The following is a 55671-nucleotide window of genomic DNA, read 5'->3' as shown; positions in this document are numbered from 1 at the left end:
CCTACTCGGCGGGGCTGGGCGTGCCCTTCCTCCTCTTTTCGCTCGCGCTGGGCGGCTTTCTCAAGTTCTTCAAACGCTACCGCCCGCTCCTCCCCGTGGTGGAGCGCGCGGCCGGCGTCCTGCTCGTCGCCGTGGGGCTGCTGGTCGCGAGCAACTACTACGTCGTGCTGAACGCGTGGGCCATCGGCCTCACGCCGGCGTGGCTGCTGCGGCGCCTCTGATGCGCGTCCGCGTCCGCGTTCCCGCCACCTCCGCCAACCTGGGCCCGGGCTTCGACGTGCTGGGGCTGGCGCTCGGGCTCCACAACGAGATGGCGTTCGAGGAATCCGAAGGGGTGGCTGTGTCCATCGAGGGCGAGGGCGCAGGCCGGCTCGCGACGGGAGAAGACAACGTGGTGGTGAAGGGTGCGCGCATGGCCTTCCAGGCTGCGGGGCGTCCGTGGCGGGGCGTGACGCTTCACTGCGTGAACCGCATCCCGCCCAGCCGCGGGCTGGGCTCGAGCGCCGCGGCCTGGGTGGGCGGCCTCGTGGGGGGGAATGCCCTCTGCGGCGCGCCGCTCGACCGGGACGCCCTCCTCAGGCTTGCCGCCCGCGCCGAGGGGCACCCCGACAACGTGACGGCGGCCCTCCTGGGCGGGCTGACAGTCTCCTGCTGGGCCGGCGACCGCGTGGCCGCGGCGTCCCTGCCGGTGCCGGCCGACCTCTGCTGGGTCGTGCTCGTGCCGGAGGCCGAGGGCTGCACGGCCGAGGCCCGCGCGGCATTGCCCGAAAGCTATCCGCGGGCCGACGCGGTGTTCAACCTGCAGCGCGTGAGCTTGCTCGTCGCCGCGCTCGCGACCGGCAAATCCGACTTGCTCGGCGTGGCGATGGAGGACCGCCTCCATCAGCCCTTTCGCCTCAAGCTGTTTCCGTGGCTCGCCGGGGTCCTCCCCGCCGCGGTCCACGCGGGCGCGCTCGCCTGCGCGCTGTCCGGCGCCGGGCCCTCGGTCCTGGCCGTCGCTCGGGGGCCAGGGGACGACGTGGGACGCGCGATGGAGGGCGCCCTCCGCCGAGCCGGCGTGGCGGGCCGAGCGCTCGCGCTCGCTGCCGACACCACCGGCACCAGCGTGGAGCAGGTCGCGCGCTAGCGGGGACCGGTGGACAGGCGTTCACGGCTTGACCCATCCCGCTGCCGGCGGGTACCATAAGCGCACGGTGGTCAAGAGCGATCGCTGGATCAAGAAGATGTCGCTCGAGCACGGCATGATCAAGCCGTTCGCCGAGCGGCAGGTGCGCCAGGGCGGCATCTCCTACGGCGTGTCCTCCTATGGCTATGACCTGCGGATCTCCGATGAGTTCAAGATCTTCACTAACATCAACAACACCATCGTCGATCCCAAGGCCTTCGACCCGCGCTCCTTCGTGGACTTCCGGGGCGAAGTCTGCATCATCCCGCCCAACTCCTTCGCGCTCGGGCGCTCCGTCGAATACTTCAAGATCCCGCGCAACGTGATCACCGTCTGTCTCGGGAAGTGCCTCGCAGGAGACAGCCAGATCGTCGACGCCTCGTCCGGCCGGCTCGTCCCCATCGAGGATCTCTTCGGCCGCGGGGGGGCGACGGCCACCCTCAAAGGCAGCGCCGTGGCGCGCGCCGATGTAGCGGAGGGCGTCCGACAGGGGGTCTTGCCGCTCCGGCAGCTGGTGACTCGGACCGGGCGAACCCTGCGGGCCACCCCTCACCATCCCCTCCTGACGTACACGGGGTGGCGGGAACTGCGCCACCTGAGGCCGGGCGACCGGATCGGAGTGCCCAGACGTATTCCCGTCTTCGGGCAGAGGAGCCTGCCGCCGGCCGAGGTAGACCTCCTGGGCCTGATGATCTCCGACGGACAGTGCGCCACCCCGGGCTCGTCTCCCCGCTACACGAGCGGGGATCCGGTCCTGCGCGACTACTTCTCCACGGCGCTAGAGCAGTTCGGGTGCGTCCCGCGACCCGTGGCCCGCGTGTCGGTCAACGCCACCAACAGGGGGCGGCGCGGCGGAGTCATGGAGCGCAACCGACTGGCCGCGTGGCTCGACTCACACGGTCTGGCGGTGAAGTCTCCGGACAAATTCGTCCCGCCGGTCCTGTTCGAGCTGCGGCCTGCCCTGCTCGCCCGGTTTCTGCGGGCGTTGTTCTCCGGCGACGGAGGGATCTCGATCAGCGGGGACGCGATCCATCTCGAGTTCTGCACGACCTCGGAACGGCTCGCGCGGGAGGTCCAGCACCTCCTGCTGCGCTTCGAGATCCTTTCCCTGCTGCGCTCCCGCCCGACGCAGTCTGGCCGGGGCGCCTTCGTCCTGTCGATCACGAGCAAGGAGCACATCCGTCGGTTCGCCGAGCGCATCGGCTTCGTGCCGGACTCCGCGAAGCAGAGGCGACTGGACGAGGCGGTGGAGAAGATCGAACGGGAGCCTCAGCGGAAGTCGAACTTCGATACCCTCCCTCCGGCGGCTTGGGCGACCATCCGCGCGGCCTGTCACGGAAGGGGAGTCTCCATGAGAACCATGGGGCTGCCCAGCACCAGCCCCCGGCAGGGCGTGCCGCGAGCCCTGGCGCGGGACATGGCTCTTCGGCTGAGCGACGAGGGTCTCGGGCGGATAGCGGACTCGGACATCCTCTGGGACACGGTGGCGGCGATCCGGCCGGACGGGTGGGGGACGGTCTACGATCTCACCCTGCCGGAGACGGCCAACTTCCTGGCCAACGACATCGTCGTCCACAACTCCACGTACGCGCGTTGCGGCATCATCACCAACGTGACCCCCTTCGAGCCGGAGTGGGAGGGGTTCGTCACGCTGGAGATCAGCAACACCACGCCGCTCCCGGCGAAAATCTACGCCAACGAGGGTATCGCCCAGGTGTTATTCTTCGAGTCAGACGAGGTCTGCGAGACGTCCTACGCGGACCGGCAGGGGAAGTACCAGGCGCAGCAGGGGATCGTGCTGCCCACCGTCTAGGCCCCGGCGTCGGCCTCCTGCGGGAGGCGAGGAGGTGATCGGCCCCATGGCTGAGCAGAAGAAGAAGGAGACGAGGCCCACCAAGCCCGCGGAGGGGGACGACGGCGCGGCGGGCAGCGCGGAGCTTGCCAAGAAGGGCAAGAAGATCAAGGAAGACCTGGACGATCTCCTGGACGAGATCGACGATATCCTCGAGGAGAACGCCGAGGAGTTCGTCAAGAGCTACGTCCAGCGCGGGGGGGAGTAGGCATTGCCGATCTACGAGTATCGCTGCCGGGCATGCGACAGGGAGTTCGAGAAGCTGGTGGACGCGCGAGCGACCGTGACCTGCCCCGAATGCGAGAGCCCGCAGGTCATGCGCCTCCTCTCGCTCTTCGGCGCCGCCACGCAGAACCGGTTCGACGGCTCCCCGGGGCCCGCCGCCGGCGGCTGTTGCGGGGGCGGCGGATGTGGCTGCCGCTAGGGGGGACGTGCTGAGAGCATAGCCAGGGGCCCCCCTCGGGGCCCCTTCTTGTTGGCCCGGCGCCGTGCGCCGGGCCATGACAGGGGCGCCGCCATGCCGAGGACCCTGCTCGAGCCCCGGTTCCAGATCGAATACCTGTCCATCCTGGACAGCGAGGGCAATCTCGACGCCGCGCTGGAGCCCGAGATCCCCGCGGACGGGCTCAGGCGCCTGTACCGCGCCATGGTGCTCGGCCGGCGTCTGGACGAGCGCATGGTCCGGCTCCAGCGCCAGGGCCGCATCGGCACCTTCGCGCCCATCAAGGGGCAGGAGGCCGCGCAGATGGGGAGTGTCTTCGCTCTCCGGCCCTCGGACTGGATGGTCCCTTCCTTCCGCGAGACGGCCGCCATGCTCTGGCGCGGCTGGACCATCGAGAAGCTGCTCCTCTTCTTCGCCGGCCGTCTGGAGGGCGCCCAGCCCGCGCCGGAGCAGCACGACCTGCCGATCACGATCCCCGTGGCCACCCAGCTCCCGCATGCGGTGGGGCTGGCCTATGCCGCCCAGTACCGCGGCGACGAGGTCGTCGTCATGGCCTTCTGCGGGGACGGCGCGACCTCCGAGGGGGACTTCCACGAAGCCCTGAACTTCGCCGGCGTCTGGCATGTGCCGGCCGTCTTCGTCGTCCAGAACAACCAGTGGGCCATCTCTGTCCCGCTCAAGAAGCAGACGCACTCGGCCACGCTGGCTCAGAAGGCGCTGGCCTACGGATTCCCCGGGATCCAGGTGGACGGCAACGACCTGCTGGCCGTGTACGCCGCCAGCCGCGAGGGCGTCGAGCGGGCGCGCCGGGGCGAGGGGCCCACGCTGATCGAGTGCATGACGTACCGGCTGGGCGTCCACACCACCGCCGACGATCCGACGCGCTACCGCTCGGACGAGGAGGTGCGAGCGTGGGAGCGGAAGGACCCGCTTCCGCGAGTACGGGCCTACCTCGAGAAGAAGAACCTGCTCGAGGAGGGGATCGAGGAGCGGGTGGACGAGGAGATTGCAGCTGCCGTGGAGCGCTTCGAGGCCATGGCGGCGGCCGATCCGCTGGCCATCTTCGATCATGTCCACGCCGACCGTTCCGCGGCGCTGGAGGCGCAGCGGGCCGAGCTGGCCGAGCGGCTCCGCGCCGACGCGCCCCGCCGGCCGGACGAGGAGCGCCCGCTGCCGACGCCCATGCGGGGCCAGAGGAAGACGAGCCGATGGGCAAACTGAACATGGTCAAGGCGCTGAACCTCGCCCTGCTCCAGGAGATGGAGCGGGACGACGCGGTGGTCGTCCTCGGCGAGGATGTGGGTGTGGACGGTGGTGTCTTCCGCGTCACCGAGGACCTGCACCGGCAGTTCGGGGGCACCCGCGTGATCGACAGCCCGCTGGCGGAGGCCGCGATCATCGGGACCGCGGTGGGGATGGCGCTGTACGGCCTCAAGCCCGTGTGCGAGATCCAGTTCTCGGGCTTCGCCTTCCAGTGCTTCCACCAGATCGAGAACCACGCCGCCCGCTACCGCCAGCGCTCCCAGGGGCGCTTCCACTGCCAGATGGTCATGCGGATGCCCTACGGCGGCGGGGTGCGCGCGCTCGAGCACCACACGGAGAGCGAGGAGCAGTTCTACGCCCACATCCCGGGCCTCAAGATGGTGATCCCCTCGGGGCCGCGCAATGCCCGGGCGCTCCTGGCCAGCGCCATCCGCGATCCGGACCCCGTCATCTTCTTCGAGGCCAAGGCGCTCTACCACGCCGCCAAGGAGGAGGTGCCGGACGACATCGAGACCCTGCCCCTCGGGCGGGCCCGCGTCGACCGGGAGGGGAGCGACCTGACGCTCATCGCCTACGGCGCCATGCTCCGCGTGGCCCGTGAGGCCGGGGAGGAGCTGGCGGTGGAGGACGGTGTCGGGGTCGAGGTCATCGATCTCCTGACCCTCTCGCCGCTGGACCGCGAGACCCTCACCGCCTCCGTCGCGAAGACCGGCCGCGCGGTGGTGGTGCACGAGGCCACGCGGAGCTTCGGGCCCGGGGCCGAGATCGCCGCCAGCATCATGGAGGGCGCCTTCCTCTCCCTGGAGGCACCGGTGCGCCGGGTGACCGCCTACGACGTCTCCTTCGTGGGCTTCGCCCGGGAGCGCGTGCAGATCCCCGACGTGGCGCGCGTCGTCGCGGCGTGCCGCGAGACGCTGGCCTACTAGTGCACGGCCCCGGTGGCTCTCCGACGCGCGGCGCCCGGGAGGCCTCCCTGCCCCCGCCGGCGGCTCGTCTCCGGATCTCCGAGGCGGACCGCTAGCATGGCGCGGCCATTCGTGCTCCCCGACCTGGGCGAGGGCCTCACCGAGGCTGCGATCGTCAAGGTGCTGGTCGCCGAGGGCGATCTGATCCGCGAGGACGCCCCGCTCCTCGAGGTCGAGACCGACAAGGCACAGGTCGAGATCCCGTCGCCGACGACGGGGCGGGTCGAGCGGGTCCACGTGCAGCCCGGCCAGACCGTGAAGGTCGGCCAGGTTCTCATCACCTTCGCCGAGGCGGGCGGGGCGGTGCCGCACCCGTCGGCGGCGCCTCCCGCTGCGGGCCCGGCGACGGCGGTCGTCGCGCCGCCCCCGGCTCCGCCCACGCAGGAGGCCGCTCCCGCCGCGGCCCGCGAGGCCGGGCCGGTGCCCGCGACGCCGGCCACCCGACGCCTCGCTCGCGAGCTCGGGGTGGATCTCCATAGCGTTCGCGGCAGCGGTCCAGGGGGCCGCGTGCGGGATGAGGACGTGCGCGCAGCGGCGGCGGCCCCCGCCGGGGGGGAGGAGGAGGAGGCCGGACCGGCGGCGGCGCCGGCGCTCGCCACGCCGCTCGGCACAGCGGGTCTCGAGCCCCCGCCGCTGCCGGCCTTCGAGAAGTGGGGGCCCGTGGAGCGCGCGGCCCTCTCGCACCTGAGACGCACCATCGCCGAGCGCATGACGCTCTCGGCCCGGCTCGTGCCCCACGTCACCCACTTCGATCGGGCCGACATCACCGAGCTGGACACCCTCATCCGGCGGAATCTCCCGGCCGCGCGCGAGCGCGGGGTCTCCCTCACGCTCACGAGCTTCCTGCTCAAGGCGGCCGCGCTGGCGCTCCGGGCGCACCCGCAATTCAACGCGAGCCTCGACGCGCCGGCGGGCGAGCTGATCCTGAAGCGCTACTACCACCTGGGCGTGGCCGTGGCGACCGACCGAGGGCTCATCGTCCCCGTCCTGCGTGACGTGGACCGGAAGCCCGTGATGGAGATTGCCCGCGAGCTGGGCACGCTGGCCCGGCGCGTGCGCGAGGGCAAGGCCACGCTGGAGGATCTGCGGGGAGGCACCTTCACCATCAGCAACCTCGGGGCCCTCGGCGGCACCGGCGCCCTTCCCATCATCAACTACCCGGAGGTCGCCATCCTCGGGGTGGCGCGCGCGCGCCAGGAGCCGGCGGTCCGCAACGGTCAGATCGTCCCGCGCCTTCTTCTGCCACTCGCCCTCACCTTCGACCACCGCGTCGGCGACGGGGCCGACGGCGCCCGCTTCGCCGCGGACATCGTGCGGCGGCTGGAGCGTCCCGACCAGCTCCTGCTGGAGCTGTGAGGCGGCGGCGCCGGTAGCGCCGCGAGGTCCAGCCCGCGATGGTCATGGGCGATCTGGTCCGCGAGGTGGACGTCGCGGTGGTGGGCGGCGGCCCGGGCGGGTACTCGGCGGCCTTCCGCTGCGCCGAGCTGGGTCTCGAGGCCGTGGTGATCGACGCTGGCACACGGCTCGGTGGCGTCTGCCTGCACGAGGGGTGCATCCCGTCCAAGGCGCTGCTTCACGTAGCCGGGCTCATCTCGACGGCCGCGCGCGCCCGCGAGCTCGGAGTGGACTTCGGCGCGCCGCGCATCGCGCTGGACGCCCTGCGCCGCTGGACGACCGAGCGGGTCGTGGGGCGGCTGGCGCGGGGCCTGGCGGCCGTCGCCCGGGGCAAGGGTGTGGAGGTGATCGGCGGCCGCGCCGTGTTCGAGGGCTCGCGTGAGCTCCGGGTGGAAGGTGACCAGCCGCAGAAGCTCCGCTTCGCCCACGCCATCGTCGCCACTGGAGCCGCGTCGGTCATGCTTCCGGGCGGCCCGGCTCCGAGCGAGCGCGTCATGGACTCCACGGCGGCGGTGGCACTCTCCGAGGTGCCGGAACGGCTCCTCGTGATCGGCGGCGGTTACATCGGACTCGAGCTGGGTACGGTCTACGCGGCGCTCGGCAGTCTGGTGACCCTCGTGGAGATGCTGGACGGACTGCTCCCCGGGGTGGATCGCGACCTCGTGCAGCCCGTGGCCCGCAGCGTCGAGAAGCTGTTCGCCGCCATCCACCTGGGCACCCGCGTGGCCGGGCTCGCGGACAGCGGGGCCGGCGTCGAGGCGCGCCTCGAGGGGCGCGCTGCCGAGACCTTCGACCGGGTGCTGGTGGCCGTGGGACGCCGGGCGCAGAGCGGGGGGCTCGGGCTCGAGACCACGCGCGTCCGCCCGGACGCCTGCGGCGTGATTCCCGTGGACGAATGCTGCCGTAGCGAGGACCCGCGGATCTACGCCGTGGGCGACGTGACGGGGGAACCCATGCTGGCCCATCGCGCCATGCGGCAGGGCAAGGTCGCGGCCGAGGCCATCGCGGGCCGTCCGTCGGCCTTCGACAACCGGGCCGTGCCCGCGGTGGTCTTCACGGATCCGGAGCTGGCGTGGTGCGGCCTCACCGAGCCGGAGGCGCAGGCGGCGGGGCGCCCGGTGCGGATTGCCAGGCTCGCATGGGCGGCCTCGGGCCGGGCCGCGACGCTGGGCCGCTCCGACGGGCTGACCAAGCTCGTGATCGATCCCGCCTCGGGGCGGATCCTGGGCGTCGGGCTCGTGGGGCCCGGCGCGGGAGAGCTGATCGGCGAGGGCGCGCTGGCCGTGGAGAATGCGCTCCGCGCCGAGGATCTGGCCGCGACGATCCACGCGCACCCGACGCTGTCCGAGAGCCTCATGGAGTCCGCGGCGAGTTTCCTGCGGGAGACGTAGGGCGTCGTGCGTGTCCGCGCGCTCCGGCTGGACAGCCGCCGGAGCGCCCCCTATACTCAGGTCCGTCATGGATCTCCGCCAGCTCGAGATCTTCGTCAAGGTCGCCGAACTCGGGTCCTTCTCGAGGGCCGCCGAGACACTGGGCCTGACGCAGCCGACAGTGTCGGAGCACATCCGCACCCTGGAGAGCGAGCTGGCCGTGCGGCTGCTCGACCGCCTCGGCCGCGGCGCGGCGGCGACGCCCGCCGGAGAGCTGCTCGTCTCCTATGCCACGCGCATGCTGGCGCTCTCGCGCGAGGCGCGCCAGGCGCTGGACAGCTTCCAGGGGAAGATGAGCGGCGTGCTGCTCGTGGGGGCGAGCACGATTCCGGGCGAGTACGTCCTGCCGCCCCTCATCGGGCGGTTCAAGGAGAAGTTCCCCGAGATCTCCATCACGCTGCTGATCGGCGACAGCCAGGAAGTCGTGGGCTGGGTGGTGGAGGGCCGCGCCGAGATCGGCGTGGTCGGCGCGCGGCTCGTCCACCGGGCGGTGGAGTACCGCGAGCTGATGCCGGACGAGGAGGTCGTCGTGGTGCCCGTCGGCCATCCCTGGCACGGCCGCACGCAGGTGAGCCTCGAGGAGCTCGCCTCCGAGCCGCTGCTGATCCGGGAGCGCGGGTCGGGGAGTCGCGCGGCGCTGGAGGCGGCCCTCCAGGCGGCGGGTCTCGGCCTCGACGCCTTCCGGATCGTGGGCGAGATGGGCTCGACCCAGGCCATCAAGCAGGCCGTCAAGGCGGGCGTCGGCATCTCGGTGCTCTCCCGGCGCGCCGTCGAGGAGGAGTGCCGGCACGGGCTCCTGTGGTGTCTCGGCGTGAAGGACCTTCAGGTGACGCGAGCATTCCACGTGGTGACCCACAGGGACCGGAGCCGCTCGCCGCTGGCCGAGGCGTTCCGGGCTTTCCTGGACGCCGAGTCGGCCGAGCGCGACTGAAGCCGCGCAGGCGTCTTCCGCATCCAAACGTCACGAGGCCTCTGGAGCCCATGGACACTTCGACGCCAGCACCCCGCAGCGGCAAGGAGATCCGTCTCACCAGCTACGCGGCCTGCGCCGGCTGAGCCTCCAAGATGGGTCCCGGGGATCTCCGGGACGTGCTTGCGGGGCTCAAGCAGGAGGAGCATCCCGACCTGCTCGTGGGACTCGGGGCCAGCGACGATGCCGCGGTCTATCGCATCAGCGACGAGGTCGCGGTGGTGGAGACGGTGGACTTCTTCCCCCCCATCGTCGACGACCCCTACCGCTACGGCGCCATCGCGGCCGCCAACGCCATGTCCGACGTGTACGCCATGGGCGGGCAGGTGGTCTTCGCCCTGAACGTGGCAGGCTTTCCGCGGGACCTCCCCAAGGAGATCATCGCGGCCATCTTCCGCGGGGGTGCCGACAAGGTGCGCGAGGCCGGGGGAGTCATCGCCGGCGGCCACACCGTCGTGGACGCCGAGCCCAAGTACGGGCTGTGCGTCACGGGGCGGGTCCACCCCTCGCGGATCTTCATCAAGGGCGGGCTGCTGCCGGGCGAGCGCCTCTTCCTCTCCAAGCCGCTGGGCACCGGCGTCATCGCCACGGCGGCGAAGGCGGACGCCTGTGATCCCGCGACGCTGGACGGCGCCGTCGAGAGCATGCTGCGCCTGAACCGGGCGGCCGCGGAGGTCGCGCAGGAGGCCGGCGTCCGAGGCGCCACCGACGTCACCGGCTTCGGTCTCCTGGGCCACGCCGCCGAGATGGTGGAGGCCTCTCAGGCCGGCATCGCGCTCTCCGCGAGAGATCTGCCGGTGCTGCCGGGGGCGCTGGCCCTGGCGGAGAAGGGGCATTGGAGCGGCGGCATGAAGCGCAACCGGCGTCACATCGAGCAGACCTTCGGCCAGAGCGGACGGCTCGCCATCGACGCCGCCGTCAGCGAGGCCCTCGTCGGACTCCTCTTCGAGGCCGAGACCTCAGGCGGGCTGCTTTTCTCGGCCCCGGCCGCGCGCCGCAGCGGCGTGCTGGAGGGTTTCGCTCGCCGCGGGGAGCGTTGCTGGGAGATCGGGGAGGTGACGGCCGCGGTGAAGATCGCCGTGTCCTGAGACGGCCGGAGCCACTGCCCGCGGTGGCTCGTGCCATAGACCTGCTCGATTCGTCCGTGCGCCGAGCATCGGTCATGCCGATGTGAGCTGGGAGCGAATCCCGCTCGCCCGAGTCCGCATCCCAACGGCGGTATGGGATTGCATCTGAGTCGTCCGGCGCTACTCGCGCTCCTGAGGGCGGTCCTCACGGCGGCGGTGCTGATGCTGGCGGCGGCGGAAGTCGCCCTGGCCGGGGGCGAGACCCCCGAGGTGTTGAGGGTCTCGGCGATCCCTGACGAGAGTCCCAGCGAGCTCGCGCGCATCTACACCCCCTTCGCCGAGTACCTCTCGCGCGAGCTTCGCATGAAGGTCCGGTTCACCCCGGTGGTCGACTATGCCGCGACGGTCGAGGGGCTCGCCGCCCGGAAGCTGGACCTCGTCTGGTACGGGGGCTTCACGTCGGTGCAGGCCGTGCGGCGCACCGCCGGCACGGCGCGGCGGCTGGTTCTTCGCCAGGAAGATGCCGAGTTCAAGTCGGTCTTCGTGGCGCGCCCGGGCTCGGGCATCAAGAGCCTCGAGGCCCTCCGGGGCAAGACCTTCTCCTTCGGCTCGGTGTCCTCCACCTCCGGCCACCTGATGCCCCGCTACTTCCTCCTCCAGGCGCGAATCACGCCCGAGAAGGACTTCAGGCAGGTGGCCTTCTCGGGCGCGCACGACGCCACGGCGCTGTGGGTGGAGTCGGGCAAGGTGGACGCCGGCGCGCTGAACTTCCTGGTCTGGGACAAGCTGGTCCAGCAGAAGAAGGTGGATCCGTCGAGGGTGGCCGTCTTCCACACGACGCCGCCCTACGTGGACTATGTCTGGACCGCGCGCGGGGAGCTGGACCAGGGACTCCTGGATCGAATCACGGCGGCCTTCCTCAAGCTCGACCACGGGAACCCGGAGCACCGAAAGCTCCTCGACCTGCACCGCACCAGGAAGTACATCCGCGCCATTGACGCCGACTGGAAGGCGACCGAGGAGGCGGCCATCGCCGCGGGGCTGCTGCGGTGACGTACGAGCTCCGGGACGTCTGCAAGGCCTTCGCCGACGGGACGGTCGCCCTGGACGGCCTCTCGCTGACGGTGGGCCCGGGTGAGCAGGTTGCCGTCATCGGCCCGAGCGGGGCCGGAAAGACCACGCTCTTCCGGACCATGAACCTCACGTTGCGCCCCACATCCGGGACCGTGAGGCTCGCCGGGACGGACGTGGCCTCGCTGTCGGACACCCAGCTTCGCCGGGCACGGATGCGGATCGGCACGATCTACCAGCAGCACAATCTGGTGGGCCGGCTCCGCGTCGTGCACAACGTGCTCGCCGGGCATCTCGGGCGCTGGTCCACGGCGCGGGCGCTGTACTCCTTCTTCCGTCCGCAGGACGCCGAGGGAGCCGGCCGGGCGCTGGCGCAGGTGGGCATCCCGGAGAAGCTGCACGCTCGCACCGACGAGCTGTCTGGCGGCCAGCAGCAGCGGGTGGCCATCGCCCGCGTGCTCGTGCAGAACCCCGACATCATCCTCGCCGACGAGCCGGTCTCCTCCGTGGACCCCTCGCTGGCCGTGAGCATCGTGGCGCTCCTGACCGAGCTGTCGGCCCATTCGCGGAAGACGCTCCTCGTGAACCTGCACAGCGTGGACCTGGCCCTGGCCTGCTTCCCGCGCATCGTCGGCGTCCGCGATGGTCGGGTGCGCTTCGACCTCGCTCCCGAGAAGGTGACCGGTGAGCTTCTCGCGGGGCTCTACGCCGGTGACCCGGGCGAGGACGCCGACCGGGAGCCGCTGCGCCACGGCCCAGGGCCCTTCGGTGCTGCCTGCCGACCGCTTCCCGGCTTCGGCCCGTAAGTCCGCCTTCCCGTACGTCCTGACGGGCGCCCTCCTGATCGCCCTCGTGGGCTCGCTCCACGTGGCACAGGCTGATCCCAGGCGTCTCCTCGAGGGCGATGCGCTGGACAACGTGCTCCGCTTCCTGCGCGGGAGCCTGCCGCCGCGGCTGTCGCTCGACTTCCTCGGACTCATGGTCCGGCCGGTCCTCGAGACAGTGCAGATCTCGGTGATGGGGATGGTCATCGCGGTCCTCATCGGCCTGCCTCTGGGGCTCATCGGCACCTCGACCCTGTCCTGGAGTGGCGTGCTCCACGAGCGGCGGAGCCGGCCGGGCCGCTGGCTCGTCGGCTTCGTGCCCTATGCGGTGGCCCGGGCGCTCTCCTCGGTCTTCCGTTCCATCCCGGAGTACGTGTGGGCGCTGCTCTTCGTCCGCGCCGTGGGCCTCGGGCCCTTCCCCGGCGTTCTCGCGATCGGCGTGGCGTACGGGGGGATGCTCGCGAAGGTCTACTCCGAGATCCTGGAATCGGCGAACCCGCGCCCCCTCGAGGCGCTGCATGCCAGTGGTGCGGCCCGGCCCGGGATCGTCCTCTACGGGCTGGTGCCGCAGGCCCTGCCCTCCTTCGTCTCCTACACGCTCTACCGCTGGGAGTGCGCCATCCGCGCCTCGTCGATCCTGGGCCTGGTCGGCGCCGGCGGGCTCGGCCAGCAGATCGAGCTGTCCATGCGGATGTTCCAGTTCGACGAGGTGGCGACCCTGCTGATGATGCTCTTCGTGCTGGTCACGGGCGTGGATCTGGTGAGCGGCCGGTTGCGCGCCCCGTTCCTGCGATGATCCCGGCCCGCCCGCGCGGTCACGCACGCGCCAGGTGGCTCACCCTCGCGGCGGGGGCGGGCCTCGTCGCGTGGTCCTATCAGGGTACGGAGGTGGACCTCAGGGGCCTGCTGGCCGGCGAGGCGGCGGGCCAGATGGTGGCCTACGTGGCGCGGCTCTTCCCGCCCGACCTGTCGCGCGCGGCGCTGGCGAGCGACGCCCAGGGCGCTGTCGAGACCTTCGCCATCTCCTTCGTCGGCTCGCTCCTCGCCGTGGGTCTTGCCCTGCCCCTCTCGCTGGTCGCCACGCGCACGCTCCTCTATCGCGGCGTCCTCTACGAAAGCCGCCGCCTCTCCCCGGCCGCCCGGCTCGGCCGCATGGCCGTCTGCGCGGCCGGCAGGGCGCTCCTGGCCTTCCTGCGCACGATCCCCGAGCTGCTGTGGGCCGTGATCTTCGTCTTCGTGGTCGGGTTGGGGCCCTTCCCTGGCGCGCTGGCGCTCGGCTTTCACACGGCCGGGGTGCTGGGAAAGCTCTTCGGCGAGACGCTGGAGGATGTGGATCCGCGTCCCCTGGAGGCGCTTGCCTCCACCGGGGCCGGTCGCCTCCGCATCCTCCTCTACGGCATGCTCCCCCAGGCGGCCCCGCAGTTCCTCTCTTACGCGCTGTACCGCTGGGAGGTCAATATCCGGGCGGCGGCGATCCTGGGGCTGGTGGGCGCGGGAGGGCTCGGGCAGCGCATCCACGTCGCCATCAGCCTCTTCCTCGAGCGCGAGCTGCTGACGCTGATCCTCGCCGTCTACGCGATGGTCACGCTGGTGGACGCGCTCAGCGCCTACCTCCGCCGCCGCGTGGTCTGAGACGTGTCTCGGATTTCCTCGACCGCGAGGCGCCGGGGCCACCGACCCCCCGAGCTAGGGCCACGACTCCGTCTGGGCGGGGCGCTTGAGAAAGGTTACCAGCTTGCGGTGCAGTTCGGGGGGGATCTTCGTCTCGCGCAGCCGCCTGGCCGCGTCGACGGTGCCCTTGTAGGTGTTGACGAAGGCGACGCAGGGCGCGCAGCCATCCAGGTGCCAGTCCAGCAACTCCGCTTGCGCCTTCGGCAGGGTTCCGTCCACGTAGTCGGCCAGCAGGTCCACGCACTCCCGACAGTGCAGCTCGGATGAGTCCTCGTCCATCCACCTCTCCGTTGGTCGCGCCTCGTCGGCGGACCCGTGAGTGGCCGGCACCCGGACAGACCTTACCACAGCCGCGGGAGATCGCCAGCCGTCCTTAAGAGGGCGGCCGGGGGGCGATGGGTGCAGAGCGGCGACGGCGGCCCCGGTGCGGGGCGTCTCAGGGGACCCCGGCCGGCGGTCGAGGATTGCGAGGGCCCCGAGGGGAGTGTAGGCTTGGCGAGCATGGCGCCGCGAGTGGCCTTGCTGACTCCCTTCGCCCATCCATCCGTGCGGGGCAATGCCATCACCGTGGAGCGCATCGCGCGGGGCCTCAGGAGCCGCGGCATGGAGCTGGGCGTCTGGGACGTGTCGCGGATGCCCGCGGGTCTCATCGAGCAGGAGATCCTGGCCTTTGCCCCCGCGCTCGTGCACGCCTTCCACGCCTACCGCGTGGGCCCGCTGGCTCTCCGGCTCGCGCGCACCGCGGGCTTGCCGCTGCTCCTGACCATCACCGGGACGGACGCCAACCACGACCTCTTCGATCCGGAGCGCGCCGACGTCGTGCGCGAGACCCTCGAGGCAGCCGCCGGCATCACTGTGTTCCACCGGTCCATGGCCTCGCGGATCATCGAGGCGCTTCCCGGGATGGCCGACCGGCTCCACGTGGTGCCACAGAGCGCATCGTTCGACGACGAGGAGCCAGGCCAGGGCGCGGCGCACTGGCTCGCCGTCGCGCCACCGCCGCCGTCGGGTCCCTCGCTGCTCTTTCCGGCGGGCATCCGGATGGTGAAGGCCCCGCTCTTCCCGCTGGCTCCCGTGGACGCGCTGGCGCTGCGCCACCCGGGCCTCGAGCTGCGCTACGTGGGGCCCATCCTCGACCCGGCCGAGGGCGAAGCGCTGCTCGCCGCGATCCGCGGGCGCCCCTGGGCCCGCTTCCTCGGGGCAGTGCCGCACCAGCGCATGCGCGGGCTCCTGGAGGCCGCGGACGTCGTGCTCAACTGCTCCATCTCCGAGGGAGGCATGGCCAATTCCGTGCTCGAGGCGATGGCCCTCGGGCGCGCCGTGCTGGCCTCGGACATCGCGGGCAACCGCTCGCTGGTCGAGGACGGCGTCACCGGACTGCTCTTCGCCGGGCCGGAAACGTTCGCGCGCAAGCTCGACCTCCTTCTCGGCGACCGCGAGCTGCGCCGTCGGCTCGGAGAGACGGCGCGGGCCCGCGTCCGCGAGCGCTTCGGCCCGGAGCGCGAGCTCGGGGGTTACCTCGCGCTGTACGGAAAGCTATGCGGGGTCCTGCGAGGAGCCTGAACCGGGGGGCCTTCAGGTTGACGGGTCGCGGAACGACCCATATCATGACTTCGATGTCGCGCTGCCGTCAGACCCACTGATGCGAAAGGAGCTCGAATGGACCACGCCGCTCCCTCCGGCGAGACGCAGACGCAGCGCGCCCGTGAGTTCGTCGCCGCGTTCCAGACCCTCCGCTCGGAAGTTCAGAAGGTCATCGTCGGGCACGACGACGTCATCGATCACGTGCTTATCGGTCTCTTCGCCGGCGGCCACGTCCTCCTCGAGGGCGTTCCGGGGCTCGGCAAGACGCTGCTGATCCGGACGCTGGCGGCCTCCCTGGACCTCTCCTTCTCCCGGATCCAGTTCACGCCCGACCTGATGCCGGGCGACATCATCGGCACCAACATGATCGTCGAGGACCCAGCCGGCCGGAAGCACTTCCAGTTCCAGCGGGGGCCCATCTTCGGCCACATCCTGCTGGCGGACGAGGTCAACCGCGCGACCCCCAAGACCCAGTCGGCGCTGCTGGAGGGGATGCAGGAGGGGAGCGTCACGGTCTCGGGAACGGCGCACATGCTCCCGGTGCCCTTCTTCGTCCTGGCGACGCAGAACCCCATCGAGATGGAGGGCACCTACCCGCTGCCCGAAGCGCAGCTCGACCGCTTCGTCTTCAAGCTCCGGGTCAAGTACCCGGCGCTGGAGGAGCTGAACGAGATCATCAATCGCACCACCCGCGTCAGGGAAGTGGCCGTGGACCGGGTCATGACCGGGCCCCAGGTGGCGAGCTACCGGGAACTGATCCGGGAAGTTCCCATCGCCTCCCATATCCGCGACCTCGCGTCGCTGATCGTGCTCGCGAGCCACCCGCAGTGGGAACGCGCGCCCGAGGCGACCCGCCGCTTCGTCCGGTACGGCTCGAGCCCCCGCGGCGCGCAGGCGCTGGTGCTCGGCGCCAAGGTCCGGGCGCTCGCCGACGGACGGTACAACGTGAGCGTGGACGATCTCCGCGCCATGGCGCTGCCCGCGCTCCGCCACCGCATCATCCTCAACTTCGAGGGCGAGGCGGAGGGCGTGGACGCCGATCGCCTCATCGAGCAGCTCCTGGACGCCGCCGAGAGCCTGAGCGCCGCCGGGAAGGACGCGTTCCTGCGGTAGCCCAGAAGGGGAGGGCGATGGCCGATCCAGGTATCCTCCACCGGCTGGTCCGGAACGTCACAGGGCAGGTGCGGTTGCGCCGGGCGGAGTTCTTCGCCCTGCGCGGGCTGTTCGTGGCCGCGCTCGTGGCTGCGGTGGTGCTGGCGCTGAGGGAGACGCTGGGGGCCGCCGCCATGGCAATGGCCGGGGGGCTCCTGGTCCTGGGCGCTGGTGCAGGTGCCCTCGTGGGTGCCCTCAAGCGCGTGCCCGCCGGCGAGGCGGCCCGGCTCGCCGACAGGGGCCTCGGCTTCCAGGATCGGCTGGCCACCTGTCTGGAGTGGGCGGAGCGTCCCGACCGGACTCCCCTCGTCGAGGCCCTGGTGGCCGACACGCTCGCCAGGGCCGAGCGGCTGGAGAGCCGGCGCATCATCCGGCGGCTCCTGCCGCGTGAGGCGAAATTCATCCCCGTGCCCCTGGCTCTCGGGCTCATCCTCGCCTTGGCCCCGCCGATCCCGCTGCCCAAGGGCGGCTTGCCCAACTTCTCGGCCAAGACCGACGAGGACGAAGAGAAGGCTCCGGAGCGCTCGGGGCCGCTCCAGCAGGACGAGCGGCCCCGGGCATCCAAGCGAGAGGCCTTCCCGCGCGCCGACGTGCAGGAGCGGAGTCTCGTGCCGCGGCAAGGCGCGGGCGGACAGACGCAGCCGGGAGACCTGACGGCGATCTTCAAGGACACCTCCCTTGCCAGCCGGAGCCCCGACTTCAACTCATTCCTCAAGAAGGGCGACGAGCGCATCCGGATGCTCGAGCAGGTGGACCGCTTGCCTGACCTGCAGCGCGACTTCACCCAGAGCCAGTACAAGGTCATGTTCCAGCGGACCAAGGCGCTGCGCGGGGGCCTGCGTCCCGACCAGCTCTCCCCGGAGAAGCTCCGCGAGCTGCTGAACGAGATGGAGCGGCTCGGGCGCAAGGGCGGAGCGGAGAACCCATGGGCCGGGGACGTCGGCGAGGGGATGGAGGCGCTGGAGCAGGGCCAGACGGACAAGGCCATGGAGGCCATGGAGCGCGCGCTCTCGAAGCTGCGGTCCCTGGAGGAGGGGGGGCGCGACGGCAAGGGGCTGCGCGGCGGGCGCGAGACCGACCGGCGCGGCGCGCAGAGAGACCGCGGGCAGGGGCAGGGCGGCCCCGGGGAGGAGGGCGACTTCCCCGAGGGCGGCGAGGGGCTCTATCCGGGCAAGGGGAAGAGCCCGAGCCGCAAGGGCGACCCCACCCAGCGGCTCCGGGCCAACCCCTTCGACGTCGGTGTCGATGGGGAGTCGCGCGCGGGGCGGAAGGAAGGGTTCGACACCAACCTGCTCGGCCGGGGCGCGAACCTGCCCTCCCGTCTGCAGTACCTGGGTGTGGTCGGGCAGTACCGCAAGATGATGGAAGAGGCCATCGCGCGGGAGCAGGTCCCGCGAGACTTCCAGACCCAGGTCAAGCAGTACTTCCAGTCCCTGGACGAGAAATAGCCGCGTGGCGACGGCGGCCAGAGGGCAGGAGCTGCTCTCGACGGACTTCCTGGCTCAGCTGGAGCGGCTCGCCCTCCTCTCGAGGCGGTCGTTCCGCGGGCGGGTGAAGGGCGAACGGCGCAGCCCCCGCAAGGGCATGAGTGTCGAGTTCTCGGACTACCGCCCTTACGGCTGGGGCGACGACCTCCGCTACGTGGACTGGAACATCTACGGCCGCCTCGACCGGCTCTACGTCAAGCTCTTCGTGGACGAGGAGGACCTGTGTCTGCACCTGCTCCTGGACGCCTCCGCCTCCATGGGTATCGGCGATCCCTCCAAGCTCGCCTACGCGGCGCGCCTGGCCGCGGCGCTGGGCTTCGTGGGGCTCGTCAATCACGAGCGCGTGGGCGTGGGGGCCCTCCGTGACCGGCTCGCCGAGGGGTGGGCCCCCACCCGCGGCCGCACGCAGGCCATGCCGCTGATGGACTTCCTCGGCCGGCTCCAATCCGGAGGCGCCACGTCGCTCAATGAGAGCCTCGCGACGTACGCGCTCCGGGCCCGGGAGGCAGGACTGGCGGTGCTGGTCTCGGACCTGCTGGACCCGGCCGGGTACGAGCGCGGCCTCAAGGCGCTGCTGGAGCGGCGCTTCGACGTCCACGTCATCCATCTCCTCGCCCCGGAGGAGATGAGCCCCGCCTTCGGCGGGGACCTGCGCCTGCTGGACTCCGAGACGGGTGAGGAGCGGGACCTCACCCTGGACGGGGAGGCGCTGCGGGCGTACCGGCAGCGGCTCCACGACTTCCTCGAGCGCGCCGAGGGCTTCTGTCGGGCCAACGAGATCAGTTACCACCGGGTGGTGACCGACACGCCGGTGGAGGAGTTCATGCTGGGGCAGCTCAAGGGCTTCCTGCTCGCATGAGCTTCCTCAGCCCGTTCTCCCTGCTGCTGGCGACCCTGGCCGTCCCGCTGCTGCTCCTGTACTTCCTGAAGGTCAGGCGACGACAGCAGAGCGTGTCGAGTCTCCTCCTGTGGGACCCCTCGCTCCGCGACCGCGAGGCCTCGGCCTTCTTCCAGCGCCTGCAGCGCGATCCCCTCATGTGGCTCCAGATCCTGGCGCTCCTTGCGCTCACCGTGGCCCTGGCGCGGCCGGCCGTGACGGTGATGGGCTACGGGGCCAAGAAGATCGTCGTCGTGATGGACACCTCCGCCTCCATGCAGGCCCGCGACGTGAGCCCGTCGCGCTTCGCTCGCGCGCAGCGGCAGGCGCTGGACCTCGTGGGCCGCCTGGGCGCTGGCGCCGAGGTCATGGTGATCGAGTCCGGCATCCAGCCGAAGGTGCCGGTGCCGTTCACCCGCGACCGTGATGTCGTCGTCGCGGCCCTCCGCGGGCTGCGTGCGCGAGACCTGCCCGATCGCCTGGGTGACGGGGTCCGGACCGCTCGCGCGCTGGTGGGCTCGGACGCCAGAGCGGAGATCCACGTCTTCACCGACGGCGCGCACCCGGCCGCCCTCCAGGCCCAGGGCGACGACGTCCGCGTCCGGTGGGTCGGGGTGGGCGAGCGAGGGCGCAACGTGGCCATCACGAACCTGGCCGTGCGCCGAAACTACTTCGGCTCCTTCGAGTCGCAGGCCTTCCTCTCGGTGGTGAACTTCTCCCAGGAGCCCCAGACCTTCACGCTGACGCTCACCCTGGACGGCGAGCTCATCGCGGAGAAGTCCCTGGCCCTCGAACCCCAGGTGAGGCGCGCGCTCGTGCTGCCGTTCAGCCACCCGGGCGGAGGCGTCGTGCGCGCCCGCATCGACGTGTCGGACGACCTCGAGGCCGACAACGTGGCGCACGCGGTGATCCCGCCGCCGCGGGCGATCGCGGTGCTGCTGGTGAGCCCTGGCAACCTCTTCCTCGAGAAGGTCCTTCGCACCGATCCGCAGGTGCAGCTGGAGACGCGCACGCCGGACGCCTACCAGGGGGGCATGGAGGGGTTCGACGTCGTGGTCGTGGACAGCGCGAGCCCGCCGCGGATCGGGAACGGGCGCTTCGTGCTCGTCAACACGGCCCCGCCGGACGTGCCGCTGGAGGTCCTGGGGCGTCTCGAGGGGCCCGTGATCATGGACTGGGACCGGGCGCACCCGATCATGCGCCAGATCGACTTCGCCAAGGTCGCCATCGAGGAGGCGCTGCGGGTCCGGCCGCTGGCCGCCGGGAAGACGCTGGTGGAGGCCGTGGGCGGTCCCCTCATCTACGTGCTGGAGGAGCAGGAGCGCAAGGCGGTGTTCTTCGGCTTCGACCTGTTCAAGTCCGACTTCCCGCTCCGGGTCGCCTTCCCGCTCATGCTCTCCAAGAGCCTGCGCTGGCTTCACCCCGCGGGCCTCGACCAGTCGAGCCTGCAACTCCAGGCGGGCCGGCCGATCCTGTTGCCGGTGGAGCACGGCGTCACCACCGCGACCGTGACGACACCGTCGGGCCGGAGCACCCAGGCGCAGGTCACGCGGGGCGTCGCGAGCTTCACCGACACCGACGAGGTGGGCGTGTACAGCGTGGGCACCACGCGGGGTGAGACGCGGGTCGCCGTCAACCTCATGAACGCCGAGGAGTCCGACCTGACGCCACGGCCCCTGCCGGCCGTCGTCGAGGGCGCGCGTGCCGAGACGGCTCCGGTGGCGGTGCTACGCGAGCTCTGGCCGTACTTCGTCCTGCTGGCCCTCCTCGTGCTGGCGCTCGAGGGACTCCTCTACTGGCGGCGCCAGACCGCCGGCCGGCTCGGCCTGCCGCACGCCGCCGGGGACCGCTGGGCGCTCGGGCTGCGCTGCGTGCTCGTGGCGGCCTTGCTGGTGGCGCTCGCCCGGCCCGTGGCCCCGCGCTGGGTGGACCAGCTCAACGTGCTCTTCCTGCTGGACGTCTCCGACAGCGTGAGCCTGGCGGCCCGCGAGAACGCCTTCCGCTTCGCCGCGCAGTCGGCCGCGGCCATGCGGCAGCGGGACCAGACGGGGCTCATCGTGTTCGGGGAAGAGGCCGTGGTGGATCAGCCGCTGCGCCCCTCCCCGAGGCTGGAGCGGCCGCAGGTGCGCCCGCCGGGCCGCGGTACCAACCTGGCGCAGGCCCTCCAGCTGGCGCTGGCCACGGCACCGCCGGGCCAGGCGAATCGCTTCGTGCTCCTCACCGACGGACGGCAGAACGCGGGCGACGCACTGGCGGTGGCGCAGGCCGCCAAGGACGCGGGCGCCGACATCTACTACGTGCCGGCCCCGCTGACCTTCTCCCAGGAGGTCGTGGTGGAGTCCATGGTGCTGCCCCACGAGGTGAAGTTCGGGGAGCCCTTCCAGGCGAAGGTCGTGGCCTGGAGCCAGGCCGACACCCAGGGGCGGCTCTCGCTCTTCCGCAACGGAGAGTTCCTGGGCTCCCAGGTGGTCCGGCTGTCCGCCGGCAAGAACGTCTACACATACCGGCAGTCGCTCGAGCGGAGCGGGATCCACGTCTATCAGGCCGCCATCGAGGTGGAGGGGGACACCATCGAGGAGAACAACCGCGCCGTGGGCACCATCGTGGTGCGCGGCCGCCCGCTGGTGCTCATGGCGGAGAAGGACCGGAGCCAGGGGCAGGCCCTGGCCGCCGCGCTCCGCACCCAGCACGTGGACGTGGAGGTGGTCGAGCCGGGCCGCATTCCCAAGGATGCCGCAGGGCTCGCGAAGTACGACGGGATCATCCTCTCGAACGTCTCCTCGCTCAAGCTCGGCAAGAAGCAGATGGAGAACATCCGCGACTACGTCCGCGACCAGGGCGGCGGGCTGATGATGCTCGGAGGCGAGGAGAGCTTCGGGCTGGGGGGCTACTACCGCACGCCCATCGAGGAAGCTCTTCCGGTGACGATGGAGGTGAAGCAGAAGCTCGAGATCCCCAGCCTGGCGGTGGTGCTGTCCATCGACCGGTCCGGCTCCATGGCCATGACCACGGACAGCAAGGTCACGAAGCTGGACATCGCCAAGGAGGCCGCGCACCTGGTGGTGGACCTGCTGGACGAGCGCAACGAGGTCGGGATCATGAGCTGGGATACCGAGTTCGTCTGGGACTCGCCCATTCGCCCGGCGCGGGACAAGCAGGCCATCCACAGCGCCATCGCGACCATCAAGGCCGGCGGCGGGACCGACGGCTATCCCGCCCTCAAGGAGTCCTACCAGCTCCTCTTCGAACGGCCGGCGCTCCTCAAGCACGTCATCTTCCTCTCCGACGGGCAGATGACGCGGGGCGACTTCGCCGGACTCGTCCGCCGCATGGCCAAGGACAAGATCACGGTGTCCACGGTGGCGATCGGCAAGGATGCCGACGTGCAGCTCATGTTCGACATCGCCAAGTGGGGCCGCGGGCGCTTCTACTATACCGAGGACGACTCGACGATCCCGCGCATCTTCACCCTCGAGACGCAGCTGGCGTCGAAGGCGTCGCTGGTGGAGCAGCCCTTCAGGGCCACGCTGGCGAGCCCGGCGCACGAGGCCGTCCAGGAGATCGACTGGCGCCAGGCGCCTCCGCTGGGCGGCTACGTGGCCACCAGCCTCAAGGGCACGGCCGAGATGGTGCTCATGACCCACCAGGAGGATCCGCTCCTGGCCACCTGGCGCTACGGCCTCGGCCGGTCCGTGGCCTTCACCTCGGACGCCAAGGCGAAGTGGGCGGTGCTCTGGCAGCGCTGGCCGGGCTTCACCAAGTTCTGGTCCCAGCTCACGCGCTGGACCGTGCGCTCGGGCACGCGCAGCGACACCGTCGCGTCGGTGGCACGGCTGGACGACCGCGGCGAGGTGGTCGTCGACGCCGTGGACAGCAAGGGCGAGTTCATCAACTTCCTGGACTCCCAGGTGGGCGTCGTCTCCCCCGACAAGCAACGCGACGTGGTGGAGCTGGAGCAGGTCGCGCCGGGGCGCTACCGTGGCCGATTCCCGGCCTCCCAGGAGGGGGTGTACCTGGTGGGGATGGCGCAGCGCCGCGGTGAGCAGATGATCGGCTCCCAGCTCGCCGGGCTGGTGGTACCGTATGCGCAGGAGTTCAGGGATCTGGGCGTGGACGAGACCCTGCTCCGCGAGCTGTCGGAGATCACGGGGGGCAGTGCGCTCGCGCAGCCGCGGGACGCGTTCCTCCAGCAGAGGCGGCGCTCGCGCCTCACCCTGGATCTGTGGCCGTGGCTGGTCGGGCTGGTGGCCGCGCTGCTGATTCCCGAGATCGCCATGAGACGGGTGGGGGCCGGCGTGCTGTCGCGGGCCCTGGCTCGCCTCAGAGGCGCTCCCGGGGGAGGAGGGCCAGGACATGCGAGCCCACGAGAGGCACTCTAGCCGGGGGATCCTTCCGGCGGTCATTGCGGCCCTGCTGCTGGCGCAGGCGCCTTCCGCGCTGGCCAGGCCGCGCGCCGTCCTCGTGCTGCCCTTCGCCCCGGTGGACCTGGGGCGGGAGGAGCAGTGGCTGGGGGAGAGCGTGGCGCAGGCCCTCAGCCTGTCGCTTGTCACCCTCCCGGCTCTGGTCCAGATCGAGCGGCCCCGGCTCCGTCAGCTCCCGCAGCCCGAGGCGTGGGACGAGCAGGCGGCACTCCAGGCGGCGCGCGCCCTGCGCTCCGACATCACCCTCTACGGCGAGGTCCGCCGCGTCGCCGGCGAACTTTCCCTGCAGCCGCGCTACCTCGAGCTCAAGGGGGAGCGCGTCGAGCGCGTGGCGCTGGAGGCGCAGCCGGTGCCGGAAGGGGCCCTCCTCGAGCGGCTCCGCGGCCTGCCGGCCGCCTACGCGCGCGCCCTCAAGGTCCCGGTGACGGAGGCCGAGGCCGCGCGGCTGCAAAAGCGCGCTGCCCCCACCGCGTCACCCCGCGCGTGGGAGGCATTCGTCCGGGCGCAGATCGCCGCTGCCCGCGGGGTCCCGGACGGCAACGAGGCGGCCGCGGAGCTGCTGGCCCGCGCCCTCGAGGTCGACGCCCAGTTCGTCGTCGCGCAGTACTCCCTGGGGCTCGTCCACCAGGCTCTCGGCAACCGATGGAAGGCCGCCGCCCAGTTCCGGGCCTCCACCCAGCAGGACCCCACCTTCCCCGAGCCCTTCAAGTCGCTGGGCGACCACTTCCTGACGGCCCCGCGGCGCCTCTTCGAACAGGCGGTGGAGGCCTACGGCAAGGCGCTCGAGCTACGCCCCTTCTATGCCGAGGCCCACGTGGGGCTCGGGGATGCGCGCGCCTCGAAGGGGGACGTGAACGGCGCGGTGAGCGCCTACCAGAAGGCGCTCCTGCACAACCCGTTCAACGCCAAGGTGCACGTCAGCCTGGGCAGGATCTATTACGCCGAGAAGGGGCTCTACTACGAGTCGGTGAATGCCTACAAGAAGGCCATCGAGCTGGACGGGCGCCATCTCGAGGCGCGGATGGGGCTGGCCGAGGTGTACGAGGACAAGGGTCTCTACCAGGACGCCATCGGCGAGTACCGAAAGATTGTCGAGCAGGATCCCCGTCACACGGGCGCCCTCTACAACCTGGCGCTGGTCTACGAGAAGGTGGATGCCCGCGAGGCGGTCACCCTGTGGGAGCGCTACATCCAGCTGGCCGGGTCACAGCCCTCCGAAAAGGACTGGGTGGACGTGGCGCGGCTGCACCTGCGCAAGCTCCGGAACCAGCGCGAGAAGGGCAACTGACAACCCCCCTAGATTCCGAGGAGGGCCCGGAGCCGGGGCTTGTCGAAGCCACGCACCACCTCGTCGCCCACCAAGATCACGGGCACCGCCATCTGACCGGTGAGCCGGACCAGGTCCAGCCTGGCCTCGGCGTCCTCCATCACGTTGACGTCGCGGAAGGCCACGCCCTGAGACGAAAGAAACTCTTTCGCCTGACGGCAGGGCACTCAGGTCGGGCTCGAATAAACCACCACGGCAGGCACGGTCATGGGCACCTCCTCCTTCATAAGATACAGCAGGGCCCTGCCGGGCTGCAGCGGGATGCGGTGGCTGTCCTCCTCGTTCTTGACTTGCCCGCGGGGGTTCTCTAAGGTGGCCGGGTCATGGGGGACCTGAGGAAGGATCCCACTCGCGGGCAGTGGGTGCTGGTGCGTCCCGCCGGGGGCTCGCCGCCGGTGGGGCAGGTGTGCCCGTTCTGCCCCGGTCACGAGGCGCTGACGCCGCCCGCGATCGCGTCCTACCGCAAGGACGGGTCCACGGCCGACGGCCCGGGGTGGTCGGTGCGGGTGATCCCCGAGGCGGATCCATACTTCCGGATCGAGCTGGCCCTGGCGCGCGAGGGCATCGGGATGTACGACAGGATCTCCCCGCGGGGCGCCACCGAGCTCATCGTCGAGAGTCCGCGTCACGAGGACACCCCTGCCAGCATGACCGAGCGGCAGTGGGAGCAGGTCCTGTGGATGTGGGCCGAACGGATCCGCGACCTCAAGCGCGACCTCGCCATCCGGGACATCCTGATCACCCGGCGCCACCGCAAACCCGGTGCGCGGATCAGCCACCCGTACTCGCGGCTGGTCGCCATCCCCATCATCTTCGACGAGGTGCGGCGCAAGCTCACCGAGGCGCGCGAGTACTACCAGTACAAGCGGCGCTGCGTCTACTGCGACATCTTCCGCCAGGAAACGGCGGAGGGTGCCCGGGTGATCCAGGAGACGGCCCACTTCGTGGCTCTGGTGCCGTATTCCGCGCGCGCGCCCCACGAGGCCTGGTTCCTGCCCCGCCAGCACGCTTGCGCCTACGAGGACTCGCTCACCCCGGAGAGCGTCTCCGACCTGGCTGTCTTGCTGGGGGGCTACTTCCGGGCCCTCGAGCGGAGTCTCGGCGATCCCTCGTTCGAGATGACCCTCTACACGGCTCCCAACCGGGCCTCCAAGGTGCTGCCCGGCGAGTGGGCGACCATCGCCGAGGACTACCACTGGCATCTGGAGGTGATCCCCCAGCCTGATCGACTGACCCGGGTGGGCGGCATCTACGTTACCGAGACGTCCCCCGAAGACGCCGCGCGCCTCCTCAGGGAGACCTGGGGCTAGCTGGGCCCTCCCCCCGGTGAACATGAGGCTTGACAGGGTCTTCCCGCTGGGCCAGAATCCGACTGGAAGGGTCGGGGATCTAAAAGGTCGGATACGCAGGAGGGGCAGGGAACCGCATGCTTCGCTTCACCAAGAAGGCTGATTACGGGCTGATGGCCATCCACTACATCGCCGCCAAGGCCGATGAGGAGGCGGTCAGCGCCAAGCGCATCGCCGAGGAGTTCAACATCCCGCCCGAGCTGCTCGCGAAGATCCTCCAGCGCCTGGCGAAGAAGAAGCTCATCGTCAGCCACAACGGTCCCAAGGGGGGGTACCTGCTGGGCCGGGCCCAGGACCAGATCACGGTGGGGCAGGTGGTTCGGGCCCTCGAAGGGCCTCTCGAGATCGTCAGCTGCATGACGGCGGATGACTGCCCGCAGTATGTTCGCTGCAACTTGCGCCGCCCGGTGGAGAAGATCCAGGCGAGCATCAGCCACCTGCTGGACACGATGACGCTGGCCGAGCTCGGCGCCGACCCGGTGGCACCGCTGCCCACGCTGAGCGCGACGAGATAGGAGACCGACTGCGATGGCGCCGAAGCTTCCGATCTTCATGGACAGCCAGTCCACGACGCAGGTGGATCCCCGCGTCCTCGATGCCATGCTCCCGTACTTCACCGAGAAGTTCGGGCACCCGGCCAGCCGCAACCACCCCTTCGGCTGGGAGGCGGAGACCGGGCTGGACAGGGCCCGGGAGCAGGTGGCGCGGCTCGTCGGGGCGCGCGACCCGAAGGAGCTCGTCTTCACCTCGGGCGGGACCGAGTCCATCAACCTGGCGCTCAAGGGCGTGGCCGAGATGTACCGGGAGAAGGGCAATCACATCGTCACCACCACCATCGAGCAGCGCGCCGGGCTGGACGTGTGCAAGCGCCTCGAGCGGCAGGGGTTCGCGGTGACCTACGTCAAGGTGGGGACCGACGGCCTCGTGGACGTGGAGGCGGTCCGGAGCGCGCTCACCCCGAAGACGATCCTGATCTCGGTGATGTTCGCCAACAACGAGATCGGCACGATCCAGCCCATCGCCGAGATCGGCCGCCTGGCGAAGGAGGCGGGCATCGTCTTCCACACGGATGCCACCCAGGCCGTGGGAAAGATCCCCGTGGACGTGGAGGCGATGGGGATCGACCTCCTCTCCTGCACGTCGCACCTGATCTACGGCCCCAAGGGGATCGGGGCGCTCTATGTCCGGCGCAAGAACCCCAGGGTGCGGATCTCGCCGATGATCGATGGGGGCGGGCACGAGCGCGGCATGCGGTCGGGCACGGTCCCGGTGCCGCTGGCCGTGGGCTTCGGCCGGGCGGCGGAGCTGTGCCGGGAGCTCATGCCGGAGGAGAGCCGGCGACTCGCCGCGCTCCGGGATCGGCTCCAGGACCAGGTCCTGTCCCAGGTGGACGAGGCCTACCTCAACGGCCACCCCGAGAAGCGACTGCCGCACAACCTGAACATCTCCTTCGCCTACGTGGAGGGGGAGTCGATGCTGATGGGGCTCAACAAGGAAGCGGCCCTCTCCTCCGGCTCGGCCTGCACCTCGGCGACGCTGGAGCCTTCCTACGTCATCTCCGCTCTCGGGGTGGACGCCGAGCTGGCCCACTCCTCGATCCGCTTCGGCCTGCACCGGTTCACGACCGAGGAGGAGGTGGAGTTCGTGGCGCGGCGCACCGTCGAGGTGATCCACCGGCTCCGGGAGATGTCGCCGCTCTACGAGATGGCCAGGGAAGGGGTCAACCTGAAGTCCATGCACTGGAAGGCGGAGTAGGGCGGCCGCCCGCGCGGGAGGAGGCATATCGGCATGCCATACAGCGACAAGGTCATCGACCACTACAGCAATCCCCGGAATGTCGGGTCCTTCTCCAAGGACACCCCCGGGGTGGGGACGGGGCTCGTCGGGGCACCGGAGTGCGGCGACGTCATGAAGCTCCAGATCAAGGTGAACGTGCAGACGGGGGTCATCGAGGACGCGAAATTCAAGACCTTCGGGTGCGGCAGCGCCATCGCCTCCTCCAGCCTGGCCACCGAGTGGCTGAAGGGGCGCACGGTGGACGAGGCCGCGAGCATCAAGAACACGGACATCGTCAACGAGCTCAAGCTGCCGCCCGTGAAGATCCACTGCTCGGTCCTGGCCGAGGACGCCATCAAGGCGGCGCTCCAGGACTACAAGGAGAAGTGGACGGCGGCGGTGGCCGAGGCCCGGGCCGGCGCCTCCTGAGGCCGGCCGCACTCACGCTCGCAAGGAGGCGCGATCTCTCATGGCACTGGCACTGACCGAGAAGGCGGCGAAGCAGGTGAAGCAGCTCATGCAGGCGCAGCAGCTGGAGAACGTCTACCTGCGGGTCGGGGTCAAGGGCGGAGGCTGCTCGGGGCTCTCGTATTCGCTGGAGTTCGACTCCGAGGTGGGCCCCCACGACAAGAAGTTCGACATCGACGGGGTCCAGGTGGTCTGCGACGCCAAGAGCTATCTCTACCTGAACGGGACGACGCTGGACTACGTCACCGAGGGGCTGACGGGAGGCTTCACCTTCGTCAACCCCAATGCCAAGTCGAGCTGCGGCTGCGGGACGTCGTTCTCGGCTTAGGGACGCGGGCGTGTCGCGGCCGCCGGGCGCGACACCGACCGGCGGCCGGCAGAGCACGCGGACGGGCCCCCGGCGGGCCCGTTCGCATGTCGAGAGAACATGAACGACTACTTCGCGGTGTTCGGGCTGCCGAGGAAGCTCCGGCTGGACCCGGAGGAGCTCCGGCGCCGCTTCTACGAGCTCTCGCGTGTCCACCATCCGGACTTCCACCAGGGGGCGTCCGAAGAGGCCCAGGCCCGGGCGCTGTCGGCCTCCGCGCTCGTCAATCGGGCGTATCGGGCGCTCCGAGACCCGCTGGGCCGGGTCGAGTACCTCGTCGCCCTGGAGGAAGGCCGGGAGGGCGACGAGGCGAGGCCGCGGGCGCCCATGGATCTCCTCGAGGAGATGCTGGAGGTGCAGGAAGCGCTCCAGGAGGCCCGGGCCGCGGGGCTCGACGAGGCCTCCCGCCAGCGGCTCGACGCGGAGCGCCAGCGGCTCATCGCACGCCGGGCCAGCGAGGAGGAGGCCATCGCCGCCCGGGCCCCGGCGTGGGACGCGGCGGTGGATGGGCAGGGAGACCGCCGGGGGCTCCTCGACTGGTTCAAGCAGCGGCTCGCCGCCCGGGCCTACCTGGGCACGGTGATCGAGGACTTGAGTGACGCCCTGGGAGAAGAAGAGGAGGGGCATGTCTCGCATCGTCGGCATTGACCTGGGAACGACCAATAGCCTCGTCGCCCATGTCGAGGACGGTGTCCCCAGAGTGATCCGCGACCCGGAAGGCCGGGCCCTCCTGCCCTCCATCGTCGCGTATACCCCCGACGGCGTCCTCGTGGGCGAGCCCGCTCGCCGCCAGCTCGTCCGGAACCCCGCCCGGACCATCTACTCCGTCAAGCGCTTCATGGGCCGGGGGTACGAGGACATCCAGGATGAGCTCTGTCACTGCCCCTTCGAGTTCCTGGCCAGCGCCGACGTGCTGAGGATCAAGGTCGGCGACGGCGCCGTGACGCCTCCCGAGGTGTCGGCCCATGTCCTGCGGGCGCTCAGGCAGCGCGCCGAGGCCTTCTTCGGGGAGCCCGTGGAGCAGGCGGTGATCACCGTCCCCGCCTACTTCAACGACAGCCAGCGCCAGGCCACCAAGGATGCCGGCCGCATCGCCGGCCTCGATGTCCTCCGGATCGTGAACGAGCCGACGGCCGCCTCCCTGGCCTACGGGCTCCAGAAGCTCGCCCAGGGGACCATCGCGGGCTACGACCTGGGCGGAGGCACCTTCGACATCTCCATCCTGAGCGTGAAGGACGGCATCTTCGAGGTGCTGGCCACCCACGGCAACACCCAGCTGGGCGGCGACGACTTCGACCGCGTGCTGGTGGAGTGGCTCCTGGCCGACATTCGGGAGACCCACGCGGTGGACCTGTCGAAGGACCCCGAGGCGCGCCAGGAGCTCCGGCTCGGGGCCGAGGCGGCCAAGTGCCGCCTCTCCTTCGACGACCGGACGCTGCTCACGCTCCCCTTCGAGAGATTCACCTATCACCGCGAGCTCACGCGGGTGGAGGTCGAGGGGCTGATCGGGCCGCTGGTGGAGGCGACCCTCGGGCCCTGCCGGATCGCGCTCAAGGACGCCGGCCTCACGCCCGATCGGATCGACGAGGTGGTGCTGGTGGGCGGCTCGACGCGGGTGCCGCTCGTGCGGCGCCGCGTGCATGAGCTCTTCGGCCGGGTGCCGCACAGCCACCTCAACCCCGACGAGGTGGTGGCGCTGGGGGCGGCCGTCCAGGCGCAGATCCTGGCCGGCGGGATCACCGACATGCTGTTGCTGGACGTGACGCCGCTGTCCCTGGGGATCGAGACCCTCGGCGGTGTCGTCAGCGTGCTCATCCCGCGCAACACCACCATCCCCACGATGGCCAAGGAGCTCTTCACCACCTCGGTGGACGGGCAGGGGACCGTGGACCTGCACGTGCTGCAGGGGGAGCGCGAGCTGGCGCGCGACAACCGCTCACTGGCGCGCTTCGAGCTGTCGGGTGTCGATCCCATGCCGGCGGGCATGCCGAAGATCGAGGTGACCTTCCTCATCGACGCCAACGGCATCCTGCAGGTCCACGCCCGGGAGGCGAGGACAGGCAAGGAAGCCGCCATCGAGGTCCGGCCGACCTACGGCCTCACGGAGGCCGAGGTGGCGCGCATGGTCGAGGAGTCCTTCGAGCACGCCGAGGAGGACGTCACCGCCCGCCTGCTCATCGAGGCCCGGACCGAGGCCGACACGGTGATGACCCATGTCGAGCGGGCAATGGCTCAGGGCGCGGGGCTCGTGAGCGCCGGGGAGCTGGCTGGGATCCGGGCGGCGCTGCAGGCCCTCCGGGAGGCCCGGAGCGGCCAGGACCGCGACCTGATCCGCGAGCGCACCATCACGCTCAACAGGGCGACCGCGCGGCTGGCCGAGGTTATGATGGGCGCGGCCCTCAGGGGGGCGCTCAGCTCCAGGCGGGCCGACGAGATCCTGGGATCGAAGTGATGGCGACGCACAAGGTGACCTTCCTTCCGCTGCACGTCACCGTCGAGGTGGACGACGAGAAGTACCCGCTGGCCGACCACGGCCGCCCGGGCTCGCTGCTCGACATCGCGCTGGCGAGCAGCGTTCCCCTGGAGCACAATTGCGGCGGCGCCTGCGCCTGCACCACCTGCCACGTCATCGTCCGTGAGGGAGAGGGCAACCTGTCGCCGATGGAGGCGGACGAGGAGGACAGGCTCGACACGGCGGAGGGTCTGACGCTGCGCTCGCGCCTCGGCTGCCAGGCCATCGTCCGCGGCGACGTGGTGGTGGAGATCCCCCCGAGCGGAGCGAGGGGGCGAGCCGCAGCCGGAGGCGAGGCGAGCGGATATGGAGATCCCCCCGAGCGGAGCGAGGGGGCGAGCGTGAGCGAGCTATGAAGTGGGCGGATGCCGAGGAGATCGCGCTCGCGCTGTCGGAGCGGCACCCGGACACCGACCCGCTGACGGTGCGGTTCAGTGACCTGCACCGGTGGACCGTGGAGCTCCCCGGGTTCGGCGACGATCCGAAGGCCTCCAGCGAGGGAATACTGGAGGCGATCCAGATGAAGTGGCTCGACGAGTGGCGGGACCGATGAAGAGACGGGGACGACTGCCACATCCGCTCGGCTCGGCGCGTGGCGCGCCTCACCTCGCCCTCCCACCATCTCCGCTCGGCTCGGCGCGTGGCGCGCCTCACCTCGCCCTCCCACCATCTCCGCTCGGCTCGGCGCGTGGCGCGCCTCACCTCGCCCTACCACACGATCACGCGGTCGGCTTCGAAGATGAGGTCGAGCAGCCCGGAGTAGTCGAGGGGGGCGTCGCCCAGCCGCAGGAGGCGGGCGGTGTGGGGCAGCGGCGGGGGTGGGGCGTCGTCCAGCAGGACGACCGTTACCGAGGAGTCTGGCTCGCGCCCGATGCTTTCGATCACGGGCGCCGCCAGCTGTCCGGAGTCGGACTTCAGGAGATGCAGGTAGCGAGGCATCAGAAGATGACGAAGCGCCGGGCGGAGGCTGCGAGCCGCGCGATGGCCTCGGGCGTCACGGGGATGATCCTGTGCCCCTCGCCGTTCCAGTCGGGCCCCGCCGGGATGGCGCTCGCGTCGACGTGGAAGGGGACGTCGAGCTTCCTCAGGGCGGAGCGGTACCGGGCGATGTCATCGCCGTCCACAAGGTCGTCGGTCTCGTCGTCGAGCAGGTGGACGGCCCCGTCCGTCAGCACGATGGCGACGTCGTTCTCGCCGGCCACGACGCCGAGGGCGATGCGCATGGCCTCGTTGGCCCGGTGCGACGTCCGGGGATCCTCCGAGATCATGGCGAGCACGGACTCGTTGCCAGCCACGCGGCTAGTTGAGGGCCAGGAAGCGGTCCGTGCCCGCGATGATGTCGGTGAGCACCACGAGCCCGCAGTTGGTGGCTCGCTCGGAGAGCGGCAGTCGCCGCTTCTGGCAGCCGTAGGCGCACACGAAGAGCCTGGCTCCGCGCTCCGCCAGCGCCTGGACGCGCACGTCCTCGACGGCCACGACGCCGTCGTCGATCAGGTAGAGGTACACCTCGGCCCCGCGCGCGAGCGCCGCCTCCGACAGGCCCAGGGCCGTCTGGAGGTTCGGGTGGGCGGGCTCCGTGGAAACCATGAGGCCGAGCTTGCGACCGGCGAGATCCATGGCGAGGTCAGCCTAACATCGTGAGAGAGGAGCGTCAATGAACCGCCGCGTCTATCTCGATCACAATGCCTCCACGCCGGTGCACCCGGAGGTGCTGGAGGCCATGCTGCCCTACTTCGGCGAACGCTTCGGCAACCCGTCGAGCGTCCATGCCTTCGGGCGGGAGGCCCGCGACGGCGTGGAGACCGCCCGCGAGCAGGTGGCGGGCTTCCTCCGCACCGGCAGGGACGAGATCGTCTTCACCTCGGGCGGCACCGAGTCCGACAACTTCGCCATCAAGGGGGTGGCGGCGGCCCGCGGGCACGGGCACATCATCACCTCCGCCATCGAGCACCACGCGGTCCTGCGAACCTGCCAGACGCTGGAGACACAGGGCTTCGAGGCGACGTACGTGCCGGTGGACGGATATGGGATGGTGGACCCCGACGACGTGAAGCGGGCGCTCCGGCCGGACACGATCCTGGTGTCCCTCATGCACGCCAACTCCGAGGTGGGGACCCTCCAGCCGGTGGCCGCCGTCGGCGCCTTGACGCGCGAGCGCGGGATCCCCTTCCACGTGGACGCGGTGCAGACCTTCGGCAAGATCCTCGTCGACGTGGAGGGCTTCGGCATCGACCTTCTGTCCTTCTCGGGCCACAAGATCTACGGACCGAAGGGCGTCGCCGGCCTGTACATACGGAAGGGGACGAAGCTGGTCGCCGTCCAGCACGGCGGGGAGCACGAGCGCCACCGGCGGGCCGGCACGGAGAACGTGCCGGGCATCGTGGGCCTGGGCCGCGCGGTGGAGATCCGGGGGCGCGACATGGAGGCCGAAGCGCCCCGCCTCGCCGCGCTCCGCGACCGACTCTGGCAGGGCATCAGCGCGGTTTCGCACGAGGTGCGTCTCAACGGGCATCCGACCCGGCGGCTCCCGGGGACGTGTAACGTGTGCTTCCGCCACGTGGAGTCCGAGTCCATCGTGCTCGGGCTCGACCTCAAGGGGATCGGCGTGTCGGCCGGCTCGGCGTGCACCTCGGGCAACGTGGAGCCGTCCTACGTCCTCGTGGCCATGGGCGTGCCGGTGGACTGGGCCATGGGCTCCGTGCGCTGCTCGCTGGGCCGGAGCACGACGGCCGAGGACATCGACTACGTCATCGAGGCGGTGGTGCCGCTGGTGGCCAGGCTGCGAAGCCTGTCCCCCGCGAGGGTCTAGTGCGGTACAGCGAGACGCTCGTGGACCACTTCCGGAATCCACGGAATGCGGGCATGATGCGGGAGCCCGACGGGGTGGGCGAGGGCGAGTACCCGGAGTGCATGGACCTGGCGCGCGTGTACCTGCGGGTGCGGGGCGGTCAGGTGGTGGAGGCGCGCTTCCAGTCCTACGGGTGCGGGCCCACCATCGCCACCTCCAGCGCCGGGACCGAGCTGATCACGGGAGCCCAGCTGGCGGAGCTGGTGGAGCTGAGCAGCGCGCGGGTCGAGCGGGCCGTGGGGGGGCTGCCGGAGGATCGGGCGCACGCGGCCGAGGTGGTGTCGGCGGCCATCAGGGCGGCGGCGCGGGACGCCCTCGGGCGGGCGGGGAGAACATGATCACGGGAGCGCGACATGCTTGACCGGATGAGGCGGGATGTTCGAACGGTGCTCGAGCGCGACCCGGCGGCACGCTCCGCGCTGGAGGTCATACTCTGCTACCCCGGCGTACACGCGATCTGGCACCATCGCCTCGCCCACTGGCTGTGGCGGCAGGGCTGGCTCACCGCAGCGCGCTTCGTGTCCCATCTCAGCCGGTTCCTGACCGGCATCGAGATCCATCCGGCCGCGCAGCTCGGCGACGGGCTCTTCATCGACCACGGCATGGGCGTGGTCATCGGCGAGACGTCGGAGGTCGGCGAGAACGTCACCCTCCTCCAGGGGGTGACGCTCGGGGGCACGAGCCTCAGGCGGGAGAAGCGCCATCCCACGCTCGGAGACAACGTCGTCGTCGGCGCGGGGGCCAAGATCCTCGGGGCCTTCAGCATCGGAGCGGGCAGCCGGATCGGGGCCGGGTCGGTGGTCGTGCGCGAGGTGCCCGAGAACTCGGTTGTGGTGGGCGTGCCGGGACGGGTAACATACCGCAACGGCCAGCGCGTGAAGGGCGGGATCGACCTCGACCAGGTGGATCTCCCCGACCCACTGGCGCGGACCGTGGAGAGCTTGCTCGACCGCATCCATGCCCTGGAGGTGGAGGTGGAGGCGCTCAAGCAGGGGGTCAAGACGCCCACGCCCGCGGGAGACTGACGCGCGAGACCGACGCGCGGCCCGGCGTGACGCCGGCCGCCCCAGACGGGAGGAGAGACAGGAGTGGTTCCCAAGGACGCGATGACCGTGAAGGAGGCTTCCAGGTACCTGGCCATGGACGAGCAGACCGTGGCCCGGCTGGCGGCCGAGCGCCAGATCCCCTCGCTCCACCACGACGGGCAGTGGCTCTTCTCCAAGAAGTCCATCGACAAGTGGCGTCTCCGGCAGGCCGCTCACCGCACACCATGATGAATCGGGATGGAGCCTGGGGGCTCCTCACCGAGTTCACCCGGTCTGACAACCTCCGCAAGCACGCCCTGGCCGTGGAGGCCGCGATGCAGGCCTACGCGGCCCGCTACGACGGGGACCCCGAGACGTGGGGCATCGCGGGGCTGCTCCACGACTTCGACTACGAGGTGCATCCGACCGCGCCCCAGCACCCGATGAAGGGAGCGGAGATTCTCCGCGCCCGCGGGGTGCCGGAGCCGACCGTCTACGCGATCCTGGGGCATGCTGACTATTCCGGCTGTCCCCGCCTCTCCCGCCTGGACCGGGCCCTCTACGCCTGCGACGAGCCCGCCGGCTTCCTCACCGCGTGCGCGCTGGTTCGGCCCGGCAGGAGCATCCACGGGCTCGAGGTCGGCTCGGTGCTGAAGAAGCTCAAGGACAAGGGCTTTGCCCGGACGGTGAACCGCGCCGACGTGTATCGCGGCGCGGAGGAGCTGGGGATCCCGCTGGACGAGCATCTGGCCTTCCTGATCGAGGCCCTCACCGCTGCCGCCCCGCGCCTGGGCCTCGGGGGCGCCCCGCAGTAGCCCCGGTGGCCGGATCTCCACCCGCGGTGCGGACGATCCTCCACGTGGACATGGACGCCTTCTACGCGTCCGTCGAGCAGCGCGACCGCCCCGAGCTCCTCGGCCGGCCGGTCATCGTGGGCGCCTCGCCCGGGGGACGCGGGGTCGTCTCGGCCGCCTCCTACGAGGCGCGCCGATTCGGGGTGCACTCGGCCATGCCCATCGGGCGCGCGGCTCGCCTCTGTCCGGACGCCGTCTTCCTTCCCGTGGACCGTGACAAGTACGCCCGCGTCTCACGCGAGATCATGGCCATCCTGTCCGACTTCACGCCGCGCCTCGAGCCGCTCTCCATCGATGAGGCCTTCCTGGACGTTACCGAGAGCCGCGCGCTGTTCGGCCCTGGCCGGGCCATCGCCGCCGAGATCAAGCGGCGGGTCCGGGCCGGGATTCAACTGACGGCTTCCGTGGGCGTGGCCGCCAACAAGTTCGTCGCCAAGGTGGCCTCCGACCTGCGCAAGCCGGACGGGCTCGTGGTGGTCCCGCCCGGAGGCGAGGCCGAGTTCCTGGCACCGCTGCCCATTGGGCGGCTCTGGGGAGTCGGAGGCGCGACGGAGCGGGCGCTCGGGGCCATGGGGATCAGCACCATCGGCCAGCTCGCGCAGGTGCCGGTGGCCCACCTCGCGGCGCGCTTCGGCGCATCCGGCGCAGCCCTCAGCGCCCTGGCGCGCGGACTGGACGAGCGGCCCGTGGAGCCCTTCGCCCCGCCCAAGTCCATGGGCGCCGAGGAGACGTTCGACGCCGACCACCGCGACCCCGCGCGGCTGCAGGCCACGCTCCGCGCCCAGGCGGAGCGCATCGCCCGTGAGCTCCGGAGCGAGGGCTACGCCGCCCGCGTGGTGACGCTCAAGGTCCGCTTCGCCGATTTCTCCACACTCACGCGCGCCCACAGCACCGAGCCGACCCAGGACGGGCTCGTCATCTATCGGGAGGCGAGCGCCCTCCTGGAGCGCCTGCGGCTGACGCAGCCGGTCAGACTGATCGGGATCTCGGCCGCAGGACTGGGGCCGGCAGCGCGCGGGCAGCTGTCGCTCCTGGCCCCCGACGCGGTGCGACGGGAGCGACTGGCCGGCGCCCTCGACCGGCTGCAGGCGCGATTCGGGGACGAGGCGGTGCTCCCCGCGAGCCTGCTGTCCGGCCGGCGCCGCACCGGGAGAGGGGCATCACGGGCCGAGCCGGAACCGCCAAGGGGTCAAGCGCGTTGACTTTGCAGGCGGCCATTCCTATACTCGGCTAGCCTTTTTCAGGAGCGCAACCCGCAGGAGGAGGCCCACCCATGAAACTGAGACTTCTCGGAGCCGCGTTGCTCGTCGTCGCTCTCGGCGTGACGCCGGCCCTGGCCCAGCCCAAGACCCCCGGCGTCACCGACACCGAGGTCACCCTCGGCTTGACCACCCCGCTCTCCGGCCCGGCTGCGGCCTGGGGGACGACGGCGCTGGGCGCGGAGGCGTGGGCGAAGTACGTCAACGAGCAGGGTGGTGTCCACGGCCGCAAGCTCAAGACCGTCCTCAAGGACGACGGCTACAACCCCGGCCGCGCCGTCGCCAACGTCAACGAGATGAAGGATTCGGTGTTCGCGCTGGTCGGGCTGCTCGGGACGGCTGTCCTCAACGCCAACAAGGACAACGTGGCCGACGCCAAGCTGCCCACCATCTGGCCGTATGGCAACCCGCAGGTCTTCGCCAAGCAGCCCAGGGAGAAGCTCCGCACCGTCTTCATGGTCTACCCCGACTACGGCGACGAGGGAGCCTTCCTCGTCCAGCAGGCCGCCAAGCTCGGCGGGGCCAAGAAGCTCGCGATCTTCTACCAGAACGACGACTACGGCAAGGGTGGCCTCGACGGCGTGAAGCGGGGCGTGAGCAAGCTCGGCGGCGCGGTGTCGCTGGCGGCGGAGGTCTCCTACGAGGTCGCCGACCGCGAGCTCAGCACGCATGCCCTCAAGGTCAAGGAGTCGGGGGCGGACGCCGTCATCATCTATTCCACCGCGACCCACGGGGCGGGGCTCATCAAGGAGATGGCGAAGGCCGGCTACCGGCCGAAGATCTTCGCCTCATTTCCCCTGGGTGACCGGCACGTGATGTTCAGGCTCCTGGGCGAACTCTGGGAAGGAGCCTATTACAACCTGACCGGTGCGGTGCCGGGCGAGCCGGAGGCCGACCGCATCATCGACATCATCGTGAAGCAGGACCCGAAGCTGAAGGGGCGCGAGAGCTTTGCCCTGGCCGGCGTGGTCGGAATGATGGCGACGGTGGAGGGGCTGAAGCGCGCGGGGCGAAACCTGACGCGCGACGGCTTCATCGAGGCCATGGAGAGCATCAAGGACTGGACGCCCGAGAAGCTGACGGCACCCATCACCTGGGGGCCGAACCGCCGGCACGGTCTCAACCCGATCCGGATGGCGCAGGCCAAGAAGGCGGCCGACGCCTCCTTCACCGTCATCACGGGCTACCAGCCCTTCCCGCCCCACTTCTAGACGAGGGAGCTGGCCACTGACCGGGACAGCCGGGGGGGCGCCCGAGGGGCGCTCCCCCGCTCGCTCGCGCCGCATTCCCCCGCCGACCGTCACCGCGCCGCCCTGAGCCATGGGGGCTCTGCTCGAGGTCAAGGACCTCTCGCTCCACTTCGGGGGGATCCGCGCGCTGCAGGAGGTGGGGCTCGCGATCGCGGAGGGGGAGACGCTGGCGGTCATCGGGCCCAATGGCTCGGGCAAGACGTCGCTGTTCAACTGCATCACGGGTATCTACACGCCGACGGCGGGAGCTCTCGCGTTCCGTGGGGAGAGTCTCCTGGGCCGGTCGCCGGACGCCATCACCCGTCTCGGTGTCGCCCGCACCTTCCAGAACCTTCGGCTCTTCCACAACATGTCGGTGCTGGACAACCTCATGGTCGGCCGGCACCTGCACTTCAGGAAGAACTTCCTCCACGCCGTGCTGCGGCTCAGGGGGGAGGAGAACCGCCACCGGCGGCGCTGCGAGGAGATCATCGAGTTCCTCAACCTCGAGGCGGTGCGGAAGGGCCGGGTGGCCGATTGCCCCTACGGGGTCCAGAAGCGGGTGGAGCTGGGCCGGGCCCTGGCGACGGAGCCGCGACTCCTGTTGCTGGACGAGCCGGTGTCGGGCCTCACCCAGGAGGAGAAGGAGGAGTTCAGCTACTGGATCCACGAGATCCGCGGGCGCTTCGGGATCACGATCCTCCTCGTGGAGCACGACCTGCGCGTGGCCTCGCGCCTGGCCGGGCGGATGGTGGCGCTGGACCACGGGGTGAAGATCGCCGAGGGCACGCCCGCGGAGGTGCAGCGTCACCCCGACGTCATCAAGGCGTACCTGGGCGAGTGATGAGACGCGCGGGCTGCGTCCAGGACCCGATGAGCGCTAGCGCGAACAGGCCCGGCTGCCGGGCGGACGATCCATGACGACAGTGCTCCTCCAGGTCTCGAGCATCGAGACGCTCTACTTCGACCGGATCTACGCGTTGTTCGGGGTCTCGCTCGAGGTCCACGAAGGGGAGATCTTCACCGTGCTCGGCCCCAACGGGGCGGGGAAGACCACGCTGCTCAGGACCATCGCGGGGCTGCTGAAGGATCAGCCGAAGAAGGGGCAGATCTTGTTCGGCGGCCGGCGCATCGACGGGTGGCAGCCTGAGGCCGTCGCCCGCCTCGGGATCGTCTACGTGCCCGAGGACCGGGGGCTCTTCAAGGAGCTCACCGTCGCGGAGAACCTGGCGCTGGGGCTCTGGGGGCGGCGGGATGCCGGGACCGCCACGGATCTCGGGTTCGTCTACGGCATGTTCCCGATCCTCAAGGAGCGCGCGCGCCAGGAGGCGGAGACTCTCTCCGGGGGCGAGCAGCAGATGCTGGCGCTCGGGCGGGCCATGCTGCGGCGGCCGCGGCTCCTCATGCTCGACGAGCCATCGCTGGGGCTGGCCCCTCGGATCGCAAAGAACGTCTACGAGGCGCTGGCCACGATCAGCCGGACGGGGACGACCATCTTGCTCGTCGAGCAGAACGCGCGACTGGCGCTGCAGGCGGCGCAGCGGGGAGCCATCATGGAGGCCGGGCGCGTCGTGCTGGAGGGGACGGCGCGTGAGCTCGGCGAGAACGAGGACGTGCGGGAGGTCTATCTCGGGCTCGGGGCGGCCGAGACGCCGGCCAAGGGGTGGCGGCTCTACCGCAAGAGGAGGCGCTGGTGATGACGGACGCGCACGGGACCACGCTGGCGGCGCTCTTCGCGGAGCGGGTCGCAGAGCTGGGCGACCGGCTGGCGCTCCGGTACAAGGAGTACGGCGTCTGGCACCGGGTGACCTGGCGCCAGTACGGCGAGGAGGTGGACAAGGTCGCGGCCGCGCTCCTGGCCTTCGGGCTCCGCCCGCAGGAGAACGTGGCGGTGCTGGGGGAGAACCGCCCGGAGTGGCTCTACTGCCACGTCGGGATCCAGACCGCGCGGGGAGTGACCTGCGGCATCTACCCGACGTCGGCGCCGGAGCAGATCAGGTACCTCCTGAACCACTCCGAGGCCCGCCTGATCTTCCTCGAGAACGAGGAGCAGCTGGACAAGGTGCTGACCATCGTGGGCGAGACGAAGGTCGAGCGGGTGGTGGTGTGGGACGCCAAGGGGCTCTGGGGCTTCACGGACGACCGGGTCGTCTTCTTCGACGACTTCCTGAAGCGAGGAATGGCATTCGCCGAGGTGCATCCCGGTGCGGTGGAGGAGCGGCGGCGGACCGTCGCACCCCACGACACGGCGATGATCATCTACACGTCGGGAACCACGGGGCCGCCCAAGGGGGCCATGCTCTCCCACGCATCGATCCTCTGGACCACGGACGCCTTGATGGCCGTCAATCCCGGCGCGCCCGACGACGAGGTGGTCTCGTACCTGCCCTTCGCCCACATCTACGAGAACCTCATCTCCGTCTTCCAGGCGATCAGGATCGGGTACGTCGTCAACTTCGTGGAGAGCATGGACACGCTGTTCCAGAACCTGCGCGAGGTCTCGCCGACCTACTTCGCCAGCGTGCCGCGTATCTGGGAGAAGCTCGCCTCGACCGTGGACCTGCGCATGGCCGATTCCACGCGGCTGAAGCGCGCGCTGTACCGGATGGCCGTGACGGTCGGGCGGCGGTACGCGCGCGTGAAGTACTCCCCCCGGGGCCCCTCCCTCGGGCTGCGGCTCCTGTATCGCCTGGCATACTGGGCCGTGCTGGCGCCGCTCAAGCGCCGGCTGGGCTTCGACCGCACGCGCATCGCCGTGTGCGGCGCCGCGCCCGCCTCGCCCGAGCTGTTCGAGTACTACCACGCCCTGGGCATCCCGCTCATCGAGGGGTACGGGCAGACGGAATCCACCGGCGTCATCTCGGTGAACCGGGTGGAGCACCCCCGGGTGGGCACGGTGGGGCAGGCGATTCCGGGGGTCGAGGTGATGCTGGCCGACGACGGCGAGATCCTCACGCGCGGCCCCCACGTCTTCAAGGGGTACTTCAAGGATCCCGACCTCACGGCGCAGACCGTGGACCGGGACGGGTGGCTGCACACCGGCGATGTGGGCGCGTGGGAGGACGGCTACCTCAAGATCCTCGACCGGAAGAAGGACATCATCATCACGGCCGGGGGCAAGAATATCACGCCCGCGTACATCGAGAACAAGCTCAAGTTCAGCCCGTACATCCAGGACGCCGTGGTGGTCGGTGACCGCCGGAAGTACCTCGTGGCCCTCCTCCTCATCGACGAGGACAACGTCACCAAGTACGCCCAGGACCACCGGCTCCCGTTCACGACCTTCCAGGACCTGACCCAGAACCCCGAGGTTGTCCGGCTCATCGAGGCCGAGGTGGACAAGGTCAACCGGACGCTGTCCCAGGTCGAGAGCGTCAAGAAGATCGCGCTGCTCCCTCGGCGCTTCTACGAGGAGGAGGGCGACGTGACGCCGACGAAGAAGGTGAAGCGGCGCTCTCTCGAGACGCGCTACGCCGATCTCATCACGAGGCTCTACAGCGGCTGATGGGCGAGGCGCAGCCGGAGGCGAGCCGAGCGGATACGGGGATGCGCCGAGCGGAGCGAGGGGGCGAGGCGTAGCCGGAGGCGAGCCGAGCGGATATGGGAATCCCGCGAGCGTAAGCGCGCATGGACCTCGTCGAGTCCTACCGGCAGGACGTGGGCTTCGCCCGCAAGCGCATCACGCGCGCCCTGCTGGCGCTGCTCCTGGCGGCCGTCGCCGTGTTCCCGTGGGTGGCGCCGGACTACATGGTCTTCATCGGCACGCTGGTGGCGCTGTACTCCATCGGGGTGCTGGGGCAGAACCTGCTCATCGGCTACACCGGGCAGATTTCCTTCGGCCAGGCGGGCTTCCTCGCCATCGGCGCCTTCAGCTTTGGACACTTCCGCATCTGGGGGGCGCCGTTCCTCGCGGCCCTCGCGGGCGCCGGCCTCCTGGCGGCGCTGGCGGGGGTGGTGGTGGGCTTCCCCTCGCTCAGGCTCAAGGGGCCGTACCTCTCCATCGCGACCCTGGGGTTCGGGGTGGCGGTGTACCAGATCTTCGTCAACTGGGAGGTGCTCTCCGGCGGGCGATCGGGGCTGGCCATCGCGAAGCTCAAGCCGATGCTCGGGCTGTCGAGCACGCGCTACGAGTACTGCGTGTACCTGCTCCTCCTCGCCGGCTTTACCCTGGCGACCTACAACCTCATCTCATCCTTCGTGGGCCGGGCCTTCGTCGCCATCCGGGACTCGGACATCGCAGCCGAGGTCAACGGGGTCAACCTGACGCGCTACAAGCTGCTGGCCTTCGCGCTCTCGTCGTTCTACGCGGGGGTACATGGGGCGCTGTACGCGCAGGTGCTGGGGCACATCGAGCCCCAGATCTTCAACATCCTCGAGTCCATCACGCTCTTCGTGGCGGTGATCATCGGCGGGGTGGCCTCCATCGAGGGCTCGATCCTGGGGGCGGCCTTCGTCATCCTGGTGCCCAAGGTCTTCGCCAACTTCCGGGAGATGGTGCCGGTGGTGTACGGGCTGACCATCCTCCTGGTCCTGATGTTCCAGCCCCTGGGGCTGTTCGGGCTGTGGCTCAAGACGCGGCTCTATTTCCAGCTCTGGCCCTTCCGATGACCGCCGGGGCAGCTGGCCTCGCCATGGCTCGCTCAGGCTCGCCGGCTTCCCGGGTCTGCTCGCCTGGCCTTCGGCTCCGGCTCGCCCGGCCACGTTCTCGGTCGCCGCAGCCTCCTTCGTCGCTCGCCTCGCCTGTGGCTGCGGCTCGCACCACGGGGCCTCGTCTGGCTCGCCGTTTGTCCCGGCGGGCCCGGTAGGCCGGTGGACAAGCTGCTCCAGTACACGCTCACCGGGCTCTCGGCGGGGAGCCTGTATGCACTCGTGGCGCTCGGCATCGTACTCATCTACCGCTCGACGCGGGTGCTGAACTTCGCCCACGGCGACGTGGCAACCCTGGCCACGTTCGTCTCCTTCTCCCTGCTCTCCAACAACTACTCCTTCCCCGTGGCGTTCCTGGGGAGCCTCGGCGTGGGAGCGGCGGTGGGGATCGCCTTCTACTTTTCCGTGCTCGTCCGGGCGCAGCGCGCGGGGGCCAACCTGCTTGGCATGGTGATCCTCACGCTGGGCCTGGCGCTGATCATCCAGGGGATGGTCGTGTACCTCTGGGGAGCGGAGCCGGTGTCGCTCCCGTTCCCGATCTCGGACACGAAGACCTACCAGCTGGGCGCCGTGGTGGTGAGCCAGCTGGCGCTCGCCACCATGGCGGCCGGCGTCCTGGGCAGCGTGCTCCTCTACCTGCTCGTCCAGAAGACGCGGCTCGGGCTGGCCATGCGTGCGACCTCGGAGAACGTGATGGCGGCGCAGACGCTCGGCATCCCGACGCGGCTCGTCCTCTCGGTGTCCTGGGGCGCGGCCTCGGCGCTGGGCGTGGTGGCCGGCATCTTCCTGGCACCGGCGCTCCTGCTGGACCCCTTCTTCATGCTCGATCCCTTCCTCAAGGGGTTCGCGGCGGCGGTGCTGGGGGGGCTCAACAGCCTGCCCGGGGCGGTGCTGGGGGCGCTGATCCTGGGGGTGGCCGAGAGCCTCACGGGCGCCTACTTCACCATCCAGTTCAAGAACACGCTGGCCTTCCTGATCATCATCGTGGTGCTGCTGGTCCGTCCCGAGGGGCTCTTGGGCAAGGAGTTCAAGGAGCGCGTGTAGCGGGGCCGTTTGCCTTCCGCGGAGCCTTCGGCTACACTCCGCGCACAGCCGTGCCATCACATCACGCGGTCGCGTGCGCCTGAGGCCTGGTGTTCCACAGCGTCCTGATCGCCAATCGCGGAGAGATCGCCTGCCGCATCATCCGGGGCTGTCGGGCCCTCGGCATCCGCGCGGTGGCGGTCCACTCGGAGGCCGACGTCGACTGGCCCCACGTGAGGGAGGCCGACGAGGCGATTCCCATCGGCCCGGCGCCAGCCCGCGACAGCTATCTCGCCCCCGCGCGGGTCCTGGAGGCCGCGCGCGCGGGGCGGGTCGAGGCCATCCACCCCGGCTACGGCTTCCTCTCGGAGAACTGGCGCTTCGCCAAGGCGTGCGAGGAGGCGGGGTTCGTCTTCGTGGGCCCGCCGTGGCGGGTCATCCAGCAGATGGGCGACAAGATCCAGGCACGCTGGCTCATGGCCGCCGCGGGCGTTCCCGTGGTCCCCGGCAGCGACGGGGCGCTCGAGACGATCGAGCGCGCGACAGAGCTCGCAGGGCAGATCGGCTACCCCGTGATGCTGAAGGCCGCTGCCGGCGGCGGGGGCATCGGGATGGTGCGCGTCGCCGAGGCTGCCGGCCTGGCGGCCGCCTTCGCCACGGCCCAGCGGCGGGCCCAGGCCGCCTTCGGGTCGGCGGCCCTCTTCGTGGAGCGTTATCTCGACAGGCCGCGGCACATCGAGGTGCAGGTGTTCGGGGACCGGGACGGCCACGTCGTCCACCTGCACGAGCGGGAGTGCTCGATCCAGCGCCGGCACCAGAAGCTCCTCGAGGAGAGCCCGGCACCGGGGCTCGATCCCGCGCTGAAGGAGCGCCTCACCACGGCCGCCGTGGCCGGGGCCCGCGCCGTGGGCTACGTGAACGCCGGCACGATGGAGTTCATCGTCCAGGGGCAGGACGCCTACTTCCTGGAGATGAACACGCGGCTCCAGGTGGAGCATCCCGTGACCGAGGAAGTGACCGGGCTCGACCTGGTCTCGGCCCAGCTCCGGGTGGCCGCCGGCGAGCGGCTGCCGTGGGCGCAGGAGGAGATCCCGCAGCGCGGCGCCGCCATCGAGTGCCGGATCTACGCCGAGAACCCGGCCAGGGGCTTCATGCCCTCGCCCGGCCGGATCGCCCGTCTGATCCTGCCCGTGGGGCCGGGAGTCAGGCTCGAGTGCGGGGTCGCCGAAGGGGTCGAGGTTTCGGTACACTACGATCCGTTGCTGGCCAAGCTGATCGCCTGGGGCTCCTCGCGGGAGGAGGCGCGCGCCCGCATGGAGGCCGCCCTCGGCGCCGTCGTCGTCGAGGGGGTCGCCACCGTGATCCCGTTCCACCGGCGGGTGCTCCAGAGCGCCGCGTTCCGGGAAGGCAGGGTCCACACACAGATGGTCGAGGAAGGAGCGTTCAATGGCTGAGGACGTCAAGGCGCACATCACGGGGGTGGTCTTCCAGATCACGACCAAGGCCGGTGACGAGGTGGCAAGCGGCGATCCGGTCATCGTGCTGGAGTCCATGAAGATGGAGATCCCCGTGGAGGCCCCCCGCGCGGGCACCGTGAGGGAGATCAGGGTGGCCGAGGGGCAGACCGTCCAGGAGGGGGACACGGTCGCGGTGTTGGACTGAGGAGGCCACCATGACCCTCGAGATGATCCGCGGGCTCTACCAGTTCCACTGGTGGGCGAACCGAAGGCTCTTCGACGTCACGGCGGCGCTCGGAGACGAGACGGCCGCCCGCGATCTGGGCACCCAGTGGAGCTTTCCGACGCTCAAGGGCATGCTGGGGCACATCTACGCCGCGGACTGGGTGTGGCTCGAGCGCTGGCAGGGCCGCTCCCCGACGGGGCTGCCCGCCGGCCGAGACTTCGCCACGCTCGCCGACCTGCGGGCCCGCTGGGACGCCTTCGAGTCGGAGCAGCGGGCGTTCGTCGAGGGGCTACCCGGAGACGGCCTCGCCCGGCTGGTGGCGTACCGGAACATCCGGGGCGAGCCGTACACGCTCCCTCTCTGGCAGCTGCTCCAGCACGTGGCCAATCACGCCACGCATCATCGAAGCGAGGTCGCCACGATGCTGACCATGGTGAGCGGTTCCCCGCCGGCCACCGACCTGGCCCTCTACCACCTGATCGTCTCCGGGCAGGTGAAGGGCTAGCCGGGCGAGCCGCGGCCGCAGCCGAGGCGAGCGGACATGGGCGGTCACAGGGCCCGCCCGTCGCCGGCGAAAGGGATGTGCTCATGGGAATGAAGGAGCTGGTGGATGATCTCAAGGCGCGCCGTGAGCGTGCCACGGGCATGGGCGGGCCCGAGGCCATCGCCCGGCAGCACGCCGACGGGAAGCTGACGGTCCGGGAGCGGCTCGACCGGCTCTTCGACCCTGGCTCGTTCAGCGAGATCGGCATCCTGGCGACGCATGCCAACATCTCGCCGGCCATGCGCGGCAAGGAGACGCCTGCCGATGGCGTCGTGACGGGCTTCGGCAAGATCAACGGCCGCCTGGCGTCCGTCATCGCGTACGACTTCACGGTGATGGCGGGGTCCATGGGGCGCACCGCCGAGATCAAGTGCAATCGCGCCCGGGAGATCGCGCTCACCAAGCGCATGCCCATGGTCTGGCTGATCGACTCGGCGGGGGCGCGCATCCAGGAGGCCATCGGCTCGACCTTCGCCCAGTCGGGCTTCCTGTTCCGGGAGGAATCCATCATGTCCGGGGTCGTCCCGATGGTGGCCGCCATGATGGGCCCGGGCGCCGCCGGCACGGCCTACATCCCGGCGCTCTCGGACTTCGTCCTCATGGTGAAGGGGACGAGCCACATGGCGCTGGGCGGGCCTCCGCTCGTCAAGGCCGTGGTGGGCGAGGACATCACCCCCGAGGAGCTGGGCGGATCGAAGGTGCACACCGAGGTCTCGGGGGTGGCCGACCTCGAGGTGACCGACGACGCGGCGTGCATCGACGCCATCAAGGAGTACCTGTCATTCTTCCCCGGTTCCAACCTGGAGCAGCCGCCCGTCGCTCCCTGCGGGGATCCCGCCGACCGGATGGACGAGGCGCTGCTGAGCATCGTGCCCGACAGCGCCCGCAAGGCCTACGACATGAAGAAGGTCATCGCGCACGTCGTGGACGGCGGCCGCTTCTTCGAGATCAAGCCCGCGTGGGCCCGGAACCTCATCACCGGCCTGGCCCGCCTGGGCGGCCGCCCCGTGGGGATCGTGGCCAACCAGCCCATGGTGCTGGGCGGGGCGCTGGACGTGGATTCGGCCGACAAGGCCGCGCGCTTCATCATGCTCTGTGACGCCTTTCACATCCCGCTCGTGTTCCTGCAGGACGTGCCGGGGTTCCTGGTGGGCTCCAAGGTGGAGCGGCAGGGCATCATCCGTCACGGGGCCAAGATGCTCTACGCGGTGAGCGAGGCCACGGTGCCCAAGGTCACCGTCGTCCTGCGGAAGGCCTATGGCGCGGGCTACTTCGTCATGTGCGGCAAGGCCTACGAGCCGGACCTCATCGTGGCGTGGCCCACGGCGGAGATCTCCGTGATGGGGCCCGAGGGCGGGACCAACATCATCTTCCGGAAGGAGATCGCGGCCGCGGCGGATCCCGACGCGGAGCGGGCCCGGCGGGTCGAGGACTTCCGGAAGCTGATCAACCCGTATATCGCCGCCGGGGGGGCCTTCATCGACGACGTGATCGACCCGCGGGAGACCCGGCCCGTGGTCATCCGGGCGTTGGAGATGGCGCGCACGAAGCAGGTGCAGCGTCCCTGGAAGAAGCACGGGATCATGCCCGTGTAGCACCCCGCTCAAACGGGCCGCTCTGCGTGCGAGGGCGCCGTACCTCCGCAGATGGGCCCGCCTCCGCCCCCGGCGCTAGTTCTCGACGAAGGCGCGGAGGGCGCGGCCGCGGAGCGGGTGCCGGAGCTTCCGCAGGGCCTTGGTCTCGATCTGGCGGATGCGCTCGCGCGTCACCGAGAAGCGCCGGCCGACCTCCTCCAGGGTGTGTTCCCCTTCCTCGCCGATGCCGAAGCGCAGCCGCAGGATCTCCTTTTCCTTGGGGGAGAGCGTGGACAGCGCCCGCTCCACCTGGGTGGTGAGGTCCTGGGTGATCAGGGTCTCGTTGGGGGACTCGGCCGTCTTGTCCTCGAGGAAGTCGCCGAGGTCCGAGTCCTCGCCGATGGGCGTCTCCAGCGACAGGGGCTTGCGCGAGGACTCGAGGATCAGCCGCACCTTCCTGGCGGGCACCCCGGTGCGCCGCGCCAGCTCCTCCGGCGTGGGCTCGCGCCCCATCTCGTTGACGAGCATCCGGTTCACGCGCGAGATGCGGTTCAGCGTCTCGACCATGTGGACCGGGATGCGGATGGTGCGCGAGTGGTCGGCAATGGCTCGTGTGATCGCCTGGCGGATCCACCACGTCGCGTAGGTGGAGAACTTGAACCCCCGGCGGTACTGGAAGCGGTCCACGGCCTTCATGAGGCCGATGTTGCCCTCCTGGACGAGGTCCAGCAGCCCGAGCTCGCTGCCCAGGTAGCGCTTGGCGACCGAGACCACGAGGCGGAGGTTCGCCTCCATCAGCTCCTTCTTGGCCTGGCGCACGACCCGATCGTGCTTCTCGATGACCGAGAGCGCTGCTACGAGGGCCTTGCGCCGGAGCCCGACCTGGCTCTCGACAGCGCGCAGCTCCTTGCCGCTGCGCAGGTCACGCATCTGCTCGACCACGCGGCGGCTGTCGGCCACGATCTCGTCCACGAGCGCGGGCCGGAGCGGCAGCTTCTCGACGAGGCCACGGATGGCCGCGCGGTTCTCGGCGATCCACTTGTTGTAGCTGGCGCGGGTGGCGCTCGACCGGCGCCTGTCAGCCAGCGCCTCCTGGAGCCGCTGGATCTCCCGCTCCAGCCGGCGGATCCGCGCGAAGGTTGCCAGGATGGGCTTGAGCTGCTCGGGCTCGGGCTCGCCGCCGTCCGGCAGCAGGATGAGATCGTCCAGGGGCAGCTCCCCGCGTCGGACACGGTCCATCAGGGTGAGCAGCCTGTCCACGGCCATGGGGATCTCGCCCAGGGCCCCGCGGAGCTGGATCTGGCCGGCCTCGATGCGCCTGCCGAGGGCCACCTCCTTCTCGGCGTTCAGCAGGGGGACCTTGCCGATTTCCTTGAGGTAGATGCGCACCGGGTCCTCGCCCTCGGGGGCGGAGGGCTCGAGCGCCGCCTCGGGCAGGGCTATAGCGCCGTCCAGGCTCACCGGCACGTCGGGGGACTCACCCTCGACGGCCGGGTCCACCTCGGTGGCCACGAGGGTGGGGGCCCGGCGCGCCCTGGCACGGGGGGCCGGCTGCTCCCCCCAAGTGCCGGTCATCTCTGCATTTGTTGGGCTTTCGCTCTCTCGGAATGTCATCGTTTGCCTCGTCTCCCGCGAGTCTAGGGGCCAGTGACCCGGAATGGATCACGCTCCCGTAGGACTTTAGAGTGGACCGAGCCCCCCGCCGTTTCAGGGAAACTCCGTTCGGGCAGGCCCCGACGGGTCGGTGGGGTCGTCCCGGATGCCCCCATGGACGGTAGACGCGTCAGCGAGTGGGCCTATTCGGCCCCGGGCCCCCAGGGGGGCGGGCTACTGGGCAGGTGCGAGCGTGACGTCGAAAGCCACGCCCACCTCGTCGCGGACGGTGAGGAAGAGCCGTCGGGGGGGCGTGATCCCGAAGTCGGTCATTCTCAGGCGGGACTCGCCGCGCACCCAGAGCTGGTCGCTCCGGAAGCGCACGCGACCCGGAACCGTCATGGGGCGCTCCACTCCGCGGATGATCATGGACCCCGTGATGGCCAGGAGCACGTCGGCGGCCTCCGTGATGGAGCTGAACGACGGCTCGACGGCCTGGACAACGAAGCGGATCTCGGGATGGCCGTCCACGCCGAGCGCCTGGCGCATGTCCCGGTCCCGCCCGTCAACGCCCGTGCGCAGTGTCGTGGCGTTGACCCGGAGGGTCCCCGTCACCCCCTGCCGGATATCGGTGGGATCGGCGAGGAATTCGCCGCCCAGGTCCTCCGTTCGCCCGGTGAAGTCTCCGAGCGGGAAGGAGGCGGTGAGCCACACCTGGCTCCTCCCCGCGACGACAGTCCAGCGCCGGGGCTCGGCCTGGGCGGAGGTGACGGCGAGCAGAAGCCCCAGGCAGAAGATGCCGATCCGCAGAGACATGCAGGTGGGATATCATGCGTCCGGGCCGAGGGTCAACCGGGCGGCGGGAAAAACGTTTGACACCGGGCGCAGTCGGGCCGTATCGTCAAACGGCTTGATGCGACGAGAGGTTCCGCCTTTGCCCGGAGGATCCTGTTGAGCGCCCCCGCTCCGAGTGCTTCCTACAGCCTGACCGTGCGTCTGGAGATCCGGAACCGGCCGGGCATGCTCGGCAAGGTCACCTCCGCCATCGGCCGGGCCGGTGGGGACATCGGTGCCGTGGACCTCGTGGAGACCACGGGCAACCGGGTCGTGCGCGACATCACCATCAAGGCCAGCCACGGTCGTCACGGGCAGGAGATCATCGGGAACCTCAAGGGGATCGCCGGGGTGAAGGTCGCCAACATCTCGGACCGGACCTTCCTCATGCACCGGGGCGGCAAGATCGAGATCGCGAGCAAGGTGCCGATCCGGACGCGCGATGATCTCTCGATGGCCTACACCCCGGGCGTGGCCCGGGTGTGTCTGGCCATCCACGAGGACGTAGACCGCGCCTTCACGCTGACCATCAGGCGGAACATGGTCGCAGTCGTCACGGACGGCACGGCGGTCCTCGGACTCGGCGACATCGGCCCGGCGGCGGCGCTGCCGGTGATGGAAGGCAAGGCGATGCTCTTCAAGGAGCTGGCCGGCGTGGACGCCTTCCCGATCTGCCTCGGCACGAAGGACCCGGACAAGATCGTGCAGACCGTGAAATTCCTGGCGCCCTCCTTCGGTGGCATCAACCTCGAGGACATCGCCGCGCCCCGCTGCTTCGAGGTCGAGGACCGGCTCCGCAAGGAGCTGGACATTCCCGTGTTCCACGACGATCAGCACGGCACGGCCGTGGTGGTGCTGGCGGCCTTGCTCAACGCGCTCAAGATCGTCAAGAAGGACCCTCGGCGCCTCAGGGTGGTGGTCTCCGGCGTCGGCGCCGCCGGCACCGCGGCCATCAAGATCCTCCTGGCCCTGGGCATCCGCCACATCGTCGGCGTGGACGAGCACGGGACCATCTACCGCGGCCGGCCCGTGGGACTGGACTTCATGAAGCGCTGGGTGGCCGAGGCGACCAACCCGCAGAACCTCAAGGGGCGGATGTCGGAGGCCATCGAGGGGGCGGATGTCTTCATCGGGCTGTCTGTGTCCGGGGCACTCACGGTGCGGGACGTCAAGCGCATGGCCCGGGACGCCATCGTGTTCGCCATGGCCAACCCGGTGCCGGAGATCCAGCCCGAGGAGGCGGAGCGGCATGTCCGGGTGCTGGCCACGGGCCGCTCCGACTACCCGAACCAGATCAACAACGTCCTCTGCTTCCCCGGCTTCTTCCGCGGGCTCCTCGACTCGCGGGCCCGGAGTGTCAACGATGAGATGAAGATCGCTGCGGCCCACGCCATCGCGGCCTGCGTGGACAGGAGCGAGCTCGGCCCCGAGTACATCATCCCGAGCGTGTTCAACAAGAAGGTGGCTCCTGCCGTCGCCCGGGAAGTCCTCCGGGCCGCGCAGCGGACCGGCGTGGCGCACCGGCGCCGCCGCGCCGACACGCAGTTCTGGTTCTAGGCGGCCGTGTCCGCGGCACCCGCCTGGTCAGTCGTCATCCCGGCCTACAACGAGGCCGCCCGCCTGCCCGCCTACCTCAAGGAGGTGGTGGCCTACCTCGACGGGCGGGACCAGCCCTACGAGGTCCTCGTGGTGGACGACGGCAGTCGCGACGCGACCGGCGCCCTGGTCCGCGATCTGGCCCGTGTCCACCCCGGCGTACGGCTCCACGTGCTCCCGGCCAATCGCGGGAAGGGCTTCGCCGTGCGGGCCGGGATGATGGCCGTCGGGGGTACCCTCAGGCTCATGGCGGATGCCGATGGCGCCACGCCTATCGTGGAGGTCAAGCGACTGGAGGCCGCGATCCAGGCCGGGGCGGACCTGGCCGTCGGGTCGCGCGCGCTGCCCGATCCCTCGGTGGTGGTGCGGGCGCGGGCCCACCGGATGCTGGCGGGCCAGGTGTGGAGCCGCCTCGTCCGCGCCCTCGGTGTCTCCGGCGTGGTGGACACCCAGTGCGGCTTCAAGCTGTTCCGGGCGGCGGTGGCGGACGACCTCTTCCCGGCGCTCCGCACCGACGGGTTCGGCTTCGACGTCGAGCTCGTGCTGCTGGCCCAGCGCCGCGGGTACCGGATCGCCGAGGTGCCCATCAACTGGACGGACCAGCCCGGATCCAAGGTCGGAGTGCTCAAGGACGGCCCGCGCATGCTGGCGCAGATCGTGGCCGCCGGCCTCCGGCGCGCGCTCTCCCGCGACCCCAGGAGCGCTCGATGATCGCCCGCCGCGCCCTGGAGATCGAGCCGTTCCTCGCGGTCGAGGTGTTTCAGAAGGCCCAGGAGCTGGAGCGCCAGGGGATCGACATCATCCACCTCGAGTATGGCGAGCCGGACTTCGACACCCCTCCGGTGATCCGCGAAGCCGCGGAGAAGGCACTCAAGGACGGCCGCACCCGCTACGTCCACACCCAGGGGATCCTCCCCCTCCGCGAGGCCATCGCGGAGCATTACCACGAACGCTACGGCGTGAGCCTCTCGCCCGACCAGATCCTGGTCACGGCCGGCACCTCGCCGGCGATGCTCCTCCTGTTCATGACGCTGCTCGAGCGCGGCGACCAGGTGCTGCTCTCCGACCCGCACTACGCCTGCTATCCCAAGTTCGTGAAGTACGCAGACGGGGAGCCGGTCTCTGTGCCCGTCGAGGAGGACGATGGCTTCCAGCTCGAGCCCGGGGCGGTGCGGGAAGCGCTCGGGCCGCGCACCAGGGCCATCCTGATCAACTCGCCCGCGAATCCCACGGGCACGGTGCTCTCCACCGAGCGCATGGAGGCCCTGGCCGGTCTCGGCCCCTGGATCGTCTCCGACGAGATCTATCACGGGCTGACCTACGAGGGTCCGGAGCACTCGATCCTCGAGTTCACCGACCACGCCTTCGTGCTGAACGGCTTCTCCAAGGCCTACGCGATGACCGGGTGGCGGCTCGGTTACCTGATCGCGCCGCGGGAGTTCATCCGCCCGCTGACGGCGGCTCACGGCAACTTCTTCATCTCGACCAACGAGTTCGTCCAGTGGGCGGCGCTGGCCGCGCTCAAGGAGGCGGGGGCGGACGCCGCGCGCATGCGCCGCATCTTCGACGAGCGCCGCCGCGCCATGGTGGCCGGGCTCAGGCGCATCGGCCTCGGCGTGGGCGCACCGCCGACGGGGGCCTTCTACGTGCTCGCCAACGCCCGCGCGTACACGGGCGACTCCCTGGCCTTCGCGTTCGAGATCCTCCGCGAAGCGCATGTCGCGCTGACCCCCGGCATCGACTTCGGACGCAACGCCGAGGGGTACCTGCGCGTGTGCTACGCCAACTCACTGGAGCGCATCCAGGAGGCGCTGGTGCGGATCGGACGCTTCCTGGAGGCGCGCCGCCGGTGAGCCAGAGGCCGTGCCCGATGTGCGAGCAGGTGGCGGGCGAGGGCGACCACTTCATCGCCGACCTTGCCGTCTCCCGCGCGTACCTCAACCGGGACCAGTACTTCCCCGGCTGGGTCTTCGTCATCCTCCGCCGCCACGCCGAGGAGCTCTACGATCTCACCGCCGGCGAGCGGGCCGCGCTCATCGAGGACGTGACGGACATGGCCCGGGCGCTGGCCGCCGTGTACCGGCCCGTGAAGCTGAACTACGAGCTGCTGGGCAACCAGGTCCCGCACATCCACTGGCACCTGGTCCCGCGCCTGGCCGGCGACCCGGACCCGCGCTGGCCCGTGTGGCGGGTCCCGCACGACCCGGCCCCGCTCCCCCCGGGGCAGCTCCGCGACCGCCTGGAGATGGTGCGACGAGCGCTGGCGGCTCCGCGCTAGCCCCCCGGCCCGACCGGCGGTCCGGGGGCCCGGGCTGAGGCGTATGGACTCGGGCTACGCCGCGGTCCACGCCGGGGAGGACCGGGCGCACTGGTGGTTCCTCGGCCGGCAGACGGTCATCCTCGCCGAGATGGCCCGCCGGCTGCCCGCAGGGGGGCTGCGGCTGGCCGAGCTCGGCTGCGGCAGCGGCGGCCTGCTGCCCGGGCTGGCGCGCTTCGGCGACGTGGTCGGGATCGAGGCGGACCCGGCGCTGCTCCGGGCCGCCGATGCTCGGGGCCTTCCGGTCCTGGCCGGCGCGCTGCCCGACCGCATCCCTCTCGAGGCGGGGACCCTGGACGCCGCCTGCCTCTTCGACGTGCTCGAGCACCTGGACGATGACGGCCTGGCGCTGGAGCGCGTCCGCGCGCTGCTCGTGCCGGGAGGATCCCTCTTCGTGACCGTGCCGGCGTACCCGTGGCTGTGGAGTCGCCACGACGAGATCCTCGGCCACCGCCGGCGCTACACCGGACGGGGGCTGCGCGTGGCGGTCGAAGGGGCGGGCTTCAAGGTGGAGCGCCTCACCTACTTCAACTCCCTGCTGGCCGCGCCCATCGTCCTCGCCCGGCTCCTGCACCGTCTCACGGGGCGCCAGACCCACGACCTCAGCCGCCCGCCCGCTCCGGTCAATCGCCTGCTGGCGGGGTGCTTCGCCTTCGAGGCCCGGCTGCTCCGCTGGGTTTCCTCGCCCTTCGGAATCTCGCTCCTGCTGGTGGCGCGGCGTCCCCGATGAGCCGGCGCGACGGCGCGCTGCTGGTGCTGCTGCTCCTCTTCCTCGCCGCGGTCACGGCGGCCTGGGTGACGCTCGACCGCCGCCCGCCGGAGTGGGACCACGCCAACCACCTCGAGCGGGCCGTCGTCTGCCACCGCATCCTCGCCGAGCCGGGGCACGAGCGGGTGAGCGAGATCATCGCCATGTCGAGCTTCTACCCGCCGGTGGTTGCCTGCACGGCGGGACTGCTGTACTTCCTCTTGGCCATCGTGCCGCTCACGGCGCAGGCGGTCATGTGGGGCTTCCTCGCCGTCGGGACGCTCGCCGTCTACGGGATCGGGCGCCGGCTGCTCGACGCCGAGGCCGGCCTCGTGGCCGCCTTCCTGCTCGGGACGGCGCCCTTCGTCGTCTTCTCGCTCACCACCTTCCAGCTCGATCTGCCGCTGGCGGCCATGGTGGCGGTGACGCTGTACGCGCTCGGACGGGCGGAGGCTTTCTCGC

58 protein-coding genes and 1 pseudogene (2 of these 59 only partly in view) are annotated in these 55671 nt (G+C 70.6%); 52 read left to right on the top strand and 7 right to left on the bottom strand.

Going from position 1 to position 55671, the window contains the following annotated elements:
- The 15 genes from HYV93_17365 to phnE (HYV93_17295) all read left to right on the top strand — a co-directional run.
- Nucleotides 1–221, top strand: partial view of a cytochrome c biogenesis protein CcdA gene (locus HYV93_17365; GenBank protein MBI2527738.1) — the end only. Its footprint begins 571 nt before the window's first position; the window shows 221 of its 792 coding nt (coding positions 572–792); its start codon lies off the left edge, out of view; it ends in the stop codon at nt 219–221.
- Complete coding sequence (locus HYV93_17360) at nt 221–1126, top strand: homoserine kinase (protein ID MBI2527737.1); 906 nt, start codon at nt 221–223, stop codon at nt 1124–1126. Before HYV93_17365 ends, HYV93_17360 begins: the two co-directional genes overlap by 1 nt.
- 67 nt (nt 1127–1193) lie before the next feature.
- Nucleotides 1194–2978: a hypothetical protein gene (locus tag HYV93_17355; GenBank protein ID MBI2527736.1), complete on the top strand. Its 1785-nt coding sequence runs from the start codon at nt 1194–1196 to the stop codon at nt 2976–2978.
- 46 nt (nt 2979–3024) lie between these two features.
- On the top strand, nt 3025–3225 hold the full coding sequence (locus tag HYV93_17350) for a ubiquitin-like protein Pup (protein ID MBI2527735.1): 201 nt from the start codon (nt 3025–3027) through the stop codon (nt 3223–3225).
- Between the two features lie 3 nt (nt 3226–3228).
- On the top strand, nt 3229–3441 hold the full coding sequence (locus HYV93_17345; protein ID MBI2527734.1) for a zinc ribbon domain-containing protein: 213 nt from the start codon (nt 3229–3231) through the stop codon (nt 3439–3441).
- Between the two features lie 93 nt (nt 3442–3534).
- A complete protein-coding gene (pdhA, locus tag HYV93_17340) occupies nt 3535–4680 on the top strand; it encodes a pyruvate dehydrogenase (acetyl-transferring) E1 component subunit alpha (GenBank protein ID MBI2527733.1) in 1146 nt (381 codons plus the stop codon).
- The gene (locus tag HYV93_17335) at nt 4668–5648 is read left to right on the top strand and encodes an alpha-ketoacid dehydrogenase subunit beta (GenBank protein MBI2527732.1); all 981 of its coding nucleotides are present in this window, start codon (nt 4668–4670) and stop codon (nt 5646–5648) included. Before pdhA ends, HYV93_17335 begins: the two co-directional genes overlap by 13 nt.
- A 96-nt stretch (nt 5649–5744) precedes the next feature.
- The gene (locus HYV93_17330) at nt 5745–7043 is read left to right on the top strand and encodes a 2-oxo acid dehydrogenase subunit E2 (GenBank protein MBI2527731.1); all 1299 of its coding nucleotides are present in this window, start codon (nt 5745–5747) and stop codon (nt 7041–7043) included.
- A gap of 44 nt (nt 7044–7087) precedes the next feature.
- Entirely contained in the window at nt 7088–8473 is a 1386-nt protein-coding gene (gene lpdA, locus HYV93_17325) for a dihydrolipoyl dehydrogenase (GenBank protein MBI2527730.1), read from the top strand.
- Nucleotides 8474–8540: 67 nt separating this feature from the next.
- Nucleotides 8541–9443 (top strand): LysR family transcriptional regulator, encoded by a 903-nt coding sequence (locus HYV93_17320; protein ID MBI2527729.1) that lies wholly within the window; start codon nt 8541–8543, stop codon nt 9441–9443.
- Between the two features lie 50 nt (nt 9444–9493).
- Nucleotides 9494–10570, top strand: a complete 1077-nt coding sequence (selD, locus tag HYV93_17315) for a selenide, water dikinase SelD (GenBank protein ID MBI2527728.1) — start codon at nt 9494–9496, stop codon at nt 10568–10570.
- Nucleotides 10571–10702: 132 nt separating this feature from the next.
- The gene (locus HYV93_17310) at nt 10703–11602 is read left to right on the top strand and encodes a putative selenate ABC transporter substrate-binding protein (GenBank protein MBI2527727.1); all 900 of its coding nucleotides are present in this window, start codon (nt 10703–10705) and stop codon (nt 11600–11602) included.
- Entirely contained in the window at nt 11599–12426 is an 828-nt protein-coding gene (locus HYV93_17305) for a phosphonate ABC transporter ATP-binding protein (GenBank protein ID MBI2527726.1), read from the top strand. The genes HYV93_17310 and HYV93_17305 overlap by 4 nt, the downstream gene beginning before the upstream one ends.
- Entirely contained in the window at nt 12389–13240 is an 852-nt protein-coding gene (gene phnE, locus HYV93_17300; protein MBI2527725.1) for a phosphonate ABC transporter, permease protein PhnE, read from the top strand. Before HYV93_17305 ends, phnE (HYV93_17300) begins: the two co-directional genes overlap by 38 nt.
- Complete coding sequence (gene phnE, locus HYV93_17295) at nt 13237–14076, top strand: phosphonate ABC transporter, permease protein PhnE (GenBank protein MBI2527724.1); 840 nt, start codon at nt 13237–13239, stop codon at nt 14074–14076. Before phnE (HYV93_17300) ends, phnE (HYV93_17295) begins: the two co-directional genes overlap by 4 nt.
- 54 nt (nt 14077–14130) lie before the next feature.
- Here phnE (HYV93_17295) and HYV93_17290 read toward each other — a convergent pair whose 3' ends face one another.
- Nucleotides 14131–14394 carry a zf-HC2 domain-containing protein gene (locus HYV93_17290; protein MBI2527723.1) on the bottom strand — a complete coding sequence of 88 codons (264 nt, stop codon included), beginning with the start codon at nt 14392–14394 and terminating at the stop codon, nt 14131–14133.
- A 222-nt stretch (nt 14395–14616) separates the two neighbouring features.
- Between HYV93_17290 and HYV93_17285 the strand changes: the two genes are divergently transcribed.
- The 6 genes from HYV93_17285 to HYV93_17260 all read left to right on the top strand — a co-directional run bounded on the left by HYV93_17285 (nt 14617) and on the right by HYV93_17260 (nt 24924).
- Nucleotides 14617–15678 carry a glycosyltransferase family 4 protein gene (locus tag HYV93_17285; GenBank protein MBI2527722.1) on the top strand — a complete coding sequence of 354 codons (1062 nt, stop codon included), beginning with the start codon at nt 14617–14619 and terminating at the stop codon, nt 15676–15678.
- Between the two features lie 96 nt (nt 15679–15774).
- On the top strand, nt 15775–16812 hold the full coding sequence (locus HYV93_17280) for a MoxR family ATPase (protein ID MBI2527721.1): 1038 nt from the start codon (nt 15775–15777) through the stop codon (nt 16810–16812).
- A 17-nt stretch (nt 16813–16829) separates the two neighbouring features.
- Nucleotides 16830–18299, top strand: a complete 1470-nt coding sequence (locus HYV93_17275) for a hypothetical protein (GenBank protein MBI2527720.1) — start codon at nt 16830–16832, stop codon at nt 18297–18299.
- A gap of 4 nt (nt 18300–18303) precedes the next feature.
- Nucleotides 18304–19197 carry a DUF58 domain-containing protein gene (locus HYV93_17270; GenBank protein ID MBI2527719.1) on the top strand — a complete coding sequence of 298 codons (894 nt, stop codon included), beginning with the start codon at nt 18304–18306 and terminating at the stop codon, nt 19195–19197.
- Nucleotides 19194–23594: a VWA domain-containing protein gene (locus tag HYV93_17265; GenBank protein MBI2527718.1), complete on the top strand. Its 4401-nt coding sequence runs from the start codon at nt 19194–19196 to the stop codon at nt 23592–23594. Before HYV93_17270 ends, HYV93_17265 begins: the two co-directional genes overlap by 4 nt.
- On the top strand, nt 23569–24924 hold the full coding sequence (locus tag HYV93_17260; protein MBI2527717.1) for a tetratricopeptide repeat protein: 1356 nt from the start codon (nt 23569–23571) through the stop codon (nt 24922–24924). Before HYV93_17265 ends, HYV93_17260 begins: the two co-directional genes overlap by 26 nt.
- Nucleotides 24925–24932: 8 nt before the next feature.
- On the opposite strand, the gene HYV93_17255 is transcribed toward HYV93_17260, so the two are convergent.
- The gene (locus tag HYV93_17255; protein MBI2527716.1) at nt 24933–25088 is read right to left on the bottom strand and encodes a glutaredoxin family protein; all 156 of its coding nucleotides are present in this window, start codon (nt 25086–25088) and stop codon (nt 24933–24935) included.
- Between the two features lie 198 nt (nt 25089–25286).
- Between HYV93_17255 and HYV93_17250 the strand changes: the two genes are divergently transcribed.
- The 9 genes from HYV93_17250 (at nt 25287) to iscX (ending at nt 31988) form a co-directional block, all read left to right on the top strand.
- The gene (locus HYV93_17250; protein MBI2527715.1) at nt 25287–26273 is read left to right on the top strand and encodes a hypothetical protein; all 987 of its coding nucleotides are present in this window, start codon (nt 25287–25289) and stop codon (nt 26271–26273) included.
- Between the two features lie 116 nt (nt 26274–26389).
- Nucleotides 26390–26827, top strand: a complete 438-nt coding sequence (locus tag HYV93_17245) for an Rrf2 family transcriptional regulator (protein MBI2527714.1) — start codon at nt 26390–26392, stop codon at nt 26825–26827.
- A gap of 13 nt (nt 26828–26840) precedes the next feature.
- Nucleotides 26841–28067: an IscS subfamily cysteine desulfurase gene (locus tag HYV93_17240; protein MBI2527713.1), complete on the top strand. Its 1227-nt coding sequence runs from the start codon at nt 26841–26843 to the stop codon at nt 28065–28067.
- 33 nt (nt 28068–28100) lie between these two features.
- Nucleotides 28101–28517 (top strand): Fe-S cluster assembly scaffold IscU, encoded by a 417-nt coding sequence (gene iscU / locus HYV93_17235; protein ID MBI2527712.1) that lies wholly within the window; start codon nt 28101–28103, stop codon nt 28515–28517.
- Nucleotides 28518–28557: 40 nt separating this feature from the next.
- Complete coding sequence (locus tag HYV93_17230; GenBank protein ID MBI2527711.1) at nt 28558–28884, top strand: iron-sulfur cluster assembly accessory protein; 327 nt, start codon at nt 28558–28560, stop codon at nt 28882–28884.
- Between the two features lie 99 nt (nt 28885–28983).
- Complete coding sequence (gene hscB, locus HYV93_17225) at nt 28984–29571, top strand: Fe-S protein assembly co-chaperone HscB (GenBank protein ID MBI2527710.1); 588 nt, start codon at nt 28984–28986, stop codon at nt 29569–29571.
- Nucleotides 29549–31375: a molecular chaperone DnaK gene (gene dnaK / locus HYV93_17220; GenBank protein ID MBI2527709.1), complete on the top strand. Its 1827-nt coding sequence runs from the start codon at nt 29549–29551 to the stop codon at nt 31373–31375. Before hscB ends, dnaK begins: the two co-directional genes overlap by 23 nt.
- Complete coding sequence (locus HYV93_17215) at nt 31375–31791, top strand: 2Fe-2S iron-sulfur cluster binding domain-containing protein (GenBank protein ID MBI2527708.1); 417 nt, start codon at nt 31375–31377, stop codon at nt 31789–31791. Before dnaK ends, HYV93_17215 begins: the two co-directional genes overlap by 1 nt.
- Nucleotides 31788–31988, top strand: coding sequence for a Fe-S cluster assembly protein IscX (gene iscX, locus HYV93_17210; protein MBI2527707.1), 201 nt, complete (start codon nt 31788–31790; stop codon nt 31986–31988). The genes HYV93_17215 and iscX overlap by 4 nt, the downstream gene beginning before the upstream one ends.
- 155 nt (nt 31989–32143) lie before the next feature.
- Here the strand turns inward: iscX and HYV93_17205 are convergent, their stop codons facing one another.
- The 3 genes from HYV93_17205 to HYV93_17195 are packed head-to-tail and all read right to left on the bottom strand — an operon-like array spanning nt 32144 to nt 33052.
- Nucleotides 32144–32374: a hypothetical protein gene (locus tag HYV93_17205; GenBank protein ID MBI2527706.1), complete on the bottom strand. Its 231-nt coding sequence runs from the start codon at nt 32372–32374 to the stop codon at nt 32144–32146.
- Nucleotides 32374–32730, bottom strand: coding sequence for a DsrE family protein (locus HYV93_17200; protein MBI2527705.1), 357 nt, complete (start codon nt 32728–32730; stop codon nt 32374–32376). The genes HYV93_17205 and HYV93_17200 overlap by 1 nt, the downstream gene beginning before the upstream one ends.
- 4 nt (nt 32731–32734) lie before the next feature.
- Nucleotides 32735–33052, bottom strand: coding sequence for a DsrE family protein (locus HYV93_17195; GenBank protein ID MBI2527704.1), 318 nt, complete (start codon nt 33050–33052; stop codon nt 32735–32737).
- Between the two features lie 37 nt (nt 33053–33089).
- On the opposite strand from HYV93_17195, the gene HYV93_17190 reads away from it, so the two are divergent.
- The 16 genes from HYV93_17190 (at nt 33090) to HYV93_17115 (ending at nt 48142) form a co-directional block, all read left to right on the top strand.
- Nucleotides 33090–34244 (top strand): cysteine desulfurase, encoded by a 1155-nt coding sequence (locus tag HYV93_17190; protein MBI2527703.1) that lies wholly within the window; start codon nt 33090–33092, stop codon nt 34242–34244.
- Nucleotides 34244–34621: an iron-sulfur cluster assembly scaffold protein gene (locus tag HYV93_17185; GenBank protein ID MBI2527702.1), complete on the top strand. Its 378-nt coding sequence runs from the start codon at nt 34244–34246 to the stop codon at nt 34619–34621. Before HYV93_17190 ends, HYV93_17185 begins: the two co-directional genes overlap by 1 nt.
- Nucleotides 34622–34636: 15 nt before the next feature.
- Nucleotides 34637–35308, top strand: a complete 672-nt coding sequence (gene cysE, locus HYV93_17180) for a serine O-acetyltransferase (protein ID MBI2527701.1) — start codon at nt 34637–34639, stop codon at nt 35306–35308.
- Nucleotides 35309–35371: 63 nt separating this feature from the next.
- Nucleotides 35372–35557 (top strand): helix-turn-helix domain-containing protein, encoded by a 186-nt coding sequence (locus tag HYV93_17175; protein MBI2527700.1) that lies wholly within the window; start codon nt 35372–35374, stop codon nt 35555–35557.
- On the top strand, nt 35557–36123 hold the full coding sequence (locus HYV93_17170) for an HDIG domain-containing protein (protein MBI2527699.1): 567 nt from the start codon (nt 35557–35559) through the stop codon (nt 36121–36123). The genes HYV93_17175 and HYV93_17170 overlap by 1 nt, the downstream gene beginning before the upstream one ends.
- 50 nt (nt 36124–36173) lie before the next feature.
- On the top strand, nt 36174–37364 hold the full coding sequence (dinB, locus tag HYV93_17165) for a DNA polymerase IV (protein MBI2527698.1): 1191 nt from the start codon (nt 36174–36176) through the stop codon (nt 37362–37364).
- 71 nt (nt 37365–37435) lie between these two features.
- Nucleotides 37436–38632: an ABC transporter substrate-binding protein gene (locus tag HYV93_17160; protein ID MBI2527697.1), complete on the top strand. Its 1197-nt coding sequence runs from the start codon at nt 37436–37438 to the stop codon at nt 38630–38632.
- Between the two features lie 109 nt (nt 38633–38741).
- The gene (locus HYV93_17155; protein ID MBI2527696.1) at nt 38742–39494 is read left to right on the top strand and encodes an ABC transporter ATP-binding protein; all 753 of its coding nucleotides are present in this window, start codon (nt 38742–38744) and stop codon (nt 39492–39494) included.
- A 73-nt stretch (nt 39495–39567) separates the two neighbouring features.
- Nucleotides 39568–40347: an ABC transporter ATP-binding protein gene (locus tag HYV93_17150; protein ID MBI2527695.1), complete on the top strand. Its 780-nt coding sequence runs from the start codon at nt 39568–39570 to the stop codon at nt 40345–40347.
- Nucleotides 40347–42155 (top strand): AMP-binding protein, encoded by a 1809-nt coding sequence (locus HYV93_17145; protein MBI2527694.1) that lies wholly within the window; start codon nt 40347–40349, stop codon nt 42153–42155. Before HYV93_17150 ends, HYV93_17145 begins: the two co-directional genes overlap by 1 nt.
- 122 nt (nt 42156–42277) lie before the next feature.
- Nucleotides 42278–43258 (top strand): branched-chain amino acid ABC transporter permease, encoded by a 981-nt coding sequence (locus HYV93_17140; GenBank protein ID MBI2527693.1) that lies wholly within the window; start codon nt 42278–42280, stop codon nt 43256–43258.
- A gap of 201 nt (nt 43259–43459) precedes the next feature.
- Entirely contained in the window at nt 43460–44341 is an 882-nt protein-coding gene (locus tag HYV93_17135) for a branched-chain amino acid ABC transporter permease (GenBank protein MBI2527692.1), read from the top strand.
- 89 nt (nt 44342–44430) lie between these two features.
- Complete coding sequence (locus HYV93_17130; GenBank protein MBI2527691.1) at nt 44431–45774, top strand: acetyl-CoA carboxylase biotin carboxylase subunit; 1344 nt, start codon at nt 44431–44433, stop codon at nt 45772–45774.
- Nucleotides 45767–45982: a biotin/lipoyl-binding carrier protein gene (locus HYV93_17125; GenBank protein ID MBI2527690.1), complete on the top strand. Its 216-nt coding sequence runs from the start codon at nt 45767–45769 to the stop codon at nt 45980–45982. The genes HYV93_17130 and HYV93_17125 overlap by 8 nt, the downstream gene beginning before the upstream one ends.
- A 10-nt stretch (nt 45983–45992) precedes the next feature.
- Nucleotides 45993–46508, top strand: a complete 516-nt coding sequence (locus tag HYV93_17120) for a DinB family protein (GenBank protein MBI2527689.1) — start codon at nt 45993–45995, stop codon at nt 46506–46508.
- 83 nt (nt 46509–46591) lie between these two features.
- Nucleotides 46592–48142 carry an acyl-CoA carboxylase subunit beta gene (locus tag HYV93_17115; protein MBI2527688.1) on the top strand — a complete coding sequence of 517 codons (1551 nt, stop codon included), beginning with the start codon at nt 46592–46594 and terminating at the stop codon, nt 48140–48142.
- A gap of 75 nt (nt 48143–48217) precedes the next feature.
- Here HYV93_17115 and HYV93_17110 read toward each other — a convergent pair whose 3' ends face one another.
- Together HYV93_17110 and HYV93_17105 are read right to left on the bottom strand one after the other, a co-directional pair.
- Nucleotides 48218–49696, bottom strand: a complete 1479-nt coding sequence (locus HYV93_17110) for a sigma-70 family RNA polymerase sigma factor (protein MBI2527687.1) — start codon at nt 49694–49696, stop codon at nt 48218–48220.
- A gap of 252 nt (nt 49697–49948) precedes the next feature.
- Entirely contained in the window at nt 49949–50530 is a 582-nt protein-coding gene (locus HYV93_17105) for a YceI family protein (GenBank protein MBI2527686.1), read from the bottom strand.
- Nucleotides 50531–50746: 216 nt separating this feature from the next.
- On the opposite strand from HYV93_17105, the pseudogene HYV93_17100 reads away from it, so the two are divergent.
- The 6 genes and pseudogenes from HYV93_17100 to HYV93_17075 form a co-directional block, all read left to right on the top strand.
- Nucleotides 50747–52105: pseudogene (locus HYV93_17100) on the top strand (NAD-dependent malic enzyme).
- A 6-nt stretch (nt 52106–52111) separates the two neighbouring features.
- Nucleotides 52112–52855 (top strand): glycosyltransferase family 2 protein, encoded by a 744-nt coding sequence (locus tag HYV93_17095; protein ID MBI2527685.1) that lies wholly within the window; start codon nt 52112–52114, stop codon nt 52853–52855.
- Nucleotides 52852–53997 carry a pyridoxal phosphate-dependent aminotransferase gene (locus HYV93_17090; protein MBI2527684.1) on the top strand — a complete coding sequence of 382 codons (1146 nt, stop codon included), beginning with the start codon at nt 52852–52854 and terminating at the stop codon, nt 53995–53997. Before HYV93_17095 ends, HYV93_17090 begins: the two co-directional genes overlap by 4 nt.
- Nucleotides 53994–54422, top strand: a complete 429-nt coding sequence (locus HYV93_17085) for an HIT family protein (GenBank protein MBI2527683.1) — start codon at nt 53994–53996, stop codon at nt 54420–54422. The genes HYV93_17090 and HYV93_17085 overlap by 4 nt, the downstream gene beginning before the upstream one ends.
- A gap of 43 nt (nt 54423–54465) precedes the next feature.
- Nucleotides 54466–55191, top strand: coding sequence for a class I SAM-dependent methyltransferase (locus HYV93_17080; GenBank protein ID MBI2527682.1), 726 nt, complete (start codon nt 54466–54468; stop codon nt 55189–55191).
- On the top strand, nt 55188–55671 hold the start of the coding sequence (locus HYV93_17075; protein MBI2527681.1) for a glycosyltransferase family 39 protein. It continues 1721 nt past the right edge of the window; 484 of the gene's 2205 nt are visible here — the first part of the coding sequence; it begins with the start codon at nt 55188–55190; the stop codon falls past the right edge of the window. Before HYV93_17080 ends, HYV93_17075 begins: the two co-directional genes overlap by 4 nt.

This window comes from Candidatus Rokuibacteriota bacterium (assembly GCA_016188005.1).
Classification (GTDB): Bacteria; Methylomirabilota; Methylomirabilia; order Rokubacteriales; family CSP1-6; genus UBA12499.
Note: the sequence above shows the minus strand (reverse complement) of the source record. Positions and strands in the feature narration are given on the sequence as shown.

Coding starts and splice junctions, on each gene's coding strand:
- HYV93_17115 (MBI2527688.1), top strand. CDS start 46,592: ATGGGAATGAAGGAGCTGGTGGATGATCTCAAGGCGCGCCGTGAGCGT.
- dnaK (MBI2527709.1), top strand. CDS start 29,549: ATGTCTCGCATCGTCGGCATTGACCTGGGAACGACCAATAGCCTCGTC.
- HYV93_17245 (MBI2527714.1), top strand. CDS start 26,390: ATGCTTCGCTTCACCAAGAAGGCTGATTACGGGCTGATGGCCATCCAC.
- HYV93_17215 (MBI2527708.1), top strand. CDS start 31,375: ATGGCGACGCACAAGGTGACCTTCCTTCCGCTGCACGTCACCGTCGAG.
- HYV93_17190 (MBI2527703.1), top strand. CDS start 33,090: ATGAACCGCCGCGTCTATCTCGATCACAATGCCTCCACGCCGGTGCAC.
- HYV93_17290 (MBI2527723.1), bottom strand. CDS start 14,394: ATGGACGAGGACTCATCCGAGCTGCACTGTCGGGAGTGCGTGGACCTG.
- HYV93_17195 (MBI2527704.1), bottom strand. CDS start 33,052: ATGGATCTCGCCGGTCGCAAGCTCGGCCTCATGGTTTCCACGGAGCCC.
- HYV93_17140 (MBI2527693.1), top strand. CDS start 42,278: ATGGACCTCGTCGAGTCCTACCGGCAGGACGTGGGCTTCGCCCGCAAG.
- HYV93_17240 (MBI2527713.1), top strand. CDS start 26,841: ATGGCGCCGAAGCTTCCGATCTTCATGGACAGCCAGTCCACGACGCAG.
- HYV93_17205 (MBI2527706.1), bottom strand. CDS start 32,374: ATGCCTCGCTACCTGCATCTCCTGAAGTCCGACTCCGGACAGCTGGCG.
- hscB (MBI2527710.1), top strand. CDS start 28,984: ATGAACGACTACTTCGCGGTGTTCGGGCTGCCGAGGAAGCTCCGGCTG.
- HYV93_17310 (MBI2527727.1), top strand. CDS start 10,703: ATGGGATTGCATCTGAGTCGTCCGGCGCTACTCGCGCTCCTGAGGGCG.
- HYV93_17330 (MBI2527731.1), top strand. CDS start 5,745: ATGGCGCGGCCATTCGTGCTCCCCGACCTGGGCGAGGGCCTCACCGAG.
- HYV93_17160 (MBI2527697.1), top strand. CDS start 37,436: ATGAAACTGAGACTTCTCGGAGCCGCGTTGCTCGTCGTCGCTCTCGGC.
- lpdA (MBI2527730.1), top strand. CDS start 7,088: ATGGGCGATCTGGTCCGCGAGGTGGACGTCGCGGTGGTGGGCGGCGGC.
- HYV93_17250 (MBI2527715.1), top strand. CDS start 25,287: ATGGGGGACCTGAGGAAGGATCCCACTCGCGGGCAGTGGGTGCTGGTG.
- phnE (MBI2527724.1), top strand. CDS start 13,237: ATGATCCCGGCCCGCCCGCGCGGTCACGCACGCGCCAGGTGGCTCACC.
- dinB (MBI2527698.1), top strand. CDS start 36,174: ATGGACGCCTTCTACGCGTCCGTCGAGCAGCGCGACCGCCCCGAGCTC.
- HYV93_17120 (MBI2527689.1), top strand. CDS start 45,993: ATGACCCTCGAGATGATCCGCGGGCTCTACCAGTTCCACTGGTGGGCG.
- HYV93_17110 (MBI2527687.1), bottom strand. CDS start 49,696: ATGACCGGCACTTGGGGGGAGCAGCCGGCCCCCCGTGCCAGGGCGCGC.
- HYV93_17320 (MBI2527729.1), top strand. CDS start 8,541: ATGGATCTCCGCCAGCTCGAGATCTTCGTCAAGGTCGCCGAACTCGGG.
- HYV93_17280 (MBI2527721.1), top strand. CDS start 15,775: ATGGACCACGCCGCTCCCTCCGGCGAGACGCAGACGCAGCGCGCCCGT.
- HYV93_17350 (MBI2527735.1), top strand. CDS start 3,025: ATGGCTGAGCAGAAGAAGAAGGAGACGAGGCCCACCAAGCCCGCGGAG.
- HYV93_17285 (MBI2527722.1), top strand. CDS start 14,617: ATGGCGCCGCGAGTGGCCTTGCTGACTCCCTTCGCCCATCCATCCGTG.
- HYV93_17275 (MBI2527720.1), top strand. CDS start 16,830: ATGGCCGATCCAGGTATCCTCCACCGGCTGGTCCGGAACGTCACAGGG.
- HYV93_17090 (MBI2527684.1), top strand. CDS start 52,852: ATGATCGCCCGCCGCGCCCTGGAGATCGAGCCGTTCCTCGCGGTCGAG.
- iscU (MBI2527712.1), top strand. CDS start 28,101: ATGCCATACAGCGACAAGGTCATCGACCACTACAGCAATCCCCGGAAT.
- HYV93_17125 (MBI2527690.1), top strand. CDS start 45,767: ATGGCTGAGGACGTCAAGGCGCACATCACGGGGGTGGTCTTCCAGATC.
- HYV93_17170 (MBI2527699.1), top strand. CDS start 35,557: ATGAATCGGGATGGAGCCTGGGGGCTCCTCACCGAGTTCACCCGGTCT.
- HYV93_17080 (MBI2527682.1), top strand. CDS start 54,466: ATGGACTCGGGCTACGCCGCGGTCCACGCCGGGGAGGACCGGGCGCAC.
- HYV93_17265 (MBI2527718.1), top strand. CDS start 19,194: ATGAGCTTCCTCAGCCCGTTCTCCCTGCTGCTGGCGACCCTGGCCGTC.
- HYV93_17155 (MBI2527696.1), top strand. CDS start 38,742: ATGGGGGCTCTGCTCGAGGTCAAGGACCTCTCGCTCCACTTCGGGGGG.
- pdhA (MBI2527733.1), top strand. CDS start 3,535: ATGCCGAGGACCCTGCTCGAGCCCCGGTTCCAGATCGAATACCTGTCC.
- cysE (MBI2527701.1), top strand. CDS start 34,637: ATGCTTGACCGGATGAGGCGGGATGTTCGAACGGTGCTCGAGCGCGAC.
- HYV93_17335 (MBI2527732.1), top strand. CDS start 4,668: ATGGGCAAACTGAACATGGTCAAGGCGCTGAACCTCGCCCTGCTCCAG.
- HYV93_17230 (MBI2527711.1), top strand. CDS start 28,558: ATGGCACTGGCACTGACCGAGAAGGCGGCGAAGCAGGTGAAGCAGCTC.
- HYV93_17260 (MBI2527717.1), top strand. CDS start 23,569: ATGCGAGCCCACGAGAGGCACTCTAGCCGGGGGATCCTTCCGGCGGTC.
- HYV93_17150 (MBI2527695.1), top strand. CDS start 39,568: ATGACGACAGTGCTCCTCCAGGTCTCGAGCATCGAGACGCTCTACTTC.
- HYV93_17105 (MBI2527686.1), bottom strand. CDS start 50,530: ATGTCTCTGCGGATCGGCATCTTCTGCCTGGGGCTTCTGCTCGCCGTC.
- iscX (MBI2527707.1), top strand. CDS start 31,788: ATGAAGTGGGCGGATGCCGAGGAGATCGCGCTCGCGCTGTCGGAGCGG.
- HYV93_17360 (MBI2527737.1), top strand. CDS start 221: ATGCGCGTCCGCGTCCGCGTTCCCGCCACCTCCGCCAACCTGGGCCCG.
- HYV93_17145 (MBI2527694.1), top strand. CDS start 40,347: ATGACGGACGCGCACGGGACCACGCTGGCGGCGCTCTTCGCGGAGCGG.